The sequence below is a fragment of the uncultured Methylovirgula sp. genome, from assembly GCF_947646745.1.
In the GTDB taxonomy this organism is placed as follows: domain Bacteria; phylum Pseudomonadota; class Alphaproteobacteria; order Rhizobiales; family Beijerinckiaceae; genus Methylovirgula.
On the sequence record NZ_CANSHK010000017.1, the window covers coordinates 1 to 56,465 of the forward strand.

A 56,465-nucleotide genomic window follows, 5' to 3' on the forward strand; every position below is an offset into this window, starting at 1 on the left:
TTTCCGCCAGCGCATCGGATTCATCCGAAAACCGCTTCGCACTTTTCGGTCCGATCGTGACAGTTTCCGCCAGCGCATCGGATTCATCCGAAAACCGCTTCGCACTTTTCGGTCCGATGCTTTAGACTCGCGCCGTGTTCGAAAGCCTCTATCAATCCTTCACCGAGACGGCCGACGCGTCGCAATCCGCCGCGCGCCTTGCCGCTTTGCGCGCCGAATTGGCAAAACACGCTCTCGACGGTTTTATCGTCCCCCGCGCGGACCGGCATCAGAACGAAAACGTGCCGGCCTCGGAAGAGCGGCTTGCTTGGCTCACCGGCTTCACCGGCTCGGCCGGGCTTGCCATCGTGCTCAAGGACCGGGCGGTCCTTTTCGTCGACGGCCGCTACACGATCCAGGTCCGCGAGCAGGTTGACCTTGCTGTCGTCGAACCGATTCCCCTTGCGACGACAAGCCCGGAGAAATGGCTCGAAAGCCATCTGCCCGCCGGAACCAGATTGGGCTACGAACCTTGGCTGCACACGCCGGGACAGATCGAGCGTTATGAAAAGGCCGCCAAGGCCGCCGGCGCGGAGCTCGTCGCCGCCGAGCCAAATCCGATCGATGCGGTCTGGTCCGATCGGCCTGCGCCGCCGCATGGGATGGTCAGGCGTCATCCGCAAAAATTTGCCGGCGAATCGGCAAAGAAAAAGCTCGCACGCATCGCCGCCGCGCTGGGCAAGGCCGATGCCCTCCTCGTCAGCGACCCGCACGCTGCCGCCTGGGCCTTCAACATCCGCGGCGCGGACGTCACCTATACTCCCCTGCCGCTCGCCTTTGCCTTGATCCCGCGTGCGGGCAAGCCGCGGCTTTACATCGACGCATCTAAACTCCAATCCGAGCCGCGCGCCTATCTTGAGGATTTGGCTGAGATCGCCACGCCTTCGGCGCTCGAAGCGGATCTCGCGCGGCTTGGCGCGGATGCGAAACGCGTGCTCTTCGATGCCGCGACCGTGCCGGTGAAATTGACCCGCGTGCTGAAAGAGGCCGGCGGCACGCCGGACATCGGCCAAGACCCGATCGCGCTGATGAAGGCGCGTAAGAACGATGCTGAGCTCGAGGGCATGCGGGCCGCGCATCGGCGCGATGGCGTGGCCATCGTACGGTTCCTGCGCTGGTTTTCGGATGAAGCGCCCAAGGGCAAACTGACCGAGATCGGCGCGGCGCAGGCGCTCGAAACCTTTCGCCGCGAGACTGGCAAGCTGAAGGACTTGTCTTTTCCGACGATCTCCGCCGCCGGCCCCAATTCGGCGATCCCGCATTACCGCGTGACCGAGGCCACCAACCGCCGGATCAGACGCGGCATTTTTCTCATCGATTCCGGCGGCCAGTACGAAGACGGCACGACCGATATCACCCGCACGCTCGCTGTCGGCGTGCCGACGCAGGAAATGCGCGACCGCTTCACCCGCGTCCTCAAGGGCCACATTGCCATCGCCCGCGCTGTCTTCCCGCACGGCACGACGGGCGCACAGATCGACGCCTTGGCGCGCCTGTCGCTTTGGCAAGCCGGATTGGATTTCGATCACGGCACCGGCCACGGCGTCGGCGCCTATCTATCGGTCCATGAGGGGCCGCAGCGCATTTCCAAGCTCAGCAATGTCGCCCTCGAACCGGGCATGATTCTGTCGAACGAGCCCGGCTATTACAAAGCCGGCCATTTCGGCATCCGCATCGAGAACCTCGTCGTCGTCGTGCCGCTCAAGATCAAGGGCGCCGAACGCGACATGCTCGGTTTCGAGACCATCACTTTCGCACCGATCGATCTTTCGCTCGTCGAGCCCAAACTGCTCGACGCGACAGGAATCGCCTGGCTCGATGCGTATCACGCCAAAGTCACCAAGCTGCTCGCGCCGGATCTCGGACGCGACGAGCGGCAATGGCTGAAACAAGCAACGCGGCCGATCGGCGGCGCGACGAAGCGGCCGAAGCGCCGCAAGGGCAAGCATGACCATCGTTGAGAATGTCTCGGATACGGCCTTTTGGGTCGCGCATTACCGGGCGCTCGAAAGCGCTCGGCCGGACGCCTTGTTCAAAGACCCGCTGGCGCAGCGCCTTGCCGGCGCGCATGGTGCGGCGATCGCGCGCGCGATCCCAGGCCGGGTGATGACCGGTTGGATCGTCTCGATCCGCACCATCATCATCGACGATTTTCTGCGCACGGCGATCGGCGAAGGCGTCGATCTTATCCTCAACCTCGGCGCCGGTCTCGATACGCGCCCCTATCGGCTCGACTTCATCGACAAGGCGACTTGGATCGAAGTCGATTATCCCGACGTCATCGCCTACAAGGAGAAGCAGCTTGCGGGCGAGACGCCGCGCTGCCGGCTCGAACGCGTCAAGCTCGATCTCGCCGATGTCGCCGCCCGGGGGAAATTTCTCGCCGAGATGGGTGCGCGCAGCCAAAACATCCTGGTTTTGACCGAGGGCGTCCTACCCTATCTCGACAACGATGCCGTCGGCGCCTTGGCGAATGATCTACGCGCTCAAGAAAATATTCGCTTTTGGATCGCCGATTATATGGCGCCGCAGGTTCTGCGCTTTCGACGCCGGATGTCGCGGACGCATCTGCGCAACGCCGCGTTCAAATTCGCGCCGAGCGATTGGTTCGAATTTTTCGGCAGCCGCGGCTGGCACGTGCGCGCCATGCGCTATTACGTCGAAGAGGCGACCAGACTGCATCGGCCGATCCAATTGCCTTTGCCTTACCGGCTTTTGATGAGCCTGCGCTCGGTCTTTGCGACGCCCGAACAACGCAAGAATTTCGGCAAGTTCGCCGGTTTCGCCCTGCTTGCCCCGAACGGCTAGTCCCGCGCCTTCGCGACGAGCTTCAGCCAGGCGTCTTCGTCGATCGTTTCAATGCCAAGTTCCTTTGCCTTGGCGAGTTTCGAACCCGCGCCGGGTCCCGCAACGACAAGGTCGGTATTCTTCGACACCGACGCTGCGACTTTGGCACCAAGCCGCTCGGCCTGGGCCTTGGCTTCGTCGCGCGTCAAACGCTCCAGCGAGCCGGTAAAGACGACGGTCTTGCCCGCGACGGGACTTGAGGCGGCAACCGCCTCCATCGGCACGACGCTGACGTATTTGAGCAGCGCGTCAAGTTCGTCTTCATTGTGCTTTTCGGCAAAAAAGTCGGCGACCGCTTCGGCCACCACCGCGCCAAGACCCTCGATATTGTCGATCTCGGCGCGCGCCTCCGAGCCTTCGCGAGCCGCGCGCGCCGTCTCGCGCAAGGCCTCGAACGTGCCGAAATGGCGCGCGAGCCGGCGCGCATTGGTCTCTCCGACATGGCGGATGCCGAGCGCGAAAATGAAACGATTGAGCGCAATCTCCCGCCGCGCCTCGATGGCGGCAAAGAGATTGCGCACCGAGGTCTCGCCGTAGCCTTCGCGGTCGGCGAGCTTCGTCTCGGCCCTCGCGTCCCGCGCGGCGAGCGTAAAAATATCGTCCGGCTTGGTGATCAGCCCTTCGGCATAGAATTGCTCGATCTGCTTATCGCCAAGGCCTTCGATGTCGAAGGCGAGCCGCGACACGAAATGCTTCAACCGCTCTTTCGCTTGCGCCTTGCAGATGAGGCCGCCGGTGCAGCGGCGCACGACATCGGTGCCGCCGTCGCTCGTCTCGCGGATCGCGGCCGAGCCGCAAACCGGACAGACATGCGGAAATTCATAAAGCTTGGCGTGCTTCGGCCGCTTCTCCAGCACGACGCCGAGGATTTGCGGTATCACGTCGCCGGCGCGCTGCAGGCGCACCGTATCGCCGATGCGGATATCCTTGCGCGCAATTTCGTCTTCATTGTGCAGAGTCGCATTGGAGACGACGACGCCGCCGACGGTGACAGGTTCAAGCCGTGCAACCGGCGTCAGTGCGCCGGTGCGGCCGACCTGGATCTCGATGTCGCGCAAGATCGTCGTCGCCTGCTCGGCCGGGAATTTATGCGCCACGGCCCAGCGCGGGGCGCGCGAGACGAAGCCGAGCCGGTCCTGCAGCGCCAAATCATCGATTTTGTAGACGACGCCATCGATGTCATAGGGCAACGCAGCGCGGCGATTCTCGATCTCATGATAGTGCCGCAGCAAATCCGCCGCCGAGTGACACAGCACGGTCAGCCGATTGACTGGCAGGCCGTAGTGCCGGAAGGCCTCGATCATGCCGATCTGCGTCGCCGCCGGCATGGCGCTCACCTCGCCCCAGGCATAAGCGAAGAAGTGCAGCGGCCGCGACGCGGTGATCGAAGGGTCGAGCTGGCGCAGCGAGCCCGCCGCGGAATTGCGCGGATTGGCGAAAAGCGGCTTGCCGGCCTCGGCCTGACGCGCATTGAGCGCGGCGAAATCGGTGCGTGTCATATAGACCTCGCCGCGCACTTCGAGCACAGCCGGCGGCGCGTGCTTCAAGACATGCGGGATTTCGCCGATCGTCTTGACATTGGCGGTGACGTCCTCGCCCTCATAGCCGTCGCCGCGGGTCGCCGCCTGAACGAGTTGGCCATGCTCGAAGCGCAGAGAGCACGAGAGACCGTCGATCTTGGGCTCGGCCGTCATCGCCAGCGGCGCATCGGCCGCGAGGCCCAAAAAACGCCGCACGCGCGCGACGAAGTCTTCGACCTCGGCATCGTCAAAGACGTTGCCGAGCGAGAGCATCGGCACTTTGTGCCGGACCTTGGCAAATTTCTCCGAAGGCGTCGCGCCGACGCGCTGGCTCAGCGATTTTTCATTGACGAATTCGGGATGCGCCTTTTCCAACGCCTCATAGCGGTGCCGCAGCGCATCATAGGCTGCGTCGGTTATTTCCGGCGCGTCTTCGCGATAATAAAGCGCATCGTGATGCGCGATCTCCGCGCCGAGGCGGGCGTATTCTGCGCGCGCGGCAGCAAGATCGCCGGCGGTCTTGCTCGTGGTCTTGGATTTTGTCACGCCCGAAATTTAGCGCATCCCTTGCCGAAGGGAAATGCGGCTTACGCAGCCCGAGGCCCAGGACTAATACTTGGCGACGACCGGCGTCGCGGGCGCGAACAAATCGAAATGATAATCGATGCTGGCGCGGGCCGTGTGAAACGACGTCCGCGTCATATAGCCGATATCCACGCCCGGAGCTGGCGAGAAGGATTTCCACCACGCCCCGACGAACGAATAGACATAATCGGCGCGGATCGACCAATTGTCGTTAATCGCGTATTCGGCCCCGGCACCGACGAGGTTTTGCCGTCCGATACGAAAGCGTGTTTCCGTTGCCGAACCGCTGAAACCCGCCGCGCTATAATAAGATTTGGTCGTTGCGTAAGGCACGCCGCCTTGGATGAAGATCAAGAGTCGATCGAAGGCATAGCCCACGCGTCCCTCGATGCCGCCGAAGCTCTCGATCCGCGTGCCAAAACTCGCCGGCCCAAGCACCGTCAGGTTGGTCGACTGGCCGTTGATGCCGGACCAAGCGGCATCGCCCTCGATACCGATCACCAGATGGTCGCCGACCAGCGGCATATTGCTGAGCTGATAATTATAACCGACTTGCAAGCCAATGGCGCCGCCGTGTTGCGTCAAACCGCCTTGCCCGGAGGCAAAGCCCGCGCCGGTCGTCACAGCGAAGGGGTAGGACGCGTGATCGATGCCGTAACCGCCGCTGACGCCGGCATAAAATCCGGTCCAGCTGAAAGCCGGGGGTACGGGTGCAACCGACATGACCGGCGGCTTTTCGGTCGGCAGGTCGGCGGCGATCGCCGTGCCGCAAATTGCAATCAATTCAAAACTTAAAATTATCGGCGCGAGAAACTGCGCTGAAGTGATCGGCAAACGAATCATTTGAGCACCGTCTGCTTTGCAAATTGCATTCAGAATGCCAAATCGGCCGCGCAAGGCAAGGTTCAGCCTTGGGCATTTGCTGAATTCTCCAGCATGAGTTGCATAAGCGCCGCACCCTATCCGACAGTGGTTGATCCGCGACAAATTACAGGTCCGGATTGCATCATTGCGCAGACGGCGCGCGGGCCGACGCCTCCGATCAAATTCAGGTCCGGCCGTTCATCAAGCGGCCGGCGGCGGCGCGGGCTTCCGCGGTAATCGTCGCGCCGGCCAGCATGCGCGCGATCTCTTCCCGCCGCGCCGCCTTCGTCAGGGGCAGAACCCGGGTCGCAACGCGCTCGCCCTCGCCTATCGCGTCCTTGATGATACGCAAATGTCCGCCGGCTTGTGCCGCGACCTGCGGTGCATGCGTCACGGCGAGAACCTGAACCCCGCCGGCAAGCCGGGCTAGCCTTTGGCCAATGGCATCGGCGACTGCGCCGCCGGCTCCCGTATCGATTTCGTCGAAGACCAGCGTCGGGGCGGAGCCGCGATCAGCGAGGACGACTTTGAGCGCCAACATGAAGCGTGCCAGTTCGCCGCCGGAGGCGACCTTCATCAACGGCCCCGGCCGGGTGCCGGGATTGGTCTTCACCCAAAATTCGACCTGATCGATGCCTTCCGCGCTCGCAGCTGCCGGATCCGATTGGAATTTCACGATGAACTGCGCCGCTTCCAATTTCAGCGGCGGCAATTCCGCATTGACCGCCTGTTCGAGATGCGCGGCGGCACGCTGGCGCGACGCAGATAAGGCCTTGGCCGTTTGCTGATAGGCGGCAGCCGCCGCCGAGGCCGCCGCGCGGAGCTGGGCGAGCCGGGCTTCGCCGGCTTCGAGCCGGGCAAGATCGCCGCCGAGCGTCTCCTTGAGCGCCGGCAAAGCATCGACGGCGACGCCAAATTTGCGGCTCGCAGCGCGCAAAGCAAAAAGCCGTTCCTCGACGCGCTCCAATTCGCCCGGATCATGCCCTGCCAATCGCAAAGCCTCGGAAAGCGATTGACGGGCGGCATCAAAGGCGGACAGCGCCGCATCGAGTGCGCTGACGACGGGCGCGAGCAGCTCCGGCGCCTGGACCTGGCGCCGCCCCAATCGACGCAGGGCCGAAGCCATGGCCGACAAGGGCGCGCTTTCGCCGCCGACCGCCTCCGCCGCATCGCGCAGTTCGCCGCTGACTTTCTCCGCCTGCATCAGGGCTTGGCGGCGTTCGGCAAGCGCCTCTTCTTCGCCCGGCGCAACGGCGAGCTTGGCCAATTCGGCATGCGCATGGGCGAGATAGTCGGCATCGCGGCGCGCCTGTTCGATCCGCGCCGCCTCGGCGGCCGCCTCCGCCTCCGCCCCGCGCAACGCCTTATAGGCGGCACGCACCGCCTCGCGAGCGCCGCCGAGCCCGCCGAATGCGTCGAGCAAAGCCCGATGGGCATCCGAATTGACGAGCGCGCGATCGTCGTGCTGGCCGTGAATTTCCACGAGTTCACGGGTGATCGCCCGCAAAGCCTGTGCGCTGACCGGCTGGTCATTGACGAAGGCGCGGGTCCGCCCATCCTCCATCTGCACCCGGCGCAGGATCAGCGCGCCATCGATCGCGATGTCCTGCGCCTGCGCCGCGGCCAAGGCGGGATGGCTCACGGGCAATTCAAAGACGGCCGTGACCTGCCCCTGCGGCGCCCCCTGGCGCACAAGCGTCCCATCGCCGCGCGCGCCGAGGGCCAGCGAAAAGGCATCGAGCAAGATGGATTTTCCGGCGCCGGTTTCGCCGGTCAACACCGTCAGGCCGCGGTCGAACTCGAGATCGAGCTTTTCGATCAGCACGATGTCGCGGATGGCAAGCTGAACGAGCATAAGACAACCACCGCGGCCGGAAGGCCGACGCTGCTCAAGGCAAAAGGACACCCGAACCGCGCCGGAATAAACCATGAACAGCCGAGTCGGACAAGGGCTACGTGAAGCCCTTTAACTCAACCAAAGGCTAGCCGACGTTGTGGAAAACCTTGGAAATCCAGGAGGTGGGATCCTCCTGCGGGTGATAGCCGCCTTCCTGCAATTTTGCATAGGCGTCCTTGTACCAAGGCGAGTCGGGGAAATTGTGCCCGAGGACCGCCGCCGCTGTCTGCGCCTCGTTGACGATCCCGAGCGCGAGATAGGCCTCCTCAAGCCGCAGCAGCGCCTCTTGGGCATGACGCGTGCTTTGATAATTCGCCAGCACGTCGCGGAAACGGTTGATGGCGCCGGTATAATTATGCTGCTTCAAATAATAGCGGCCGATCATCATGTCCTGGCCGGCGAGTTGATCGCGCGCCACCTGCAATTTGTAGCGGGCGTCGTCGGCATATTGCGATTTCGGGAATTTGTCGATGAGCTGCTGGAAGACGACCGCCGCCTTGCGGGCGCGGTCCTGGTCGCGCGTCACGTCGGGGATCTGGTTATAATAAGACATGGCCTCGAGGTAATAGACATAGTCGAGGTCGGGCGCCTGGGCATAACGGCCGATATAACGCTGCGCCGTGCCGATCGCGTCGTCGTAATTGCCGTTTTGATATTGCGTGAACGTTTCCATCAGCAGGGCTTTGCTTTCCCACTGCGAGAACGTGTACTGCTTCTCAAGCGCGGCGTATTTCTTAGTCGCCTTGTCGTAATTGTGGGTTCTGATGTCGACGAGGCCCTGATTGTAGAGCGTCTCGGGCGGCGTATCGGGAATGATCTTGGTTTCGTACTTCTCGCCGCTGAACAAATTCATCGGATTGAACGAGCCGAGCGAATCGAGAGAACTCGAGCAGGCCGCGACCGGCAAGGCCAGCGCCAACAGGCCCGCAGCCTGCCCCAAACGGCGCAGCGGAACCAAGGCAAAATGCATGCGGAACAACTCGACCATGGTTCGATACTCGGCAGCAGGCTGAGAACGCGCCGGTCTTGGCGCGAAACACGAGCCGAAGCTAAGTCCTCGGCCCGATAAGAGGCATTTCTGTGGCAGCCCCGGAGCCTTAGAGCATCACTGGGCGCGGGCAAAGGCCCTCGCGCGCGGCAAACGCCGCGTTGGCAAGCCTGTGTTGCAGATCAGCAACCGCCTTGTCCACAAGCCGGGAGTTGTGCTGACGAAATGAGGCCGGCCGCAGCCCCTGGAGCGCGGCCGGTTTGAAGTCGGTTAGTTCGATTGCCGGCGCAGGAACGCCGGAATCTCCAACTGCTCTTCTTCGATCGAACGCTGCGGTGCCGTGCGGCCCTGATGCGCGTCGAGCGCCGCCTGAACCTGGCGCGGCGCAGGCTGCTGAACCGCGCGCTTGCCATATTCGGCGTGAACGGGGTTCGGCTGAGCGAGCCTCGGCGCCTGGGCCGGAAGCCTCGCCACCGGCTCGCGCGCCGGTGCGGCGGGACGCGGCTCGTCGTGCCGGCTGACGCCGAATGCAGCGAGACGCTCCAGCAAAGTTTTACGCTGCTGCGGTTCGACTGGCTCGCCGCGCTGAGCCCGAATCTGTTTTTGCGCCGGGATCGGCAGATCCTCGATCTGCGGCATGCGCTGAGGCCGCACGACCGGTGATTCCGCCGCCGGCGGAATGAACGGGCCGGGATCGAAGGCTTCCTGGTCATGCACAGGAGCCGGCGCCGGCTCGACATATTGCGGTGCGGCCTGGCGCACCGGCTGCAGATGCACGCCGCGCGTGGTCGCCGGCTGGGCTGGCTGCGGTGCCGGCTGCTCGACGAAGGTGATCGGCTGTTCCTCGACGCTTGGCGCCGCCTCGATCGCAAGCGGACGCGCTTTGACCGGCTCGCTGCTGCGAACCTCGGTGCGGATGCGCAGCCGCTCCGCCGCCGCCGCGATCCGATGCTCGTTGTCGCCCAGCGCCGGCATTTCGTCGCTGTCGATGCCGGTCGCGACGACCGACACGCGGACCATGCCGTCCAAGTTCTGATCGAAGGTGGCGCCGAGGATGATATTGGCGTCCTCGTCGACTTCCTGGCGGATACGGCTCGCCGCCTCGTCCACTTCGTAAAGGGTGAGGTCGTTGCCGCCGGTGATCGAAATGAGCAGGCCTCTCGCCCCCTTCATCGAGACTTCATCGAGCAGCGGATTGGCGATCGCGGCCTCGGCGGCGAGAACGGCGCGCTTCTCGCCCGTCGCTTCGCCGGTGCCCATCATCGCCTTGCCCATTTCCCGCATCACGGCACGGACATCGGCAAAATCGAGATTGATGAGGCCTTCCTTCACCATCAAATCGGTGATGCAGGCAACGCCCGAATAAAGTACCTGGTCGGCCATTGCGAACGCATCCGCAAAGGTCGTCTTCTCATTGGCGATGCGGAAGAGATTCTGGTTTGGGATGACGATCAGCGTATCGACCGACTTCTGCAGTTCGAGAATGCCGGCATCGGCGACGCGCATGCGCCGCACGCCCTCGAACTGGAAGGGCTTGGTGACGACGCCAACGGTCAGAATGCCCAGCTCGCGCGCAGTCTGCGCGATGATCGGTGCGGCGCCCGTTCCGGTGCCGCCGCCCATGCCGGCGGTGACGAAGCACATGTGCGCGCCGGACAGATGATCGCGAATTTCCTCGATCACCTCCTCTGCGGCGGCGCGGCCGACTTCAGGCTGCGAACCGGCGCCCAGGCCCTCGGTGACCTGCAGGCCCATCTGGATGATCCGATCCGCGCGCGACGACATCAGCGCCTGCGCATCGGTATTGGCGACGATGAAATCGACGCCGATGAGACCGGAGACGATCATGTTGTTGACGGCGTTTCCCCCTGCGCCGCCGACGCCGCACACCATGATGCGGGGCTTCAGTTCCCTCAGTTCTGGAGCCTTGAGATCGATCGACATTGTGTGGCCTCTTGACGTTGGAGCGCACCTTCAGGGCGCCCGCATTGTTGTCCCTTTACGCCGAAGAACGAATCAGCCGCCGCGCTTATCGTTCTTCTCTTACCAACTAAAAACTTTCTCTCAACCATTGCCCGACGCGAGCGAAATAGCCGCTCGTGTCATTTGCTTGCTCCACACCGCGCCGGCGCGGGCGGAAATATTCGATCTTCGCCGCCTGCGGATAGACCAAAAGGCCGACCGAAGCGGAAAAGCTCGGACTCTTCGCCGATTCCGGAAGCCCTTGAATTCCAAGGGGTCGGCCAAGGCGAATCTGGCCGGAGAGGATGCGCTTGGTGGCCTCGGCCATGCCGGTCATCTGGCTTGCGCCGCCGGTCAAGATGAAGCGCGAGGCGGAGCTTGTGGGAAAGCCCGCCTTTTTCAAACGGTCGCGCACGAGTTCCAAAATTTCTTCGACGCGCGGGCGGATTATTCGCACCAGTTGCGATTTTGGCACATGCATCGGCTGATCGCCGTCCTCGCCGGCCAAGGTCACTGCCAGCGTTTCGCGCTCGTCGGACACCGAAGCGATGCAGGCGCCATAAAGCGTCTTCAGGCGCTCGGCGTCGGCTAATCTTGTGTTGAAGCCGCGGGCAATATCCATCGTGACGTGATTGCCGCCGAGCGCCAAGGCATCGACGTGAACCAGGCTGCCGCCGGAAAAGACGCCGACCGAGGTGGTGCCGCCGCCCATATCGATGACCGTCGTGCCGAGCTCGACCTCGTCATCGACGAGAGCGGCAAGGCCCGCGGCATAAGGCGTCGCGACGACCGCTTCGACCGCAAGATGGCAGCGTTCGACCGCGAGCATCAGATTGCGCACCGCGGTCGCATCGCTGCTGACGATATGCATATCGGCCGCGAGATTGTCGCAAACCATGCCTTTCGGATCGCGGACGTTGCGCATGTCGCCGAGCGCAAAGCCGGTCGGCAGCGAATGCAGCACCGCCTTGCCCTGCTCTAGCGTTCGCGCCGCGCAGGCTTCGAGCACGCGATGCACGTCGGCCTCCGCAACCGCCCGTTCGCCGATGCGAACCGACGCCTGGTAATGCTGCGAGCCGATCCGGCCGCCGGTGATGTTGACGATAACGCTCTCGACCTGCACCCCGGCCATCCGCTCCGCCGCGTCGACGGCACGGCGGATCGCGGCTTCCGCCGCTTCGAGGTCGACGATCACGCCGCCCTTCAACCCGGCCGAGCGTTGATGCCCGATGCCGAGGATACGGCAGCGATGCGTGCGCCCGCGCAAAGCCTCCATCGCCTCGACCGGATCAAGCCGCGCGATGAGACAAACGATCTTGGAGGTGCCGATGTCGAGCGCCGACAGGACGGCCGTTTTACGCGCTGGGAGTGCCCGCATGCGCGGCGGCAGGCTCATGTCCGTGCGCCTTTCTTTTTCGATTTTTGTGCCAGCACAGCGGCGCGCGCGGCCGCAGCATTTTCGGTTAAGCGGACAAACATCCGGCCCGGCACGCGAAGATCGATCAACAAAATGTCCTTGTCGAGGACATGATCCTCGCGCTGGAGTTTGGCGAGTTCGGCGACGGCCGCGGCTGCACCGATTTCCGGCAGGGCGACCTCGACCTGATTGTCGATCTGCAACGTCCAGCGCCGGCCGGCGACGAGCATGCCGGCCTTGATGCGCGGCTTGAGGTCGCCGGCTGCGGCGAGCAGCGCCATATATTCGTCGATCCGCATATTGGCCCCGGGGCCGACGACCAAAGGCAGCGCGGCAAAGCGCCGGTCGTCATAGGTGTCGATCGCGGTGCCGTCCGCGGCAACGATCTTGACCGTGCCGTCCATTTGCCAAAGCGCATAAGGTTTGCGCTCTTCGATATCGATGACGACGCGGCCGGGGTAGAGCTTGGTGATGCTCGCATCCTTGACCATCGGCAGCGTCTTCAGCCGCGCCCGAACGGTCCGGACATCGAGAAAAGGCAGCGAATCCTTGGCGCCGATGCCGGTGACGGCGATGACCTCCTGCTGCGTCAACGCATGAGTTCCGGAGATCGTTACCGTGCGGATGGCAAAGCCCGCAACGCGCGCGGCATAATCCGCCACGCTGCCCTCGGCGGCGACGAAGGTGGAATATTCGCCGCCAAGCCGCGCCCCATAAAGCCCGACGCCAAGAAACAGACCGAGCGCCATGATCGTGCCGACGCCGCGCGCGGTGAGCACAAGAAGGAGCCGGTCAGCCAAGGACGGCGCCCGGCGCGCCAGGGAACGCCGGCCGTAATCGGCCGCAAAGACCGGCACCGGCGCGATATTGGCAACTCCAGCATAGACCGGCGCGGAGGGTTGGAAGCCTTCAAAGGCCTCCCTCACCGGTCGCAGGAGGCGTCTTCCACCATCCATTTGACAAGCTCACCGAACGTCAGGCCGGCATGTGCGGCGATTTCGGGCACAAGCGATGTGGCGGTCATGCCGGGCTGCGTGTTGACTTCCAAAATGACGAGTTCGCCCGTACCCCCGGGGCGATCGTCATAGCGAAAATCAGCACGGCTTACGCCGCGACACCCGAGCGCCTTGTGCGCCTTGAGCGTCAACTCTTGGACAAAGTGGTAAATATTTTCTTTAAGATTTGCCGGAAGTTCATGCACGGACCCGCCGGCGGCATATTTCGCATTATAATCGTACCAGCCACCGTCCGCGGCTTTGATTTCAATGACATCATAGGCTTTGTTGCCGATGACGGCACAGGTCAATTCGCGCCCTGCGACATAGCGCTCGACGAGCACGTCGTCGCCATGCGCCCAGTCCTCGCGCGTTAACTCTTGCGGGGGGTGAAGCTGATCACCCTTGACGATGAAAACGCCGAAGGACGAACCCTCGGCGAGCGGTTTCACCACATAAGGCGGCGGCAGGACATGCGCCTTGGCGGCCGTGAGCCGATCGACGGTGCGGCTTTCGGCGACCGGCAGGCCGGCTGCCTTCAAGACGTCCTTGGCGCGGTCCTTGCGCATGGCGAGCGCCGAAGCCAGCACGCCCGAATGGGTATAGGGAATCCGCAGCATTTCGAGAACGCCTTGGATGATGCCGTCCTCGCCATAAGGCCCGTGCAGGGCATTGAAAGCGACATCGGGCTTGAGATCGGCGAGCACCCGGCCGACGTCGCGGCCGACATCAACCTCGGTGACCTTGAACCCCTGTTCGGCCAGCGCCCCGGCACAAGCCGCCCCCGAGCGCAGCGACACGTCTCTTTCGGCGGAAAACCCGCCGAGCAGGACGGCAACATGCTTTTTCATTTTTCTATCCGCAGATGACCGGTGAATCGCTCGAAGAGCGGGCCGCCCGCCTCCCCTACGGCGAAAATTATCCCTTTGCCAGAGCCTTACTCGCTCGGCTTCGACAAAAACTTGAAGCCTTGCCGGGTCAGGATTTTCACCGCCGCCTGGGAGGTGAGGAAAGCCTCGAAGCTTGCCGCATTGGCATTCTTCGAACTCGCGACGACCGCGACAGGATAAACGATCGGCGCGTGGCTGTCGGCGGGAAAAACATCAACGACGCGGACTTTCGGCTCGGCTTTCGCGTCGGTCGCATAGACGACGCCGAATTTGGCTTCGCCGCGCGCCACGAGCGCGAGAGCGTCACGGACATTGCTGGCCTGCGCCAGCTTGGGTTCCACCGCACTCCAGACCCCGAGCTCGGTGAAGGCCTCTTTGGCGTAGATCCCCGCCGGGCAGGACGCCACCGTGCAGACGGCGATCTTGCCGTCGCCGGTAAACGCCGCGAGATCGAAGCCGGGGGCGATTTTGAGCTTTGTGCCGCCGCCGGCCGGTTCGACGAGGACAAGATTATTGCCGAGCAAATCGCGGCGCGTGCCGGGCGCTAGAAGATTTTTCTTCTGCAAATAATCGATCCATTTGGTGTCGGCCGAGATGAAGACATCTGCCGGCGCGCCCTGCTCGATCTGTTTGGCGAGCACGCCGGACGAGCCATAAGAAATGGCCACGGCCTGGCCCTTCGCCTGAACGAAAATGGGCTGGATCGCGTTAAGCGCCGTCGCAAGGCTTGCCGCTGCGAAGACGACGAGCTTGCCGCTCGTCTGTGCGAAGGCCGCGCCGGCTGGCGCCAGCACGAGCATTCCGAGGGCACAAAAAGCCACGATCCGCCGGACTGAAACGAACATCCTACCCCCGAAGAGCCTTGCGACGGCAGCGCCAAACGCCGAAATCGAGCGGGTTTATGCAATGATTAAGACGCATCGTGCAATAATAAACTATACACGAGTTTATATAGCTTGCCGCGCAAAAACCCGTCTTCGCCCATGCCCCCGCCGCCCGATCTATCCGTCCCAGCACCGCTGATCGAGGCCGTCAAAATCGGCGGCGCGCAGACGAAGCCTGGCGACGTAACCTATCGGGTTCTCGATCCAGGCCGCGAGGAAGAATTAGGCGCCAAACCAACGCCGCCGCAGCCCGCCGCCAAAAGCGGCGAGAAGCGGAGCGAGGCGCGCCGCCGGACGCGCCTGCTCTCCGGTAAAATTCTCGATCTCGAGAACAAATTTCTCATCGACTGCCAAATCAACAATCGTTCCGCGCATGGCGTGCGGTTGATCCTTGTCGCGAAAATCAAAGTGCCGCGGCGGTTTCGTCTGTTCAGCGATATCGACGGTGAGCTCGCCGAGGCCGTCGTCGCCTGGCAACGCGGCCAGAATATCGGCGCGACTTTCATAAAAAATAGGCCCGCCGCGCTGACGTCGGCGGAAATCACCGCCCTCCGCAAGAAGATCTACGTCGTCTGAACGCAATCAGCGGGCGACGATCAAGCCGCGTGGGGTCACAACCACCCATTGCCCGTGCCGCTCTTCGATCGCAAGGACACGGCCGACACCGGGAACAATCGATCCGAGCGCCACACGATAGACCGCATCGTCCTTGCCGACGATCAGCGCCTCGCCGTCATGCACATAATGAAGCGCATAGGCGCGAACGATCGGCTCGATCCGACCGAGCATCGGCGGCATATCCGCGCCGGGCACCCGGATCGTTCCCGTCGCCGAATAGTCGATGCCCTTGCGATCCGCCGGCGGCTCGGCGTCCGCGACTGCCGGCTCGGCTTGATAATTCGGCTGAGCAAAGATCATCAGATGTTCGATGCCATTGAATGTCGGGTTGGGATGCGCAGCCATATAGACGGCAAAGCTCGCGCAGACGACCGCCGCGACGCAGCCCGTCCCCCCGAGTACGCCATCGGCGAGCGTCCCCCAGCCTAGCCGCGCCACCGTCTGTTGCCAGATCGGCAATTGCGCGCCGGGGGGACTGCCGTCAGCAGTCTCCCCTCGCGTATCGACCGCTTTGCGCCTTGGTATCGAAGAAGCCATCACCTTGCCCGCCGCCCGCTCAGCGCGTCCTAGCCGATGAACTCGCGCGCATCCCGGAATGAGGTGAAGCGCCGCAAGCCAAGCAGAGTCTCAACTTCGATCGTCCCGTCGCCGAAGAGAACATAGGGCCGGTCTTTCAGCCGGCCGCGCTCGACAACCTTGATGTCGGGATTTTTGCGCGGCGCCGGCGCCGTCTCGCTTGGCCGGGCGGTGCGAGCCACCACCGCATCGAAGAACTGCTTCAATGCGCCGAAGCCCGTCTGCAACGCGCCGAGAATCGCGAGTCCGAAGCCGCTGAGAATCGTGGCTTGCGAAATCGCCGGCATATCGAACGGCAATTTGTGGCCGATCGCGGCAACAAAAAACTGCAGCGTCGGCGCACCGGACAAAAGCATCGCCCAGCCCAGCGCTACGATCATGAAACCAATCCAGGTCAATCGATCAAAAGCCATTTTGCTAACCCCCAGTTCGAAACTTGTGCATTCGCCGCGAAGACCGGCCTCTCAGCGAAAGACATCGCTCTTCGGAAAGAAATTCAGCTCTTGAACGAGGACGTCCTTGACGACCGGCATATGCAGCCGCTGGTTGACGCGATCGACCAGCTTCTTGGTCAACCCCGTCACGTCGTATCGTTCGAGATGATGGAAATCGAGCGTCGTATCCGAATAGATTGCGCGGAATGCCTCATCGAGGAGATAGACATCCGGCGGCACCGGCGCTTTCGAAAGATTCTGCGTGTAGGTGTAGCCGAGCTCGGCCACGACATAACCTTGAACGGCGCCGTCGGCGATCATCGGCACATTGATCGGCGGCAGCTTCTTGTATTCCATGGCCCCGGAAGCGCTATCGTCGGGCGCTGCAGCCGCCGCATGATCGAGCTTGACGAAAGTCGTGGCGTATCCCGCTGCCGCCGTCAGCAGGCAAACCCAGGCGCAGCTCGCGATCAGCTTGATCATGATTGCTCATACCTGCGGTGAATCGCCGAGGAATAAGTGCCGTCCGATTCTTCCGTCTGAATCGCGCGCGATATAAGCGCACAGACCTCCCGCACCGCCTTCAGATGAATCTCAAGCGTCGCGAGATTGCGCTTCAGCTTGCCGCTCAGACGCTCGAGCTCCTCGCGCATGCCGGGATCGCGGGCTTCCGCGCCGACCGCCCGCATGGCGCGGCTCAATTCCAGAAGCGCATGGCTCTTGCGATGATTGAATTCCGAAAAATCAATCGGCCGATATTGCTCCAACGTCGCCGTTTCGAGATCGATGAGCCGCTCAATGCGCTCGATCGTCTGCGAGAAGCCTTCACGCAGCGCGGCAGCCCGCGCCGGGTCGGTTGCGGCCGGTTCTCCCATCCGCTTCGGCGTTTTTTCGTCTGGCAGATCCACCATTGCCATCGCTCATCACGAATGTTTAGCGCCGGGAAGCGGCAAGGGTGCGAGCGAGGCCTGCAACTCGCCGCCGGGCCGCCAGCCGTGATGCGTGTGGCTTGATTTGATATGCTTGGGAGCAATGCCGAGGTCGACGCTCTTCGACAGATTCGTTCCCAGTTCTTGCGCGAGCATCGAGCGCCAAATGCCCGCACCGGCTTCCGAGCCGAAGAATTCGTCGCTCTCCGGCAGCATGTTTTCGACAAGGTTCTCGAGGAGCAGCGCGGCGATGCCCTGATAGGCCTTGGTCTCAGCCGCGTCCTTGGTCTTTTCCGGCTGCGTGTTGGCAAAGCGCGGTTCGGCGAGCGCCGGCAAAGAAGCCGCGTTGGACGCCGCGCGTGGCGTATCGACATGACTCAAGATATCGCTGAATTGCGTATTATCAACGCCGGAGTCCGCCGCAAGACGCGTAAGGCGCTCCATTGCCGCCGACGACTTCGCCGGATCGGCGGCGCGGGCGACATCGAGAAGAATATCCGAAGGCGGCTTGATCGACACGCAACCATCCTCTCTGCGCTGCAATAGGTTGCAGGCTGAAGATGGGCCACGTGGCTTACGGGAGGCTTGCGCCTTTACGATTGAGTTCGGCTTCGATCGCCGCGTCGAGCTCGCGCCGTTCTTCGGCGCGGCGCACGTCCTCGGCGACATGGTCGAGAGCGCGCTCCACCTGCCCCATGCGCCGCCGGCATTCGAGCAGAACTTTCGCCTGATTCTCTGCCTCTTGGGTCAGGCGCCGTTTGGCGCGCCCGACCGCCTGTAGCTTATCGGCGATGGTCTTCATATAGGCCGGCGTGTAGATGTGATTCTCGTCGAGATAGGAGACGAGCCGCGCCTCGGTTTGCTCGGCGCTGGCGCGCTGGTTTTGAAGCGCCGCGAGCTTTAATTCGCCGAGGCGGCGAATATCGTTCTGCAAGGCCTGCATCCGGCGCAGCGCGGCGAGCCTCTTTTCCATCCTAGCCGCCTGCCAGCCAATTCGCGAACCCCGCCATGAAAAGCTCAATGACCTGCTTGAAGGTGAAGTATAACAGGAACATTCCTCCCGCCACCGCAAAGGGAGTCGCAATGAAATAGACCTGGATCTGCGGCGTCAGCTTGTTGGCGAGCCCCACGGCAAGATTGAAGACGAGACCGAAGAGAATGAAGGGGCTGGCAACGCGCAGGCCTAAAAAAAATGACTTCGACAGCGTGTCAGCGACCTGAATGAGACCGAATTGAGCGCCGAACCCCGACGCGACCGGCAGCGTCCGGTAAGACGCGACGATGCCGCGGATGACTTCGAGGTGCAAATCGGTCACGAACAGCAGGGCCGTCGCGAGAAAGGTCAAGAAGTCGGCGATCGAGGGCAAGGGCTCCGAATCATCGACCGGTGCGCCGAGCGCGTTGGCGAGCCCGATTTGCATGGCGATCGAGGTCCCGAGCGTCTCCAAAGCAGCAAAGAAAATGCGCCCCATCAGACCGATCAGGCCCCCGATGAGCGTCTCCGAAATGATCAGCCGCAACAATGCCAAAGCCGAAGCATCGCGGACGAGTTTTTCGATTGCGCCGCCGAGAAAAGGAGTCAGCGCCAGCGTCAAGGCGACGCAAAGGAAGAGCCGCACCATCACCGGCACGCGCGGACTCGAAAAACCCGGCATCAGCATCAGGCAACCGCTGATGCGGCAGAACAGGATGAAGGCCGTCAGGACGGTCGTCGATCCAATCGCGCTCACGCGATCGTCCCGAGCGACTTGATTTCGACGCCGCGGGCGATCTCGAGATGCGATAGAACCGGCAACGTCGCAAACAGCCGCTCGATGACCATGCGCACATAGGGCCGCGCTTCCGGCGTCGTGACCAACACAAAGGCGTGGCCCTTGTCCATCCGCTCGCGAATAGCGACCGAGGCTTCATTGCCGAATTGTTCGACCATGCCGGGATCGAGGTCGAATTCGATGACATCGCCTTTCATGTCTCGCTTGAGACTTTGATGGAAGGCGAGGTCCCAGCGGTTGCCGAGCCGCAGAACCTTCAATGCGCCATGATCGAGCAAATCGCCGCAGATTTGCTGCGCAATGCGCATGCGCACATGTTCCGTCACCTGCTCGGCCCGGCGCACATGCGGCGCGATCTCGGCAATAGCTTCGAGAATCAATTGCAGATTGCGGATCGAAACGCGCTCGGCGAGAAGAAGCTTCAGCACGGCTTGAAGCCCGGAATAAGAAATCTGCGAGGGACAGATGTCATCGAGCAGGCGCTTGTATTCCGGGCCCAGACGCTCGAACAAGGCGCGCATGTCCTTATAGGAAAGCAATTGCGAGAGATTGTTGCGGATGACCTCGCTCAGATGCGTGAGCAGCACCGACATATTGTCGATCGCCTCAAAGCCCTGGCGTTTCAACTCGCCCGCATAGGCCTCGGAGATCCACACCGCTTTCATGCCGAAGGCCGGCTCGCGCACCTCCTCGCCCGGTAGATCCGGCCGGCGGCCATCGCCGACGACGACGAGCAGGTGGCCGATCATCATCGTAAAGGACGCGACGATCGTGCCGTGAATTTTGATCTGATAGCTTTTGGTCGGCACCGACAAATTGTCAGAGACTTTGATGTCCGGCACGACGAAGCCATATTGGTGCGCGAATTTACGCCGCATCTTCGTCACGCGATGCGCGAGTTCGCCTTGCGCAGCCAGCATGCGTATCGAAAGCTGCTTGCCGAGGCAGAGCTCGATTTCGACCGACTTCAGCGATTCCTTGACGGACTCGCGCGCCTCCTTCTGCGCCCGTTGTTCGGCCGCAGCGGCCGAAGCGCTTTCCGCCGCAGCCTGGCGTGCCAGTCGCGCCGGAATCGTATAGCCGGCAAAGCCCATCAGGCCGCCGAGCAAGGCGAAGGGAAAGAACGGCAGGCCGGGCATAAGGCCGAGCGTGAACATGAGACCCGCGGCAACGAAAAGCGCCTTGGGGTATTTCACCAACTGGCCAAGCACCGCCTGCTCGGCCGAGCCGCGCGTGCCGCCCTTGGAGACGAGCAGACCGGCCGCGAGCGAGACGATCAGCGCGGGGATTTGCGTAACAAGCCCATCGCCAACCGAGAGCTTGGTGAAGACATCGGCGGCCTGCGACAGCGGCATGTCATAGCGCGTCGCGCCGATGACAATGCCGCCAAAAATATTCACCGCCAAAATGATCAGGCCGGCGATCGCATCGCCGCGTACGAATTTCGACGCGCCGTCCATCGAGCCGAAAAAAGCGCTCTCCTCTTCGAGCTCGCGGCGCCGGCGCTGCGCCTCCTTCTCGTCGATCGTACCGGATGAGAGATCGGCATCGATCGCCATCTGCTTGCCCGGAATGGCGTCGAGCGTGAAACGCGCGCCGACTTCCGCGATACGCGTCGCGCCTTTCGTGATGACGACGAAATTGACCGTGATGATGATCGCGAAGACGATGAGCCCGATGACGAAATCACCGCTCATCACAAGGCTCGAGAAACCGCCGATCACATAGCCGGCGGCGGTGGTCCCCTCAGGCCCATTCGAAAGAATCAGCCGGGTCGTCGCGATGTTCAGCGACAGCCGCAACAAGGTCGCGACGAGCAGAACCGTTGGAAAGGATGAAAAATCGAGCGGCCGCTGAATCCACAGCGCGAGCATCAGAATGAGCACCGCCAGCGCGATGGAAAACGCCAGCCCTATATCGATGATGAACGGCGGGATCGGCAGAAAGAAGACGGACAGAATCGCCAGAATGCCGGTCGCAAAACCGATATCCCGCGCACCGCTTTTGCGCTCAAGCGCCAATTGCGCTTCGGCCGCTGCTCCCGCCATGCCCCACCTATTCGCTCAGCGCCTAATAACCCTTTTCGACCCGCGAATAGACGTGCTCCGTGAAGAGATACATCTCGCCGCCGATGAAGGATGCCGTTACCGTCAACGCTGCCAAGACGACGATGATCTTCGGCACGAAGGTCAACGTCGCCTCTTGAATTTGAGTCAGAGCCTGGAACAGCGCGATGACGATGCCGACCAGCATCGCCGCGCAGATGGACGGCCCCGCGACGACAATGACGGTCCAGATAGCCTGGCGCGAGAGCTCAAGGGCGTCGGCTTCATTCATCGTCAGTTGATCGTCAGGCCCGCCGGCAAGGTGAATGCCGTGCCGTCGCTCAATGTCGTCGTCGTCGCGGCGCTGCTGCCTGTTGTTAGATTGACGGTGTTGCCGTCGCTCAGCGTCGCGGTCGTCCCGCCGCTCGAATTCAGGTTGACGGATTCGACTGTGCCGGTCGACGATCCGTCAGGCGACGTCACCTTCTGTCCGATCATCTGCTCGGCCTGGGAAAGCGCATTCGCAGTCAGCATCGTGTCGAGCTTCGAATTGGTCTGGATCTGCTGCTCGACCTGCGAAAATGACGCGAGCTGGCTCATATATTGGGTCGGATCAGTCGGATTGGTCGGGTCTTGGTTCTGTAATTCGGCAACGAGCAATTGTAGAAATTGGTTGTAATTCACGGTCGCCGAAGCGGCTGCGTTTTGTGACTGCTGGGTATTCGAAGAATTCTGCGATGTCGCGGGCGACGTCGGCGATGTGGGATTAACAGTCATGATCGTCTCCCTTAGGCCGCCGCTCCGGCCACCGGATCTTCGTCTGGGCAAAGAACCGCGGCCTCGATCGGCAATAGCGTGCGAATGGTCTTCAACGCATCGAACTTCCGATTCTCGGAGACAAGCTGCTCGACCGTATCGAGACCGGACAAAATTTTCGGCTCGCCGAAAGTCTTACGATTATTCCTTATGGCTTGCGCGAACATTTCCGAGGCAGCCGGCGTGTCCGCCGGGTTCATCAACATGATCTGTACGATGAAATAAAGCTGCCGCAGCGGCGTCGTCACATCGCTGACGTTCATGACATGCGCTTCGAGCAGAAAGGTCGCGTCGTTGAGCAGCTCGAAGGACACTTTGCGATCGACACGCAGGACCGCGCCGTTGATGTAAAATCTTTCACCCGCGCGAAGCGAAATCCGCATCTTGCCTCACTTCAATCCGTCGCGAATGATCGTGCAAATCTCGATCAAGCCGCCGAAATTTTCGCTTTTGCCAAGCCGCATCCGGTTAATCTCGTTGGTGATCCAGATTCCGATTGAGATCAGTTCGGCGCGCAGGGCGTTGGGTAGATCATTTTCGGGCTTGGCCAAATCGTCGATGAAGAGATGCCAGAGCTTGTTGAGATAGTTCAACGCCTCCGCCGCCTCCATCGACTTGACGCCCTTCTGCTGGGCAAGTTCAAGCAACTCAATCGCACGCTGCATGGCCTGACGCTCGCGCTCGCGCGCATCCTGCGTACTGTCGTCCATTATCTCTTTATAAGAGAACTGGTACATGGTCGTTGGTCACCCCGGAAAAGACGCGCAACCTAAAGATATTTCACAAGGCTGAGCTGCGTAAGTTGCGACGTGAGACTGTAGGATGTCTCTATTTGTGTTTGCAGGTTCGTAACCTCGGTTCCGGCCTCGTAAGGGTTGACATTTTCGAGGTTGCCGATCTGCGTCGATAGTACGTTCAGCTCGATTGACATCTGATTGTTGGCCGTCGTGATGTCGCTCTGCGTCACACCAACACTGGCTTGTAAGTTTGTCAGACCCGCGATGCCGGCGTTCAAGAGATTCTCGGCATTGCTCGTGAGCGTCTGCAGTGCGGCGCTGCTCAGATTTTGCGTTCCGAGACTGGAGAGCATCGTATAGGCCTGCGTAAGATCCTGAAAGGCCGAGTTATTGGCGCTGACCGACGTCGAAACCGTCATCGACGGAGAGATTTCGCTCGTCGTCGTCGTGTTGCTCGCGGATGACCAATTCGATGACCAGTTCGCGCCCTGAAAAAGCGGCGCGAACTGCGTGGCCAGGAAGCTTTGCATCTGACTCGCGCTTATGCCGCTCACGCTGGGGGAGCTTTGCGAGAAGCCGAAATACGACGAAAATGCCGAATTGACCGCAGCCTGGTTTGCCGACCCAGACGCGTAATAATCAGTGATGGGCGCAACCGCCGTATTGGTGCCGGCGAAAAGGTAATTGCCGTTTTCGTTGGTATTGAGGCCGGAAATCAGCGATTGCAACGCGCTTTGCGCTTCCTGCTGAAGCGAACTTCCCGTCGCGTTCTGACCGGTCCCGGCAATCACACCCTTCAGCAAATTTTGCGCCGTCGTCTGCAGCCCGCTCAACACGTTTTGCGTCGAGTTTAAGCTGGTGGCGGTAAGGTTGTTGGTCGAAGTGAAAGTCTGCAGCAACGCTTCCTGATTGCGCAGATTGATGTCCTCCCCAGCCTGTGCGCCGAGAGTGAGGCCCACATCGGCATAAGTGCCGGTCGAGACCTCTTGTTGTGCCTGCGCCAGATTGCTCTGCGCGGTCAGGATCGACTGCCGCAACGCCGAGGTTATCGAATAGGACGAGATGAAGGAACTCATGCGGGGGTCGCCTGATTGATTGCGTTGGTCAAGGCGGCGAACATGTTGCTGATCGTTGTCAACAGCTTTGCCGACGCGGAATAGGAATTTTCGAGATCGAGCATCTGCGACATCTCATCGTCGAGATTGACGCCGGTCGCGTTGGACAAGGCTGTGGTTGATGTCGAGAGCAAAGTACTTTGGTAGGCACTCTCAGATTTGACATTTTGCTGCTCGGCATCGAGCCAGCTCACCGACGCCGCAGCATAGCCAGCGAGCGTGTTGCTGGTGCCTATGCCGCCGGCGGAAGAAAAACTCTGGGTGGCGGACAGGCCGGTCAAATATTTTTCGAGCTGCGTACCGAAGCTGGCTTGGTTCGACGTGTTGAAATTGAAATTGATACCGTTGCCGAGCTTCGTCGGATCACCGCCCTGGCTGGGGTTGACCGCGGCATTGACCGTGATGTTGCCGGCAAGCCCCGGGACCTGCGAAGCGGTCGGCAAGGCCGTACTGCCGGAATCGGTAAACAGGCCCGCCAACGTATTGCTTGAATTCGTCGGGTCCGTCTCGGCGAAGGCATTGATCAGCCCGTTCGCCGTCTGGTCGAGCTGCGTCTGATAAGTGACGGTCACATTATCGCGGAGCGTGGCGAGGCCGGCGAGCGCACCGGTTTGGATCGGCATGCTCGAGGAACTTCCGGTCACCGGAATGCCGTCGATATAGACGGCATTCCCCGTCGTCCCCGCCGTATAGGTCTGGGTCGGCTGGAAGGTCACACTGCTCGCGGTGCCGCCCTGAAAGAGCGCAACGCCGCTGTCGGTGTAGATCGACATGTCGCCGCTTGAATTCGTCGTCGTGGTTATGCCGACCTGCTGCGATAGCTGGGTGAGAATGGAATTGCGTGTATCCTGCAGATTGGTGACGTCGGAACCCATAGCCGTCCCGGTGACGATCTGCTGATTGACGCTCTGAAATTGCGTCAGCAGGGAATTGATTGACGCAACCGACGAAGCCATCTGCGAGTCTGCCTGCTCGCGAACCTGCTGCACGGTGTTCGTCGCGTTATTGAGCGTGCTCGCCAAATTTTGCGCGGCAGTGACCGCCGCCTCGGCCAGCGAGCTGCTCGAGGGCGATGCCTGATATTGCTGGATCGCGTTTGTAAGATCGCTCAGCTTCTCGGCCGGCGAGGTATCGGAGCCCGGCTGACCGACGATATTTAAGAGCGAGATCAAACCGTTCGAAATCGCCGCCTGGGTCGCAGAGGCCGACGTAGCACCCAATACATTGCCAAAGAGCGCCTGGTTTTGCGCGTTGGTCACCGAAACGACTTCGGAGCCGCCGTCGAACGTCGTTATGACATTGGCGACTTTTTGCGAAAACGAAGGACTGTTCACGCCGCTGATGTTGCGCGAGACGACAGCCGACTCCGCCGATACCGTCGACAGAGCAGACTGGGCGATATTCGTGGCTGACGTCAGATTCATGGCACGAACTCAAAAGCAATGAGGGAGACGGCTTTACTTCAGCAGATTGACCAATTGACTCAGCATGTCGGAGCCGACCTGGAAGGCCTTTGAATTGGCCTGGTAGCTATTCTGCGTGACGACCATATTGGTGAGCTGGGTCGCCAGATCGACAGTCGAGGATTCCAGCTGCGATCCGTTGATCGTCCCGAAGCCTTGCGAATTGGCCGCACCGAGCTGGATATTGCCGGAAGCGGAATTGGGCGAAAAGACATCGCCGGCCATCGACGTCATGCTATTCACGCTCGGCACGGTACCCAGCGGAATTTGATAGATCGGCGTCGTCACCCCGTTGGAGAAGGTCTCGGACAGAACACCGCTCTGGGAGACGGACACGCTTTCGTAAGTCCCGGGCGCATTGCCGTTGGCGGCGCCTTGCACCGACGTCGCGGAAGAAACCTGGGTGAGACTGGAGAGGCTAAAGTTTACAGTTTGCGTCCCGCTCACCGCAACGGATACGGAGCCGCTTGCAGGCGTCGTCAAAGCGCCGGTCGTCGCGTTGAAGTTGAGCGTCGTCGTGGACAGCGGACCCGCACTATAAGGGAACCCCCCTCCCGAAGCCGCATCGGCCGCGTTGTAGACGTCCATTTCCCACGTATTGGCACCCGTCTTCGTCGCGTAGACGTTGAGCGTCACCGGATTACCGAGACTGTCGTAGGCGGTCACCGGCGTCATGCTGGTGTATGTCGAGCTCGTGCTGTTTGCCGCCGGGAGCGTCCCCGTATCGACGGAAGCCGACGAATCGAGATTTCCCTTTAAGGTCGCCGTCGTCGACGCCACCGGAGGGGAGAGGGCAGACGTCGAAATCTGAACCGGCACCAATTGATTGAGCGAATAGCTCGGCGGCTGCGATGAACTCGAATTGATCGGATACCCCATCAGCGTAAAACCGGACGCGTTGACGAGATCGCCCTGCGCGTTCGGCGCGAACGATCCGGCGCGCGTCAGGAACGTCTGCCCGCTCGCGTTCTGGACGACGAAGAAACCATTGCCTTCGATCGCCATATTCGTCGAGTTCGTTGTCGAGGTCGGATCGCCCTGCTGGGAGATATTGTAATTGACGACGGTCGCGACGCCACCGGCGTTATATTCGCTCGGGCTGAATTCGTTGAGCATGTCTTCGAATTGCGTTCCGGCTTGCTTGTAGCCGACCGTATTCGCGTTCGCGATATTATCGGAGATCGTCGACAGCGAATTCGCTTGCGCATTCATCCCCGACACGCTCGCCATCAATGAACTAAAAAGGCTCATCCGCCGATTCTCCTGCTCTGCTGAGCGGATTAAACGGCGAGCAACTTGTGTGGAGCTTGCGCTAGAGGCACAGCAGCGTAGTTCTACGGCTTGTGAAAAACATGACGCAAAAAAGAGACGCGCCGGGAGCGGTCAAACGCCCGGCGCGCACTTCGCGTTAACGAAAAAACACCTCAGATGACGATACCGGAATGCGGCATGGCGCAATTATTGGACGTCGGCGAGACGATAACCAAGATAGCGCACCGAATTGATCGGATCATAGCCGAGATGGCGACGCAGCTTCTTGCGCAATTTGCTGATGTGGCTCTCGACCACGTTCTCCTCGACATTGTCGTCGAAGATGCCGTAGATCGAATTGAAGATTTGCGCCTTGCTGACGCGTCGGCCGCGATTGGCAACCAGATATTCCAGGATGCGCCGCTCACGCCGCGGCAAAGGCAGGACATTGCCCTTGATCTCGGGGTCGCGGCCATCGAAGAAGACACGCATTTCACCGACGATCGCATGGTCTTGCTCGATTTCGAGCCGCCGCCGGATCGCGCCGACGCGGGCCAAGATCTCGCGAACATGAATCGGCTTGCGCACGACATCATCGACGCCAGCCGCGAAAAGACTGAGCGTTTGCTCAAGCGACGGCGCCTCGTTCATGGCGATGACCGGCGCACGCGAACGCTCGCGGATCATCTTCGGCAAAATTTCGCGGTCACGACAATCGCCCAACAGAAAAGCCTCGACCGCATAAAGATCTGCATCCGCGACCGTCTTGACCCATTCGCGAAATTCGTCGGTGCAGAACCTGGCTGCGGACACGCCTTCACTCCCAAAGCGACAAGCGTAACCAGCGGTGACCATGTCCCGCTCATCCACAATCACCAGCACGGAATCGCCCCCCGAATCAGTTGTTTAGCCCGACTCAAGTGTTAGCGAAGTCTAAGCTTCCGTCAAACGCTACTGTCGCGTTTTGGGACTTTCAGCGATGCATGAATCTTTTTCGACACGCATGTGATTGAAAAGACTCAAATCACGCATCAATCGACCGAGCCGCGCGGCGGACGAAGCATCAATGACAGAAGGCGCGCGCGGATTCGGTCCATGCGCCGAAACCGCTGGCGACCATATTGGCGATGACCTCGCAGACATATTGCTTCTGCGCCGGGTCATTATCGGGACCGGCATGATAACGCGCCGCCGCGAGAGTCCAGCTTCCCTCCTGCTGTTTCAGGTCGCGCAGATAGCGGGCCGCATAATCAACGTTGGCGTGCGGATCGAACATCTCTGCAACCGAGCGGAAATGGCTGCCGTGATAATAATGATTGATCTGCATGCAGCCGATGTCGATGAGCTTGGCGCCGCGGCGCTCGGCATCGTCAAAGCGCTGCATTGCTTCCGCAAGCGTGTCCGGAAAGAAGGACGGTCCCTCGATATTGAGCGCAAAGGGACTGAGCGTTCCGCGCCGCCCGGTTTCCGTCAGCCCGACGGCATAAAGCACGCCGAGCGGCACATCATATTTGGCCGCGGCGCGCGTCATTTCCCGTTCGCAAACGAGAGCCTGCGGCGCGGCGGCTGCGCCATTATATATAAAGACCAGAACCAGCAGTGCGCTGAGCCGCGGGCCGAGGCGATTCCTGAATCTCATAGGCGCTTTGCCGCTGGTTTTGGCGAGAAGAATCATGGGCGCCGCCGCCTTGTGTCTGTGAGCCACCATTGGCTTGCGCCTCGCCGCTCAGAAATTGACCGGACGAACCCTGCTGCGTTCCCTGGCCGGCAGAATCCATGGCCGCATGGTTCGCCGGCGCAAGGCCGATCGCCACGCCGGAGACGGTATAGCCGGCGCCGCTCAACCCTTGCGTGAGCGACTGCTTGTCCTTCTCAAGAAGATCGACGGTCGCTGATTGGCTCGCTCGGACGTCCACCGCAAGGCCATCGGCGGACAAATTGAGCTTGATGCTCACGGCGCCAAGGGTGGGCGGTTCGAGCTGTAGATCGAGCGTCTTGATCGAAGGCGCCGCGGGCTGCGCCGCCGCGAGCAGGGAATTGAGGCTGGCCGAGGAGGCAGAGCTCACCGGCGCTGCGGCCCCCGCGTCTTGGCTCGTGCCTGCCGCGCCGGTGAGCATCATCGTCGTGGCGCCGACGATCTGCTGCGCCGGCGACAGAGACGCCACCGGCGCGAAATGCGTCGCCTGTGTGACGATATCGACCTTGAGAGGCGCAGCTTTGTCGTCGCCCGCGTCCTCCGCGGCATCCTGGCCTCGCGTCGAAATATTGTGTGTGAGACCAGCATCGCTCGACAGGATCGTGCTGCGTGACGGCTGTGCCGGCGATTGCGCGCCCGGCGCCGCCGGCACGTTGGCGAGCGGAGCGGCGATGGCTGGCACGATCAAGCCAGTCGCAGAGATCGCATTCGCCGCCGCCGGCGGTGAGTGCGAGCCGCCATCGTCCTTGTGCCGCGGCGCAGAGGCTGGCGACTGGGAATGCGTATGGGCCGGCTTCTTGCCGATCCCCGATGCGTCGGCGGCAGCCTCCGGTTGCTCGGCCGCGAGATCGACCGCAGCCTCCATATCGGGGGGAATAGACAGCGGCGTCGCTGTGGCAGCGAGCTTTGCATTGGACGCTGGATCGGCGATTTTCGCCGCGGGCGTTTGCGTCTTGATTGCGCCGCCGGTTTGGCCCGCGGATACATGTGCGGTTGCCGGCAACGGCGCACTTTCAACCAAGGGTGTCGAAGCAGCGCCGCTCCCTTTCGCCGTGGCCTTCCCATCGGGGGAATCGGATTGCGACGGAATCTGCAATTGCAGATTTGTCGCCAGCCGCAGGCTTTGGTGCATCGATTGCGCGGGCGTCAATTCGTTGCCCGGCGTCCCTGCGACCGCTGGACTGGGCTCGTCTGGCAAGCCACCGCCAAATCCTTTGAAAAGCGTGCCCGTCGGCGTGCCCTTGGCGGACGGTGCTGCCGCCTCTTCCTGCGGCTGAGACAATCCTGCGAGCAGCGTGGTGAAGGAGTCCGGCCGGCCGTCATGCAGGGCCGCAGAATTTTCGCCGCCGGATTTCGAATCTGAGGCCGGCGAATTCGACGTCGGCAATGCGTTTGTCAGTCCGCTGATGTTGTTCATGGCTGGGGCGCTCCCGAACCGTCGCTTTCAGCGAGCGCCTTTTGAGCAGCCTCAATCGTCGCCGTCGTACTGGCCATGACCGATTGGAGCTGTTGCGGCACGGATTGGTCCGCGAGACTCGCCGCGGGCGTGTTCGCCTCGATTTGCGGCCATGCGTGAATTTGCTGCGAGACCGACAGCGCCGCATCTTTCAGCGTCGATTCTTCCCGCGAAAGACGGCCGGTATTCAAGGAATCGAGCGTGCCCTCGCCGCTTTCATAGGCGGGCGTAAAAACCTCTGCAGCCCCGTCATAGAGTTTGGCCCGGTTGATCTCGGTCGAATCCGGCGCCGCCAGAGCTTCCGCCTTGGCCGCGGCGAATTCCGCCGCCGGAATCTTGCCCATCAGAATCGAGCCGCGCGCGATCATCAGATAGATTTTCAGCTGATCGCTGGGCTTGAGCGCACTCAAGGCATCGTCGATCTCCTGCAACTCTGTCGAATCGCCGGCAATGTTCAGCCGCGCAACCGCATCGGCGAAATGCTCGCGGAAATTGTCGGCGTAAGTCGAATTATGGAATCGCCGGATATAGTCGCCGGACAGGCTGATGAAACGATCGAAGTCGCCGGTCGCGTTGATGAGGAAAATCTCGCGCCGCAAGGCGGCCTCCTCCACCAGGGTCCCCGGCGCGAGGACGCGGGCGACGTCAAGCAGCGCGACGGCCTTCTCCGGATTCTTGTCCGCGACCAGTGCGGCCTGAGCCAAAGCGATGTGGCCGCCGACGATCGGCTCCAACGTCCGCGGATCGACATTGGCGAGCAAGCTTCTCGCCCGCGCCGCCTTGCCTTCCGAATAGGCCAACGCGGCCTCGACGAGCGGTCTCTCCTGCGGCGGACACTTGCCGCTCGCAAGCACGGCCTCTGCGACCCGCGGCGCGCCGCCGCTCAGAACGTAGGTGACGACGGCACGGACATTGCGCGGCTCGCGCCATACCGACGGATCATAAGAAAGAAGACGTGAGGCGAGATCGGTGGCAAGTGCGGAAACCGCGGCTCGCGCCGAACGATTGCCCAGCACGATCTGATCCTGCAACGCATGCAGCGAACGCACGAGCTGGTAGGGCGGCTTCGATGGCGCCGCGCCGGCAAGACCCGCAGCAAAGAGGCAGGCCAGCAAAGCGATAGCGAAGGCGCCGCGTCTCATGATTTTTTTGCTTTCAGGAAAATTTCGATTCGCCGATTCTCCGCGGCGAGCGGCTTACCCGGGATTTTCGGTCGCCGGTCGGCATAGCCCTCAATGCGGACGATGCGCTTCTCGTCGACCCCGCCACGCACCAGCATGTAATAGGCCATCTGAGCGCGCGCCGAAGAAAGCCGCCAATTGTCATAGAGCGCCGATCGATAAGGCCGCCCATCGGTAAAGCCGCCAATGATAATGTCGCCCTTCACGGTCTTGAGTACGCGCGCGATTTTGTCCATCACATGCACCGTCTTCGCCTGCGGCTCGGCCGAACCGATGGCGAACATGGCGAAATCGCTCCGGTCCGTGAGGCTGATCAGGATGCCTTCGTCGGTCGCCTTTACTTCGATCGCCGGCCTCGCGCTGTCTTTGCCGGCCGGTCCGATGAGCTTGGTGATTTGCTCCTGCAGATCGACCGCCAGCGCTTGGGCATTGTTCAATGATTGGGCCTTGGCGACCTCGGCCTTGCGAGGCACGGCGGCCGGCGTAGACGCAGCCGGCGGCGGCATCTCCGATGCGGCCGGCGGCGCGCTTGGTGTCATCTTGGCAGGCGGCGGATTGCCGGGCGGCGGCGAAGCGGCGGCAACAGGACGAGCGGCGGGCGGCGGATTGCCGGGCGAGGCCGCAGCGGGGGATTTATCGGTCGCAGCCGCCGCCTTGAACGGATCGCTGTAAGTGTCGCCTCCCGCGCCGTTGGCGTCATTATCCGGCTGATCAAGGTCGTCGCTGGCAGAGGCCTCACCGCTCGAACCCGATGCGGCGATCTCGGCCAGCACGGCGTAGGGATCACGAAACAAAGCCTGCTCGGAATGGGTCGGCGGCGGTTCGGCGGTCCGCGGCTCCCCGGCTTCGTTCTGCTTTACGTCGCGCGGACCCGCCGCGCCCAGGCCGGAGCCCATGCTGCTGCCGTTTTTCTTCGCCGCGCCCACAACCGTTTTCGGAAAGGCCGCGCCATTGGCCGCCCCGTCCATCTCCGGCCCGTCATTCGGATCGTGAATGCCGCGCTTCAGAGTCGACATGTCGACGAGATCGACGGGATTGAAGTAGCGCGCCAGCGACGCCTTGGTTTTCTGATTCGTTGCGTTGATGAGCCAGAGCACGAGAAACAGCGCCATCATCGCGGTCATGAAATCCGCGAACGCGATCTTCCAGGCGCCGCCGTGCGGCTCGTGCGACCCGCCGCGCGTGCGCTTGATGATCAGGAGTTCCTGTTTCTCTCCCTCCGCCATGCTCTATGCCTCCGCACCGATAAGCTCTGTCCAAGCTTTGAGGCGCGTATCGATTGACGTCTGCTCGGCGACGACGCTGACATCGACACTATCGCGGACAAGATAGTCGAAGGCCGCAGGAGCGCCTTCGAGCGCATGGCGCAAAACCTCGATAAGATCGGCAGGGCCCGCGATTTGGATCGCGATCATGTCGGCGCTGCCGACGATTGTCCGGATGTTCTCGACCAACTTTTCGATCATCTGCCGGCGCAAGGCGGCGACGATAAACGGCCGCAGAACCCGCGCCAGTGAATCGGCAAGCCTCTCCTCGATCGCGCACATCGCCGCACCAAGCTGTTCCTGCAGGCGCGCGCCCTCCTCCCGCGCCCAGCCCTCGCGTGCCGCGTTCAGCTCGGCATCGAAACGCTCCTGCGCGCGCGCCAATTCCGCCTCATGCTCTGCCCTTGCCTCCTCGCGCCCGGCGGCCCTGCCCTCGTCACGCGCTGCATCGATGGCAATTTGCGGATCTTCTTCTGGCTCCTCCGGCCATAGCGGCGCGAGGTCCGGCTCAGGCGGCACGACCAACACCGGCGGCTCGTCGCTCTCTAAGCCAATCTGGACGAGGTAATCGGCGACCGGTCGCAGCATCATGCCGCGCTCCGCTGGCGCATCCAGAGTTTGAGGATATTGACGGCCTGCTGTTCGTCGAATTCGACGATCTGCTCAAGCCGCTTCACCGGCGCGCGCTTGGAACTGTCGGCGAGATCCTCAATCAAATTGGGTTCGCCCGTGAAAGTGGGAAACGCCGCCATCGGCATGGCGTCGGGCATTGGCAGAACCGGCTCCGGCAGCATCACGCTGTCGGCACCGAGATAGCCGGCGGCCGCGGATGCGCCGATTGCCGGCGAACCAGCCAAGGCCCGAATCGCCGGCCTGACTCCGAACCAAAGCATCAGCAGCGCGACGACGAGGATCACGCCGCCGTTGATGGCCGTCCCGGTCTGCCGCAACAGGATTTCCTGCCAGGTCGGCGGCGGCACCGGCGTGAGATCGCGACCAGATTCGACGAAATCGACGGCCGAAATCTTGATCATATCGCCGCGCGCCGTGTTCGTGCCGGCGGCCGATGCGACGATCTGGTTAAGATCGGCGAGCTCTTTGTCGATCGCCTCGGGCGTGGCCTTGCCGCCGAGCGCGGCGACGAGGCTCGCGCGATTGACGAGGACAGCGACCGAAATATGCTCGACTTCGAAGCCGCCGCTGATCGTCTGGATGGTCTTCGACGAGACTTCGTAGTTCGTCGTCTCTTCGCGTTTCTGATTCTCTTCGTTCGACTGTTTGCCATTGTCCGACTGCGTTCCGCTCGGCGGCAAATTCTGCGTGACGCTGGTCGGCGGTTGATTGGTCGAATTCTGCGACGTCTCGTTCGATCTCACGACACGAACCGAGCGCTCGACGCGCGAATCGGGATCGAAAACAGTCTCGTTTGTCTGTTTTCTGTCGGTATTGATTCGCGTCGCGACGCTGATCTGAAAATTATTGAAGCCGAAGAAAGGAGTTAAAGTACGACTGATATTGTCTTGAATTTCCTTCGAAAACGTCTTTTCGAGCGAGAGCATCTGGCCGGGTTCGCTGTCGCCGGAATCCTCGCCCGAGGCGAGCAGCAGGCCGTCGGTATCGAGCACCGTTACCTCCTCGGGCTTCATGCCCGGAACGGCCGCGGCGACAAGATGACGAATAGCCTTAGCGACCGAGACATCGTCCGGCACTTCGGTCCGCACGACGACCGAGGCAGACGGTGGCTGGCTTTCCCGGCGAAACGATCCATCGTCAGGTAACACCAAGTGAACCCGCGCGGCTTTCACCGCGCTCATCAATTGGATCGTCCGCGCCAATTCGCCTTCCAATGCGCGGACGCGCGTGACCTGCTGCATGAACGAAGTGAGGCCGAGGGAGCCGAGCTTGTCGAAGAGTTCGTTACCGGCGTTCGGGCTGTTCGGCAGCCCCTTCTCGGCGAGCAACATGCGCGCCTGCGCCGTCTGTCCATAATGGACATAGACCGCCGTGCTGTCGGCGCTGACATCGAAATCGATATTGGCTTCCTTGAGCGCCGAAGCGATGCGGCTTACGTCCTCGCGGTCGAGGCCGCCGTAAAGAAGCTCCTGCGTCGGCCGGCTGAGATAATAGCCGGCAAGACCCGTGACGAGAAAGACCGCAAGGCCCGTCATGCCAAGGCCGATGAGCCTTCGCGTGCCGAGCTTGAGTAGATTATCCCAGACGCGCTTCGCTTGTTCGAGCGCCGCCATTCCCCGCCTCCGCTCTCGCTTTGCAGCAATGTGCGGCGACAAGCTTGCGCGGAGATTGCCCGCAATAAAAACGGCCGCACCTGCAACAGGCGCGGCCGCACTCGCGAAAAAGGCTTATGCGAAGTTATTACAGGCCGAAGAGCTTCAGGATGAGCTGGGTGTTGGAGTTGGCGATCGACAACGCCTGAACACCGAGCTGCTGCTGAACTTGCAGGGCCGAAATCTTCGTCGAAGCTTGGTTCATGTCCGCATCGACGAGCGAGCCGACCGCGGACGTCAGCGAATCCGTCAGATTCGAGATGAAGTTCTGCTGCTCGGTCACGTTGTTCTGGGCCGCGCCGACGACGCTGCCTGCCGACGTGACGCTGTTCAGAACCGAGCCGATATCGGTGAGCATGTTGGCGATGGCGCCAGCGCTCGCACCCGTCACATTGAAGTTGAGGACCGACAGGCCCGAAGCCGCGCCCGACGAACCGAGAATACCCGTCGTCGCCGCGGTCGAGGCCGTATTGAACAGGGCCGTCGTCGAACCGGTGTCGATGGTGATGAATTGCGCGCCGCTGGTCGGGTTATAAGACGCGAGCAAATTCACCGTCGCGCCGGACGATGCCATGAGGAAGTTGACGCCGTTGACGTTGGTCGATTGACCAAGGCTCAGCAGCGACTGGATCTGCGAGTTGATGTCGCTCTGGGTCTTGGCAAGATCGGCCGTGTCGCCTTCGTTAACGAGGTTCGAAGCCGTCTGAAGGTCCGTCTTGATGTTGTTGACGACGGTCACCGTTTGCTGCAACGCCGTGTTCATCGTCGACAACAGGGCGGCGCTTTCCGACAACGCGCTCGAAACCGCGTTCAAGCTGTCGACCTGCGAGCTCATCGAAGTCGCAATCGACCAATAGGCGGCATTGTCCTTCGCGCCCGAAATCGCGAGACCCGTCGAGACTTGGTTTTCGTATGTATTGAGGCTCTGCTGCGTCTGATTGAGGGCGAGCAGCGCCGTCATGGCAGACGAATTTACGAGAAGATCACTTGACATGGATGTATGTCCCTAGGTTGGCCAATACTTGTGGGACATGCCGGGTTTGCGCCGGTACGGCAGGGCGGCCTGATGCCTTTGGAGAATGCGTCTCCAACCTGCCGTGCTGATGACGCTACCGGCAAAACCTTTCCCGAAACTTAAGCGCGCCGGCGCCGCCCTCTACCATGGGATGCGTCCATAGCGGCTGGCCAACTGCTGGTATTCGTCCTGGCTTTGCGCAGCGGCCACGGGATCGGTCGCAATCCGGTACATTCCAGAGCCGTGATGGACCATGCGCCGAATGAGCGGCCGCGAAGAAAGATGACGTTTGACGGTGCTGTTCGGACCGCCCTGGGTCAGGACATTGGCGATCCAGGGCCGAACCTGCGCGCAGGTCTGGAGGGTCACCGGCGCCGTCGCCTCGACGAGATGAATCCGTTTGGCCCCGCTCAATGCCAGCCGCCCAAGCCAATCATTGTCGACGTGCCAACGCAGCGATTCGTCGAACGGGCCAACCCGCCGCCACAGATCCGTCGTCATCATCCAGCCTGACGGCGTCGGAAAATCGTTGACCCTGATCGCGCGTTCCTCGGCATCGATCTCCAATTGATTCGAGGAGACGAAGTCGCAGCTCTCGAGAGCGGTCAGAGACCAGGCGAGAAAATTCGCTTCCCATTGGTCATCGTCTTCAAGCATGGCGATGAAATCATGGCCCCCGGCTGCGGCCGCATGGGCCGCGGTGTTGATTGCCGCCGACTGGCTGCGCCCGGCACTTCGCGCGAACGTAATGTCCGGCTGCAAGCCGAGCGACGGCGGAACCTGCGCGTCCGAATCAATTCCGATAAAAAAGGCAAGCCGAATATCGGCGGGGCGCGTCTGCGCGCGGGCTGCGGCGACCGCTTGCTCGACGAAAAGCACACGGTTCGTGCTTCCGGCGAGGCGCGACGGGATGACGATCGCAACCGATCGCTCAGCCGGCCTTGGCATGGTATTCCTCCGCGGGCGTCTCGGCCGAGACAGAGACGGCGCTCGCCAGCTTCACTTCCGGCAATTGCCCGACGAACGCGTCAAAGACTTCGGCGAGGCGCTGCGGCACGAAGAGAATGTCGAGATAATAGAAACGCGCCGGACCAGCGGTCCTCTCATTGGCCTTGTAGCGCGCGCCGATTCCGATCAGGTCGAGAACGACATTCCATTTTTCGGCCATCGAACCGCTGCACAGACAAAAGCCAAAATTGTCGAAGGCCGCGACGTAAGGAAAATCCTCGGCAAGCGCCAAAAGATTGCTGCTCCACGCCGAAATATCCGCGCCGTCCTCGATCTGCGCTTCGACCCATAACATCGGCTGCCAGCGTTTGAGCCACGAAAGATTCTGCCGGATCACCACATGATCGTAGCCATCGAGATCGGTCTTGACGAGATCGACGCCATCGGGCGCGAGATCCGCAAAAGTCACACGCCTTGGCTCAAGCAAGGACTGCAGATATCCATAGCGGCGCAATTCCCTGACATTGCCCGTGCCGTTCACCGCCGCGATATTGCCCCGGTCCTCCTCGGCGCCGACGAACCCCCACACGATCTCGCTGTTGCGCGCATAGGCGCCATTTCGCTCGGCGTTGAACTTCGCATACTTGTAGAATTCGAGCGAGGCATCGACCGAAATGGTCTTTGTCAGCCGCACGCCGCTCAGCCACATCAGAACGATCGTGTCGAGAATATTGGCGCCGATGTCGAGAACCGACGCATCGCCGACAATTTGATTGAAGACCGTCAGCAGCAGGGGAAGACGCCGATCGTAAAGCGGATAGGTGCTGAGATAATGATCAAGCTGGTGCGATTGCGGCGCGATCAATTCGAATTGGGCTGCGCCATTGCCGAGCCGCATGGTCTTCTGCTGGCGTCCGTTGAGACAATGCTGCCACGGCGTTTTGTTTCTCAGACGCGGAAATATATAAAGCTTTGCGCCGCGGCGCCCGATGTCGGCGTGAAAGCTGACATGTTCGCATACTTCCGAACCGTCGATATCGAGGCCGATATAAGCAGCATCGAGGATAGCGCTCAGACGATAAAGCCCCAAACCTCCGAAGGCCGACTCGACGGCGATCGGCGCGTGAGTCTCTTCGATCGGAACCTGCCGATCACAGATGAGGGACTGAAACAGATCCGGCATATGCGCCACCGGCGCACCGCGGACAGCCTTCCAGCAATCGCCGGGGCTCCAATGCTCATGCCGCAGCGCATAGATGTCATAATAGACGGGGTCTGAAACGGCGAAAATGCCGGCATGGTCGGGAGCGGCGAAAAGAAACTCCAAGGCCGCAGCGAAGCCGTCCGGAGCGATCTCCGACGCGTTGACTTCGTCGAAATCCAGCATGCAAAGAGCATCGTAATCGGCGAGCCCGCGCTCCTTCACGAAGGCCATGATGCGATTGCGCAGGAAAGCGATTCGCTCGGTCCGCAAGCGAAGCGAGGCGTCCAGCCCGTCGAAGCAAAGGATATGTGCATTGTCGCGCCCCCGGCACCAATCCGCCAGGATCGCCTTGCTGCCGTCTTGAGAATCGTTTTCGGCAAAAACGAAGGCGGCTTCGCCGGCCATTGCCGCGAAGCGCGCGCAATTTGCCAGCACCTGCGGCAGATACGGCGCGCAATCGCGCACGCATCCCGCAAAAATGATAGATCTTGCCATGCCCCCACCTTTTTATGCGATGGCTCACATCATCAGCTATACGACCGCACGAGACTGCCGATCAGCATGTTCCAGCCGTCGATGAGAACGAAAAAAAGGACCTTGATCGGCAGCGAAATAACGGATGGCGGCAGCATCATCATGCCCATCGACATGGTCAGCGTCGAGACGACGATGTCGATGACGAGGAAGGGCAAGGCGATCAAAAAGCCCATCTCGAAGCCGCGGCGCAATTCCGAAATCATGAAGGCCGGGATGAGAACGCGGATCTCGACCTCGGGAGCGGGTTGCTTCCCGGTCGGCGGCGCCAGCTTGAGATCGGGCGGCGCAAGATCCTCGAAAAGCTTCAGGTCCTTGTCGCGCACCTGCTTGAGCATGAATTGCCGGAACGGCTCGATGATTTTCGGAAAAGCGGCCTTTTCGTCGATCTTATTGTCCATGAGGGGCTGGACGCCGTCCTGCCAGGCACGGTCGAAGGTCGGCGCCATGACGTAAAAGGTCATGAACAAAGCCAGACTGATGAGCACCAGATTGGCCGGCGTGCTTTGCAATCCGAGCCCCGAGCGCACGAAGGACAGCGCGACGATGAATCGGGTGAAGCTCGTAACCATGATCAAAAGGCCGGGCGCGACCGACAAAACTGTCAGCAGCGCGACCAATTGAATGATCCGCGCCGCAGCGCTGCCGCCGCCCTGCGGGATCAAAGTATTGAGGTCCGGGGTCTGCGCGAGCGCGGCCGTTGCCGGGACGAGCAGCAGCGCCAGAGCAAGAGACAGGCGCTTCACTGCACCACCAAGGTTTGGATGATCAATTCACGGACGTGCCCCCGCGAGCGGATCACGGCGCGCTCGGTCAAGTCCTCGCGCAAATGCTGAAGGCCGCTGGCGCCGCCGATCTGCGCGAGCGTCACCGTTTTCATGAAACCGAGAATGTCGTCGGCAATTTCCGCAGCCATGACCTCCGGCTTTGTCGTCGACTTCTTGTCGATGACAATCGCCGTTTGCAGCCGCACCCAGGCATTGGACGGATCGGCGAGATTGGTAATGATCGGCGGCAAGGCGATCAGACTTGCGTCGGGCGCTGCGCGCTCTTGCGCGGCGACGAGGTTGCGCGCTTCGTTGCGCGCCGAGCTTATCATCGTAAGCCCGACCACCGCGCCGATGATAATCGCGATGACACTCATCCCCGCCATGGTCAGAAGCCAGGGAATCAGGGCCGGAAACAGTTGCGGCGGCGGCGGACTTTCCTCGCCCCCCTCTTCCGCGCCCTCGGTCACGGGCGCTGCCGCGCTCGCTTTCTTTCGAAAAAGACCGTTTATGAGGGCGGAAATCTTCATCGCATCACAGCGGCTTGAACCGGTCGTAAATCTGCTGACCTACGGCAGGCTGCTGCACTTCCATGATGCGGCCGCGGCCGCCGTAGGAAATGCGCGCCTCCGCAATCTTGTTATAGGCGATCGTATTGTCCTTCGAGATGTCGCGCGGCCGAACGATACCGGCAATATTCAGCACCCGCAATTCGTAATTGACACGCACCTCTTGCGAACCGCTGACGATCAGATTGCCGTTCGGCAGGACATCGGTGACGACCGCGCCGACCGACAATTGAATTTTCTCCGAACGATCGATCGAGCCCTGGCCCTGCTCGGTGGACGACGAGGTGAAGTCATATTGCGGATACCATTGGGTCTGGCCGCCGCTGTTTTGGACCTGATAGTTTAGTCCGCCCTTGACTTCGGAATTCTGGTCGCGGCCGCTCGAATTGCCGAAAACGGCGCTATCGTTGATCGAAATATTCACCGTAATCACGTCACCGATGCGCGAGGCACGCGGATCGCTGAAAATATCGGACCGGCTGCCGTCCCAGATCGATCCGGACGTCGAGCGGCCATTTTGCGCGAACACCGAGGTTGGCATCGGCGCTACATCCGCAGATAGCCCCGTGCCGACGGGACTCATTTGCGGCTCGCGGCCGATTTCCTTCAGATCGCCGGCGCAGCCCGTCAACAGCAGCAAGCCGGCCAAGAGAAGCATTGGTCGTAGCAATGATCGCATCAAGATCTCTTCCCGTCGCCGGTGTTGACGCCTACCATTTTATCGGTGAGCTGCGCCGCGCGGGCCGGATCCATTTGACCAAGGATCGAGCTTGCGACGCGCGTGTTCAATTTGCTCAGAAGTGCTGCGGCCATCGTGTCGTCCATCTGGGCAAGCTCGTTGGCCGCCGCCTCCGGCTCCATCTTCGTATAAATCGCGACGACGTCGGCGCTCGCTTTTTTCAAGGCCTCGTCGCGCTTGCGCAGCCATTCTTCGTATTCCGCGCGCTTGGCTTCGAGCTCGGCGATTTTCTGCTGCAGACGCGCCTCGAGCTCTTCGAGCTTTGCCGCCTGCCAGGCTATTCGCGCCGCGCCGGCCGTCGAGACATTGTTGGCGCAGAACATCCGAACTTCCGGCAAGGTGCGGAGCGCCCGCATGCGCGCCTCCGCTTTGGCGCGCGTCTCAGACGCCTGACGCTTCAACGACTGGGCATGGAGATCGACCGGCTGTTGCGCCGCCTGCTCCGGAAAATCGGCTTGCGCCGCGCCCGCCGCGCCCATGTTGTCGTCCACCGCTCGCGTCTGCGCGCGCGACCCCGCCACGGAGATGCACAAGAACAGAAGGGCAAATGAAACGTACCGCATGTTCCCATCCGCACGGTCGCCGGGCCGCACCCCTCGAGGGCACAACCGCACATGACCTGCTGCCTTTCGCGCCCGCGACACTGCAAGAAGAAGCTTGTGCCGGGCTTGTTGACGTAAGGCCTATTCGACGATGAGATCGGCCTGTAGCGCGCCCGCCGCCTTGATCGCCTGGAGAATCGCGATGATGCCGCTCGGCTTGAGGCCGATCTGGTTGAGGCCGGCGACGAGCGTGCGCAGGCTCGGGCCATGCACGATGGCAATTGTCCCGCCAGACTGATCGACGTTGACCTGCGTATTCGGCACGACGACCGTCCGGCCGTTCGAGAATGGCGCAGGCTGAGAAACCTGCGGCGTTTCCGTCACCCGCACGGTGATATTGCCGTAGGTCACCGCCACGGTGGAAATCTGCACGTCTTGACTGATGACCACAGCGCCGCTGCGCGCATCCATCACGACGCGCGCCGGCATATCCGGCTCGACTTCGAGTTCGCCGAGTTCGGCGATGAAGCGTGCTTTATTGACATTTGGCGGCGCATCGACATCGACCGAACGCTGGTCGCGCTGGCGCGCCGCGGCCATGCCGAAATGGCGCTGCGTGAAGGAATTGATCGCGTCGGTCACGCGCTCGGCGGTCGCAAAATCGGGGTTCTTAAGCTCGAATGTCAGCGCCCCAACGTCCTGCAGATCACCTGGCACTTGGCGCTCCATCAGCGCGCCATTGGCGATTCGCCCGGCGGTCGGTACGTTTTCGGTGACGCTCTCCGCCTGGCCCGCGGCCTCATAGCCGGAGACAGCGACCTGCCCCTGGGCGATGGCATAAGTCTGGCCGTCGACGCCATTGAGCGAGGTGAGGACGAGCGTACCGCCCATCAGGGAGACGGCATCGCCAAGCGACGACACCGTCACGTCGATGCGCGTGCCCGGCGTCACAAACGGCGGCACATCGGCGGTGACGAGAACCGCAGCGACGTTGCGCGTGCGCATCGAACTGCCGCGTACATTGATGCCCATCCGATCGAGCATGGACGCGAGCGCCTGCGCCGTGAACGTCGAATTGAGCAGCGTATCGCCCGTATTCTGCAGGCCGACGACAAGACCATAGCCCAAGAGCTGATTGTCGCGGACGCCCTGGAGCGAGGAAATATCCTTGATGCGCACGGCGGCATCGGCGCCGAAGCCCGCGAAACACAAAGCCAGGACGAGACAAAGACGAAACATTATCCGCCCACCCGCACCGTTCCGTCGGATTGCACAGTTCCGGAAATCGTCACCCCGCTATCGAGATTGCGGATCGAGATGACATCGCCTGCGCCGCCGGCCTGCAAGGCGGCGGCATAGGTCTCGATGATCAGCCCATCCTGCTCGAAGATGACCCTCACTTTTTGGCCATCGACAATGAGCCGCGGCTCGCCCACCGCATTGGCCGAAATCGGCAGGCCCGGCAGAAGCGTATGCCGCGCCACCTTGCCGATCAGCGCCGTCGGCGTGTCGATCGCCGCCCCCCGCATCGGACCGCCCGAACCGAAATCGTGCTCGACGATCCAGTTCGGCTTGATGACATCGCCAGGATAAATCGTCACCGACGGCACCGGCAGAACGTTGCCGGCATAGGCCGGTGCCGCGACGAGCGCCATGAACAAAACGGGCGCCGCAAGACGACGCCTGTTCTTCCTTCGCGCCGAGGCGCGTTGCGATTCAAAGCTCATGCGTCACCCCATATTTTTGGTGAGCGTCTGCTCCATCTGGTCGGCAGCCTGAACCACCTTCGAGTTCATCTCATAGGCGCGCTGGGCGGTGATGAGATTGGTGATTTCCTTTACCGGATCGACGTTCGAGGCTTCGAGAAAGCCCTGGTTGATGGCGCCGAAGCCAGGATCGCCCGGAATGCCGGCAACCGCCTGGCCGGAGGCTTCCGTCTGCTGGAAATTGTTGTTGCCGACCGGCAGAAGACCGCCCTCATTGGCAAAATTGGCGAGCGTCAACTGGCCGATCTGCTGCGGCTGCGTCTGGCCGGCGAGCGTCACGGAGACGACGCCGGTCTGGTTGATGGTGACGCTCAAGGCATTGGTCGGCACGATCATCGACGGGCTCACGACATAACCGTCCTGGGTCACGATCTGGCCGTTCTGATTGGTCGAAAAGTCGCCGGCGCGGGTATAAAGCAAGCTACCGTCCGGCGCCGTAACCTGAAACCAGCCGCGGCCGCTGATCGCAAGATCGAGCGGATTGCCGGTCGTGTTGAGCGTGCCTTGAATTTGCAGACTACGGACCGCCGCCGTCCGCACGCCAAGACCGACCATCGCGCCTTCCGGCACGGCGCTGTTCTGGCCGCGGCTCGACGCGCCGGGCAACCGCTCCGGCTGATAAATCAGATCGGTGAACTCGGCCCGCGAGCCGCGGAAGCCGGTCGTGTTGATATTGGCGATGTTATTGGCGATCACCTCGACGTTGAGGCTCTGCGCCGCCATGCCGGTCGCCGCAATGGACAGAATCGTTGATGACATATCGCGCCCCTTAAATCGCCATGCGGCTTACTTCTTGATAGGCCGAGACGACCTTGTCGCGGATTGCCACAACAGTTTGCAGCGATTGCTGCGCATCAAGCACCGACTTCGCAACGTCCTGTACCGAGGCCCTGCCCTGCAGGCCCGAGATCGCCGTCGCTTCGCCGGCTTTCAGCTTATCGACGGCATCGCCGGTGACTTGCGCCAAGACCGAGCCGAAATCCGTCGGCGCGCCGGAGGATACCGCGGGCGCTCCGGCGCCCGTGATGGCCGGCGCGATCGAGGAGAGGCTGCCGAGCGCATCGGACGCGACAGTACCGAGGAGCGTGAGAGCGGGAATCATCAGTTGTTCCTCATCAGATCAACGGTCATCGTAAAGAGCTCGCGCGCCTGTTTGACGACCTGGATATTGGCGGAATAAGAGCGATTCGCTTCGCGCATGTCGGCCATCTCGCTAATGAGATTGACATTCGGCAGCTTGACGAAACCATTCGCATCGGCAGCCGGGTTGCCCGGATCGTATTCGACACGATAGGGCGAGCGGTCATAGCCGATGGCCGCGACTTTCACGAGATCGGCGCCGCTCGCCTGATCCATCTCGTCTTCGAAGGTGACGAGCTTGCGCGTGTAAGGGTTGGCACCCGGCGTCGCAGCCGTCGATTCGGCATTGGCCAGATTTTCGGAAATAACGCGCATCCGGGTGGAATGCGCCTCGAGGCCGGAGGTCGCGGCGGCGATCGCCGCTTCGATTGGATCGATCATGGCGAGCCCTTCACGCCAACTGTAAACATCTGGGCGAACGACTTCACGATCGCCGTATTCATCGAATAATCGCGGCTGACGGCATTGGCCTTGAGCATCTCGCGTTCCATGCTCACCGAATTGCCGGACGGCACCACCTCCCAGGGCGACGCATCCTTCGTTGCGTCTTCGCTGCTGAGAGGATTAAGCGAAAAATCCCGCGGATTGGTGGAGACGAGCTGCAACTGTGTTTGCTGCAGAACATCGTCAAACGGCGCCACGTCCTTGGCGACATAGCCGGGCGTATTGGCGTTGGCGACGTTTTCCGCCACGGCCGCCTGACGCACCGCCAACCAATGCTGCTGCGACGTCGCCAGGTCGAAAAGGTAAATCGGCTCCAAGATCGCACCCGTTCTTCAATCTCAAAAAAAAGCCTAGGGCCGAAATCTTGCCCCAGGCTGGCGCGGGGCCGCGCTCAGCAGGCGCGCGCCGCCAGCTTCGCGTCGGCGATGGCCTCGACGAGGCGGAGCGTGTCGTTCGCCTCGCCTTGCGAGCCTGCGGCGAAGGTGATTTCGGAAATTTCGACGCTCGCATGCGCGGCTTGCAAGACAAGATTGAAGCGCACGGTAATGTCGCGGTGGCGGAATTCGAGATCGAGAAGGATCGACGGCGGCCGATCCCATTCAAGCTCGTAGTCCGCTGAGCATCCGTAGGACAAGGTGCCGTGCTTGAAATAAAGCTCCATCGAGGAATTGACGATATCGCGGATATTGTTGAACTGCTCGAGATGAATGAACGAAACGTAATCGGCGACATTCATCAGTCGCAGCTCCGCCGCGACATCCATAATCCCATCGGCAATCGCTTTGGCACGCAGCAAGGAATGATCGCTGGATGATCCGGCCAGCATGGCAAATCTCTCAATGTATCGGCGCACGACGGCGCTCGCGTCTCTGAAGCATGTGGATCAATTCCGCAACGGCCCGATAAAATTCGGGGGGAATCGTCCGGTCCACCTCGACACTGTCATACATGGACCTTGCGAGAGCCTTATCTTCGATAACCGGTATATTGTTTTCCTCGGCCGCCGCGCGGATTCGCAGCGCGAGATAATCCTTGCCTTTGGCGAGAACCTGCGGCGCCCCACCCTCGTCGCGGACATAGCGCAGCGCGACGGCATAATGGGTCGGATTGGCGACAACCATGGTGGCGCGCGACACGGCGGCGATCATGTTGCGCCGCCGCCGGTCCAAAGCGAGCGAGCGCATGCGCGCCTTGACCATCGGATCGCCTTCGATCTGCTTGGCCTCGTCCTTCACTTCCTGCCGACTCATGCGCAACTCGCGGCGCCAGTTCATCCGCGACCAGACGAGATCGACCGTCACGATCACCAGCGTCGCCACGGTGATGCCGGAAACGAACCGCATCGCCATTTGCATAATGACGTCCGGAAAGACATTCGGATCAACGAACATCGCATCGACAAATTGTAGGCGGTCGGCCTGCAGCATGGCGGCAATGATGAGGGCGATGGCGAGGAACTTGACGACGCTCTTCAAGAATTCGGTCGCCCCGCGCATACTGAACAGGCGGTGCCAGCCCTCGGCGGGCGAAACGCGGGAAAAATCCGGCCGGATGCGCTCGAAGACGATACGCGGCGGATTCTGCGCAAACGACGCACCAAGGCCCGCAACGATGAGAATCACGAAGGCAGGAACGAGCAAGGCGCCGGCCTGCTCGGCAATGAGCCTGCAGAGCTCGACGGCGTCAAATCCGGTCGCCAGCCGCCAATCATTGGCGTTGTCGAGCAGGCGCTCGAGGATCACGACGAGCGCCGCCGCCCCCGTCTTGACGAAGAATGCCATGATGATGAGCAAGCCGGCGGTGAAGGCAAAAATCGAAACCTCGCGCGAGACCGGAACATTGCCGCGTTCGATCGCGTCGCGGATTTTCTTTTCTGTGGCTTCTTCTGTCCGGCTATCCCTGTCGGGTTTCTCCGCCATATTCGCGCGTCATCCCGTCAGTAGATCTCTTCGTCGTCTTCTTCCGAATTGAGCTCGATCTCGCCGCGTTCGGACATTTCGAGCGCCAGGTCGGCGATCATCCGGCGCGCCTTGAGCACCTCGCGATGCGGCGCCGGGCCGCCATTGGAAAGCTCCGCCTCGACAATGCGCCGGGCGCGCGACGACAGCGTCGAAAGGATCGCATTGCGGAAGCCGGCGTCGGTGCCTTTAAGCGCAAGAACGACGCGCTCCGTCGGGATCTGATCGAACAGAGCGAGCCTCGATTTGGCCGGCAGCTTGATGATGTCATCGAAGGTAAAGAGCAGGCCGCGCAGGACTTCGGCGACCTTCGGCCGTGCCTCGGCAAGGCTCTGCAGCACGTCCTCCATCTGCTCGCGCTCCATCTTATTGATGATATCGGCCATCCGGCCGTTATGCGCGGTCCGATTGTTGCGCGACACATTGACGAGAAGGTCTTCCTGCAACGTGCTTTCGATAATGCGCATGGCCGGCTCGGACACGAGGGCAATGCCGACCATGCGCCGCATGATCTCGTTGCGGAACTCGCGCGGCAGCTGGCCCATGACTTTCGCCGCGCAGACGGGCGTCACCTTCGAGAGGATCGCCGCGCCGGTCTGCGGATGCTCCTTGACGAGATAGCTCGCAAAAAGCGTCTCCGAGACGCCGGAAAGCCGCTGCCAGATCGACTGATTGGAATTGCCGGTGACATCCGACATGATGTCGGAGATCTCTTCGGGCGGCAGAAGCCCGGAAAGCAGGTGCTCGGCGTCGGTGGGCGAGATCATAAGTCCGGCGCCCTTGATGAAATTGCCAGCGAATTCCTCGATCGTGTCTTCGATGATCGGCATCGGAACGACGCCAAGTTCGGCAACCGAACGGGTGATCTCGCGCAACTCATCCTGATCGAAATGCTTGAGCAGCCGGCTCGCCAGCGGCTTGCCCATCGCCAGCAACAGTGCCGCGACTTTCGACGGCCCATCGAGCGATTTGGGCTCCTCTGCATTGGATGGAGCGGCGCCGTCGGCGGACATGGATCAGCGCTCACTCGCCGCGTTGGGACCGAGAACCTCTGTCAGAGAGACGCCGAATCGCGACGTATCGTCCTCAACGACGACGACTTCGCCGCGCGCCACGACTCGGCCGTTGACCACGACATCGACCGGCTCGCCGACCCGGTGATTGAGCGGAACGACGGCGCCGCGCCCGAGCTTCAGGAGATTGGCGACCGGCATGGTCGCGGAGCCGAGCACGACCTGCAGCGTGATCGGGATGCGCAAGACGGCATCGATATTGCGCCCCTCACCCGGCATAGCCGACGGGACCGCCGCTGTTTCCTCGGCGATTTCAGCGAAGCCATCCAGATGCGAAGCCTCGTTCTCTATCATGACCAGCGCCCTATTCCGTACCGCGAGCCAGCCGGTCGAAGGTTAAATCCTTCGTCCGCCGGCCGGCGGAATTTTAATGATCGATCAATCCGTCCAAAAAGTCCTGATCGCTGTCGACGACTGCATCGACGCGAAGCGTATAATTGCCCTCCGCCTGGCCAAGCTGGCACCAGAACAGCGGCTCATCGTTACACTCAAGCCGCACTCGGCTCTTCGGCGTCGATTTGAGCTGCAGGATATGGCCGACCTTGAGATCGGCAATATCGCCGAGCGTGAATCCCTCTTCCTGGATGATCGCCTGGACCGTGACCTCGGCCTTGCTGACTTCCGTCTTGATCCGCCGGCTCCATCGCGGGTCGGCCGCGGCGACGTCAATGGTGTGATCGGCCGTGAGACTCTGGCGTATCGGGTTAAGCGCGGCCTGCGGAATGACGATAAAGAGCTCTCCGGAGCGGGCGAGAATGCGCAGATTGAACTTGGCCAGAACCGCAAAATTGTTGCGCGGCGCGATCGCCGCGAAATCCATGCGCGTCTCGATCCGTTCGAATTTGAAATTCGACTCGACGATCACCGAAAAGGCAGACTGGAGCGATCGCGAAATGAGATCGATGGTCTTTTGCGCGACACGCATTTCGATATTGGTCAGCGCCCGATTCTCGACGTAAGGCGCCTCGCTGCCATCGCCGCCGAACAGCGCCTCGACTAGCGCGAAAATGAGCTTGTTATCGAGCCCGACGAGGACGCGCGCATCCCAGGCTTGCGCATGCAGGACGGCGACGACGGCCTTGCCTTCGGCCGTCTCCAGAATTTTGCCGAGCCGCTCGGTCTTGACGGAATTGACGCTGAAATAGGCGGGCGCCGTCGAAAGCTGGCGCGTGTTCTCGGAACATTGCATCGCCAGGCGATCGAAGATGACGCGCAGCATCGGCATGCGCTCGATCGAAATGCCGGCCGAATCGAACAAATGTTCGGGCGAGCGCGGCTGCGGGTCCGGCTCGGCGTGATGCTTGGCGCGCGTTGTCATGCTGCCTGCCGTGCGCCGCCGGAGATCGTCTCATTCTCAACCATGTCGATCGTCGGCCGGTCGTGCGAGGAAATCGTCTTGCGCCCGTGCTCGAGCGCGATCTGCGGCATGGCGCCGTTCATAAATGCGAGCAGCGTCTGCTTGACGATGAAATAGACCCGCAGCCGCTTCTCGCGCGTCACCTTGATCTTATGCGCCAGCGGCGAGGTGAAACCATAAGAGAGCAGGATGCCGCCGAAAGTGCCGACCAGCGCCGAACCGATCAGACCGCCGAGCAATTCGGGCGATTGGTTGAGCGCGCCCATCGCCTTGATGACGCCGAGAACGGCCGCAACGATGCCCAGTGCCGGCATCGCATCGCTCACCGTGGTCAGCGAATAATAGGGCTTCAGCCGGTCGTGCGTGATCGTCTCGATTTCCTCGTCCATCAAGGCTTCGATCTCATGCGTGCGCGCATTGCCGACGATGAGCAGCCGGACATAGTCGCAGATGAAATGGGTCAGCTCCTTGTCCTTCAGGACATTCGGGAAGGCGCGGAAGATTTCCGATTCGTCCGGATTGTCGACATGCGATTCGACTTCGTTGCGCGCCTTGCCGCGCAGTTCCCGCATCAGCGCATAGAGTACGCCGAGCACGTCGAGATAATCGCGCTGGGTCGGCGCCTTGCCCATGATGCCTTCCATCACGGCGCGGCCGGTATCCTTGATGGTCGAAAGCGAATTGGCGACGATGAATGTGCCAACAGCCGCGCCGGCGATCATCAGATATTCCATCGGCTGCCAGATGACCGACAAATGGCCACCCTCGCTGGCGTAACCGCCGACGATGCAGCTCATGGCAATCACCAAGCCGATGATAAAACTCAAGGCCGCCCCTCCGACACCTAGTCAGCCTCGTCGTAAGCTTGCTGGCTTGCCCGAAGCTGAAATCCGGCCCGATGACGCACGGCGGCAAGGTCAGGCCCGGACAAGCCAGCGGCATCAAAGCTGGAGAACCTTCGAGGGAGCAAGCCGTGCTTACTGCCACTCAGCTCTATAATGCCGTCACCCGGGCGGGGTCGAATTACGCCGGGTCGGTCGCCACCGAGCCGTCCGTCGAGCAGCAGACGAAATACTTTCTTGACAATATCGGCAAGGTGACCAGCGCCAAGCAGCTCGTCAACAATTCGCGCCTCTATAACTACGTGATGAACGCCTTTGGCCTCGCCAACAACCTGAATGCAAAGGCCTTGATCACCAAGGTTCTCGAAGGCGGCAGCGGCGCAAACAGCTTCGCCGCGAGCCTAAACGATCCGCGTTATTCCGCACTCGCCGCGGCCTTCAACTTCAAGGCGAACGGCGCCGCAACGACGACCTCGGAAAAGACGCAGCAGACAACCGTCAGCAATTTTTACGAGCAGACGGTCGAAAACAACATCGGCCAGCAGAATCAGGGCGCGCAAATGGCGCTCTATTTCAAGCGGATGGCATCGCAGATCACCAGCCCGTACAACATTCTCGGCGATAAGACGCTGCTGAACGTCTTCGAAACGGCGTTCAACCTGCCGACGACCCTGTCGCTCGAGAGCATCGACATGCAGGCGAAGACCGTCGGCCAGTTTCTGAACATCAGCCAATTGCAGAACCCGACCTATCTGCAGAAGTTCATCGAACGCTTCACCGCCAGCTATGACGCGAAAAATCCGACCGGCGGCACGAGCGCACCGCCGACCATCGCCATGCTCGTGTCTCAGCCCGGCATCAGCCAAAATCTGCTTCTAAGCATCGCCAATCTCAGGCAGGGGGGATCGTAAGTCATGCAGTCCGGTCCTTATGTTTCGCTTTCGGCGCAATTGACGCTGGAAAAGCGGCTTGAATCCCTTGCGTTAAACGTCGCCAATATGAACACGGTCGGCTATCGCGCCGCCGGCGTCAGTTTCCATACTTACGTTTCGCGCAGTGGCGATGCGCCCGTGGCCTATGCGACAGCCGGCAGGGATTACATTACCCGCACCGAAGGGCCGCTGGAGCGGACCGACAACCCGCTCGATGTCGCCGTCCAAGGCGAGGGATTCCTGGCGATCCAGACACCCGGCGGAACCGTCTATACGCGCGACGGCCGCATGCGCATGCGGCCGACCGGCGAACTCGAATCGCTGGCCGGGCATCCGATTCTCGATGCCGGCGGTACGCCGCTCATTCTCGATCCGACCGCCGGGCCGCCGGTGATCGGTGGCGACGGCATGATCAGCCAGGGCGGCGAACAGATCGGCGCCATTGGCCTTTTCCAGATCGCTCCGGGCGCGAAATTCACCCGCTATGAGAATTCCGGCGTCATTCCCGACAAGCCGGCGACGCCGATCCTCGATTTCAACACCAACGGAATCGTCCAAGGCCATGTCGAAGGCTCGAACGTCAATCCGATCCTCGAAATGGCCAAACTGATCACGATCGAGCGCGCCTTTGAAAGCATCTCCGGTGGCGCAGAAAAAAATGAAAACACGTTGAAGGATGCGCTCCCGATTCTCGGCGGCACGTCTTGAGCACCTGCGCAGCGGCGGCACGATGACGGCCCTGACGCGACTGGAAGAGGCTGTCAATTACGGCCTCGAAGAAATCGGCGATTTGCGCGTCGGCGGCTTCGTCAGCGAAGTCGCCCCCTCGCATTACCGCATTGCCGGCCTGTCGCACTTCCTCAAGCTCGGCGAATGTGTCGGCCTGCAGCATGGCAGCCAAACCCAGCTGGGCGAGGTTGTCCGCATCGATCCGTCGGGCACGACGGTCAAGAGTTTCGACGCCAATGTCGCGGCGGGGATCGGCGACCGGGCCTATCGGATCGGCCCGCTGCACTTGTCGCCGGATGCGAGCTGGAAGGGCCGCGTCATCGACGCGCTCGGCCGGCCGATTGATGGCGCGGGGATCTTGCGGCGGGGTGAGCAGGCGCGCTCGATCGAATCTCCGCCTCCTTTGGCGTTGAATCGGGCGCGCGTGAAAACGCCGGTGCGGACCGGCGTACGCGCCATCGATCTTTTCATGCCGCTGTGTGCCGGACAGCGGATCGGCATTTTTGCGGGCTCCGGCGTCGGCAAATCGACATTGCTCGGCATGCTCGCCGGCGCCAAGGGATTCAGCGCCGTCGTTGTCGGGCTCGTCGGCGAGCGCGGCCGCGAAGTGCGCGAATTCCTCGACGATTCGCTTGGACAAAATCGCAAGCTCGCGGTGACGGTGGTCTCGACCGGCGACGAAAGTCCGATGATGCGGCGGCTCGCGCCCAAGACCGCGATAACGATCGCGGAATATTTTCGCGATCACGGCGAGAACGTCCTCTTGATCATCGATTCGGTGACGCGCTTTGCCCATGCGGCGCGCGATGTCGCCCTCGCCGCCGGCGAGCCGGCTGTTGCGCGCGGCTATGCCCCGAGCGTCTTCAGCGACCTTCCGAAGCTGCTCGAACGCGCCGGGCCGGGCGCCGAAGGCAGCGGCTCGATCACCGGCGTCTTTTCCGTTCTGGTCGATGGCGACGACCATAACGATCCCGTCGCCGACAATATCCGCGGCACGCTCGACGGCCATATCGTGCTCGATCGCGCCATCGCCGATCTCGGCCGTTTTCCGGCGATCAATATCCTCTCGTCGATCTCGCGGCTGGCGCAGAACGTCTGGACCAAGGAACAGCAGACGCTGGTGTTAAAGCTGAAATCCATGGTCGCGCGCTACGAGGATACGCGCGACCTGCGCCTGATGGGCGGCTATCAAACGGGCCAGGACAGCGAACTCGACCAGATCGTTACTTTGGTGCCGAAGCTCTACGATGCCCTGACGCAATCGCCGGCATCGCCGCCGTCGCGCGACGCGTTCCGCGAACTTTCCGACGCGCTGCAAGCGAAATAGGCGGCGCTGCGGCTTAGTGCGCCAGCCGTTCGAGCAGATCGCGGACATGCACCTGATCGGTCTTGTAATTGCCGGTCAGCGTATACATCACGAGGTTGACTCCGCCGCGCAGCGCCAGCTCATGCTGGCGGCCGCCGCCCGGCATCAGCGCATAGAGGCTGTCGCCGTTATCGTCGGCAGCCCAGCCGGCGGCAAGATCGTTCGAGGTAATGAGGATCGGCGAGACGCCGTCACCGGCACGCGCCGGCCGGGCGCCATCCGCCGGATTCGGCGGCGGCAGCGCCTCGATCCAGGTCTGGCCGGTTTCGTAGCGGCCGACAAAGCCGTCGATCAGATAGAACGTCTTGGTGACGACATGATCCGGCGGGATCGGCTCCAATTGCGGGACGTCGACGCCATGCAGAAGCTGGCGCAGCCAGAGGGTCTCGGGCGTCGGCGGCCCGTCCGGATGCGCCGTCAGGGCGTCGCGCGTATCGAAGACGATCGTGCCGCCCTGCTTCATATAGGCGGCGACCTTGGCGATGGCTGCGGCTGTGGGCTGCGGACGGTCGGCGACGATCGGCCAATAGAGCATCGGATAGAAAGCAAGTTCGTCGCGCCCCGGATCGACGCCGACCGGTGTGCCCGGGATCAGCGAAGTCCGTTGCGCCAGGATCTGCGAGAGGGTCGTCAGGCCCGCCTTGCTCTCCGCATCGACGTCCGGATCGCCGCTGATGACATAGGCGAGGCGCGTATTGAGCGCCGATTGCAGATCGCTTTGCGACAAGGGCGGATCTGCGCGTGGCGCTGCTTTGATCTGCGACGGCGCAGCAAAGCCCGCGGCCAAACCAATAAGGATCAGCGCGGCGGCGGCGCGGCCGAAGCGGCGCGAGAAGCCGCCCGAAAGCCAGAGCGAAGCAAGCGAATCGGCAATGAACAGGAGAAAGGCGATGGCCAGCAACGCCGGCCGCAGATCGGTCGGCGCCGCGCGCCGCAAAGGCTCCTGCGCAAAGCCGAAGCCGGAATAATCGGCCGCCTGCAAGGTCTCATTCGCGCCCAACGCATTGATGGCAAGCAGCTGATCCGGCGGCCCATAGAAGCCTGGCGGATGTTCGGCCGTGCCAGCGCCAGTGAAATTGACCGGGACCGGCTTGGCCGTCGGCGGCGGCGCGCCCAGCACGCCGAAACCGTCGAGGATGCTCGTCGGCGGCACGCTTTCGGCTTTCGCGGGTCCGCCAGCATTTGTCGCGTCGGTCCTGGCGAGCGTTTGCGACAGGTCGACGATCTTGCGCAACATGTCGACGAACAGGCCCGAGATCGGCAGATTCGACCAGGTCGTATCGGCCGTCACGTGGAAGAGGACGATCAGGCCCTTGCCGTCATGCGCGGCGGTGACGAGCGGCGTGCCGTCGACAAGATGCGCCCAGGTCTTGCCCGGCACATCGGCGTCGGGCTCGGCGAGCACCTGGCGGCGCACCGTCACGTCTTTCGGCACGGGCAGACCGGCGAAGGGACTCTGCGCATCGAAAGGCGCGAGCCGCTTCGGGGTTTCCCAGGAGAGTGCGCCGCCGAGGACGCGGCCGCCGCGCCGCAGCCGCACCGGCACGAGATCGTCGGAGCCTGCGGCGAGCCGCGTTCCGGCAAAGCGCAGTAACAGACCGCCGCCGCCGACAAATTGCTTCAGCCGCGCATCGTCGGCATCGGAGACGGTGCCGACATCGGCGAGGATGAGGACTGCAGGATGCTGATCGAGCAGGACGCCGATCGGATCGGGCGTGCCCGGGCGCGCCTCGCGCACGTCGGCGAAAGGCGCCAGTGCTTTGCGCAGATAATAGGTCGGCGCGAGCAGCGGCAGGGAAACATCGGCGGTCTCGTCGCTCACGATCCCCACGGTCCGGCGCTTCCAGCGCGCGTCGAGCAGCGATACGGCGCCGGCGGAATGTTCGTCGAGGATTTCAAGCCGCGCGATGTCGTTGCGCAGATCGACCGGCAGATCGAAGCTCGCCTTGGTTTCCAAGGCGCCTTTCGGAAACGCAAAGCGCGTCTCGCCGATGGCGAGTCCCTTGAGATCGAGGGCGCGGACGACGCCCAGCCCCGGCGCCGTGGCCGATGCGCGCAAGACGCGGATTTTGAGCCCCTCGCTGCGATTCTCAGGCCCGGCGAGCGCGCGCGCTGCCTGGGTGCTGGTCACGAGCGCGACATGCGGCACGAGCGCCGCCAGTTTTTCGGCGAAATCCCGGGCATGGCCGCGCGCCAGCCCGTCGGCGATCCAGACGATATCCATCTTCGGCGCCGCGTCGCTGAGCTTCTTGATCGGTGCGAGCAAAGCCAGCCGGTCCGGCACGTAAGGCAAGGGCTTAATAGCGCGCAGATGCTCCAGTGCATGCGTCGCATCGGTCAGAGCGATCTCGCGGCCGCCTTCGGATGTCGCCGCGAGGGCGACGAGCTGGCCGCGCCGGCCCGCGGCTTCGATCCGATCCGCCGCAGCGGCTTGCCGCATGTCCCAGCTCGGCGCCGCCGGCCAGCCGTCGTCGAGCACGACGAGCAAAGGCGCTTTGCCGCCCGCTCCCGCCGGCAGCGGATTGAGCACTGGCCCGGCCATGGCCAAAATGATCGCCGCGGCGATCGCCAGGCGCAGCGCCAGCAGCCACCAGGGCGTGCGCGCCGCGGTTTCGTCCTGCGGCCGAAGATCGAGGATGAGACGCAGCGGCGGGAACGGCACGCGGCGCGGATTGGGCGGCGTCACCTGCAGCAGGTAATAAAGCACCGGCAGGCCGACGAGGGCGATCAAGACGGCCGGAAAGGCGAATGCCAGCGGCAGGCCAAACATCAGCGCGCAACCCCCAAGACATCGGCCTCAAGCCGCATGCGCAAAGCCAACAGGGCTTCGGAGGCCGGCCGATCCGTGCGATGCGGCAAGAAACTCCAGCCGCGCTGACGGGCGGCCTGCTGCACCGCGGCGCGATGCGCCTCGAGCCGGGCGATATAATCGCGGCGAAAACTTTCCGCCTGCCCCACCCGCAGCCGCGCCGATGAATCGACGTCGAGGAATTCCGTATGGCCGGCGAACGGAAACGTCTCTTCGGCCGGATCGGCGATCATCACGAGATGGCCATGCGCGCCGCGCGAGGCGAGCGTCTTGATCCGCGCCGCAATGGCGGACGGGTCGCTCAAAAAATCCGAGATCAGCACTGCCTGCGAGCGCGGCGCCAGGACGAGATTGGGCGGCAGTTCGGCGGCCCTGTAAGCGGCCGTACGCTCCTCGGCGAGCATCGCTTCTGCAAAATGCGCGATGATGCCGCGCGACGCCAGCGGCCGCGTGAGCCCGAGCAGGCTCACTCTTTCGCCGCCGCGCACCAAGAGATCGGCCGCGGCAAGCCCAAGGACGAGCGCACGGTCGCTTTTCGGCTGCAGCGCGAGATTGGAGACAAAGCCCATCGACGCCGACCGGTCGATCCAGATCGAAACCGTATGCGCTGCCTCCCATTCGCGTTCGCGGATGTAGATGCGATCGTCGCGCGCCGAGCGGCGCCAATCGATGCCCGCCGTCGATTCGCCCGGCACGAAGGGCCGGAACTGCCAGAAGGTTTCGCCGATGCCGGCGCGGCGACGGCCGTGCACGCCGTAGGTGACGCTCGCAGCGACCTCTTTGGCGGCAACGATGAGACTAGGCAGTTTCGCGGCAAGCGACAGCGCGCCGCTCTCCGTGGTGGTTGAAACTTGCTGCTCGGCGCGGTCCAGCAGACGGACATCGGTCATGGTCAGGCGAGTTTCCGCGTCAGTTTCGCGATGATCCCCGGCACGGTTTCGCCCTCGGCACGGGCGGCGAATGTCAGTGCCATGCGGTGCTTCAGCACCGGCTCGGCCAAAGCGACAATGTCGCTGATCGACGGCGATAGGCGGCCATCGACCAGGGCCCGCGCCCGGCTCGCCAGCATCAGCGATTGCGCCGCGCGCGGCCCCGGGCCCCAAGCGATGTGCTGGGTGATCGCGGCATCGCCCTCGCCCGGCCGGGCCGAACGGACGAGGTCGAGGATTGCCTCGACAACCTGCTCGCCGACCGGCAGCCGGCG

General features: G+C 62.0%; 59 protein-coding genes (1 of these 59 running past the window's edge). 6 read left to right on the forward strand and 53 right to left on the reverse strand.

Annotated features, from left to right (window positions below):
* The first annotated feature begins 134 nt into the window (after positions 1–134).
* Positions 135–2,000, forward strand: a complete 1,866-nt coding sequence (locus Q0025_RS06680; RefSeq protein WP_297297276.1) for an aminopeptidase P family protein — start codon at positions 135–137, stop codon at positions 1,998–2,000.
* On the forward strand, positions 1,987–2,847 hold the full coding sequence (locus Q0025_RS06685) for an SAM-dependent methyltransferase (protein WP_297297278.1): 861 nt from the start codon (positions 1,987–1,989) through the stop codon (positions 2,845–2,847). Before Q0025_RS06680 ends, Q0025_RS06685 begins: the two co-directional genes overlap by 14 nt.
* Here the strand turns inward: Q0025_RS06685 and ligA are convergent.
* The 9 genes from ligA to modA all read right to left on the reverse strand — a co-directional run bounded on the left by ligA (position 2,844) and on the right by modA (position 14,804).
* Entirely contained in the window at positions 2,844–4,952 is a 2,109-nt protein-coding gene (gene ligA, locus Q0025_RS06690) for an NAD-dependent DNA ligase LigA (protein ID WP_297297280.1), read from the reverse strand. The genes Q0025_RS06685 and ligA overlap by 4 nt on opposite strands.
* A gap of 63 nt (positions 4,953–5,015) precedes the next feature.
* A complete protein-coding gene (locus Q0025_RS06695) occupies positions 5,016–5,774 on the reverse strand; it encodes an outer membrane beta-barrel protein (protein WP_297297282.1) in 759 nt (252 codons plus the stop codon).
* 265 nt (positions 5,775–6,039) lie between these two features.
* Positions 6,040–7,710, reverse strand: coding sequence for a DNA repair protein RecN (gene recN, locus Q0025_RS06700; RefSeq protein WP_297297284.1), 1,671 nt, complete (start codon positions 7,708–7,710; stop codon positions 6,040–6,042).
* 127 nt (positions 7,711–7,837) lie between these two features.
* Complete coding sequence (locus tag Q0025_RS06705) at positions 7,838–8,740, reverse strand: outer membrane protein assembly factor BamD (protein WP_297297286.1); 903 nt, start codon at positions 8,738–8,740, stop codon at positions 7,838–7,840.
* 270 nt (positions 8,741–9,010) lie between these two features.
* Positions 9,011–10,684, reverse strand: coding sequence for a cell division protein FtsZ (ftsZ, locus tag Q0025_RS06710; protein WP_297297288.1), 1,674 nt, complete (start codon positions 10,682–10,684; stop codon positions 9,011–9,013).
* A gap of 106 nt (positions 10,685–10,790) precedes the next feature.
* Positions 10,791–12,098, reverse strand: coding sequence for a cell division protein FtsA (gene ftsA / locus Q0025_RS06715; protein ID WP_297297290.1), 1,308 nt, complete (start codon positions 12,096–12,098; stop codon positions 10,791–10,793).
* Positions 12,095–13,045 carry an FtsQ-type POTRA domain-containing protein gene (locus tag Q0025_RS06720; RefSeq protein WP_297297292.1) on the reverse strand — a complete coding sequence of 317 codons (951 nt, stop codon included), beginning with the start codon at positions 13,043–13,045 and terminating at the stop codon, positions 12,095–12,097. Before Q0025_RS06720 ends, ftsA begins: the two co-directional genes overlap by 4 nt.
* Positions 13,042–13,965: a D-alanine--D-alanine ligase gene (locus Q0025_RS06725; RefSeq protein ID WP_297297294.1), complete on the reverse strand. Its 924-nt coding sequence runs from the start codon at positions 13,963–13,965 to the stop codon at positions 13,042–13,044. Before Q0025_RS06725 ends, Q0025_RS06720 begins: the two co-directional genes overlap by 4 nt.
* An 86-nt stretch (positions 13,966–14,051) precedes the next feature.
* Positions 14,052–14,804 (reverse strand): molybdate ABC transporter substrate-binding protein, encoded by a 753-nt coding sequence (modA, locus tag Q0025_RS06730; RefSeq protein ID WP_297297392.1) that lies wholly within the window; start codon positions 14,802–14,804, stop codon positions 14,052–14,054.
* A 183-nt stretch (positions 14,805–14,987) separates the two neighbouring features.
* Between modA and Q0025_RS06735 the strand changes: the two genes are divergently transcribed.
* Positions 14,988–15,464, forward strand: a complete 477-nt coding sequence (locus Q0025_RS06735) for a hypothetical protein (protein ID WP_297297296.1) — start codon at positions 14,988–14,990, stop codon at positions 15,462–15,464.
* A 6-nt stretch (positions 15,465–15,470) separates the two neighbouring features.
* Here the strand turns inward: Q0025_RS06735 and Q0025_RS06740 are convergent, their stop codons facing one another.
* The 41 genes from Q0025_RS06740 to motA all read right to left on the reverse strand — a co-directional run bounded on the left by Q0025_RS06740 (position 15,471) and on the right by motA (position 49,410).
* Positions 15,471–16,046, reverse strand: a complete 576-nt coding sequence (locus Q0025_RS06740; protein ID WP_297297298.1) for a hypothetical protein — start codon at positions 16,044–16,046, stop codon at positions 15,471–15,473.
* A 26-nt stretch (positions 16,047–16,072) separates the two neighbouring features.
* Positions 16,073–16,462 carry a hypothetical protein gene (locus Q0025_RS06745; protein WP_297297300.1) on the reverse strand — a complete coding sequence of 130 codons (390 nt, stop codon included), beginning with the start codon at positions 16,460–16,462 and terminating at the stop codon, positions 16,073–16,075.
* A gap of 84 nt (positions 16,463–16,546) precedes the next feature.
* The gene (locus tag Q0025_RS06750) at positions 16,547–16,999 is read right to left on the reverse strand and encodes a hypothetical protein (protein ID WP_297297302.1); all 453 of its coding nucleotides are present in this window, start codon (positions 16,997–16,999) and stop codon (positions 16,547–16,549) included.
* Positions 16,996–17,427, reverse strand: coding sequence for a hypothetical protein (locus tag Q0025_RS06755; RefSeq protein ID WP_297297304.1), 432 nt, complete (start codon positions 17,425–17,427; stop codon positions 16,996–16,998). Before Q0025_RS06755 ends, Q0025_RS06750 begins: the two co-directional genes overlap by 4 nt.
* Before the next feature lie 12 nt (positions 17,428–17,439).
* The gene (locus Q0025_RS06760) at positions 17,440–17,964 is read right to left on the reverse strand and encodes a rod-binding protein (RefSeq protein ID WP_297297306.1); all 525 of its coding nucleotides are present in this window, start codon (positions 17,962–17,964) and stop codon (positions 17,440–17,442) included.
* 55 nt (positions 17,965–18,019) lie between these two features.
* On the reverse strand, positions 18,020–18,418 hold the full coding sequence (locus Q0025_RS06765) for a hypothetical protein (protein ID WP_297297308.1): 399 nt from the start codon (positions 18,416–18,418) through the stop codon (positions 18,020–18,022).
* 1 nt (position 18,419) lies between these two features.
* Entirely contained in the window at positions 18,420–19,175 is a 756-nt protein-coding gene (gene fliR, locus Q0025_RS06770; RefSeq protein ID WP_297297310.1) for a flagellar biosynthetic protein FliR, read from the reverse strand.
* Positions 19,172–21,265: a flagellar biosynthesis protein FlhA gene (gene flhA / locus Q0025_RS06775; protein WP_297297312.1), complete on the reverse strand. Its 2,094-nt coding sequence runs from the start codon at positions 21,263–21,265 to the stop codon at positions 19,172–19,174. Before flhA ends, fliR begins: the two co-directional genes overlap by 4 nt.
* A gap of 22 nt (positions 21,266–21,287) precedes the next feature.
* The gene (fliQ, locus tag Q0025_RS06780; protein WP_297297314.1) at positions 21,288–21,554 is read right to left on the reverse strand and encodes a flagellar biosynthesis protein FliQ; all 267 of its coding nucleotides are present in this window, start codon (positions 21,552–21,554) and stop codon (positions 21,288–21,290) included.
* 2 nt (positions 21,555–21,556) lie between these two features.
* On the reverse strand, positions 21,557–22,039 hold the full coding sequence (gene flgD, locus Q0025_RS06785) for a flagellar hook assembly protein FlgD (RefSeq protein ID WP_297297316.1): 483 nt from the start codon (positions 22,037–22,039) through the stop codon (positions 21,557–21,559).
* 11 nt (positions 22,040–22,050) lie between these two features.
* Entirely contained in the window at positions 22,051–22,461 is a 411-nt protein-coding gene (flbT, locus tag Q0025_RS06790; protein ID WP_297297318.1) for a flagellar biosynthesis repressor FlbT, read from the reverse strand.
* 6 nt (positions 22,462–22,467) lie between these two features.
* Positions 22,468–22,815: a flagellar biosynthesis regulator FlaF gene (flaF, locus tag Q0025_RS06795; protein WP_297297321.1), complete on the reverse strand. Its 348-nt coding sequence runs from the start codon at positions 22,813–22,815 to the stop codon at positions 22,468–22,470.
* 32 nt (positions 22,816–22,847) lie between these two features.
* Positions 22,848–23,891: a flagellar hook-associated family protein gene (locus tag Q0025_RS06800; protein ID WP_297297323.1), complete on the reverse strand. Its 1,044-nt coding sequence runs from the start codon at positions 23,889–23,891 to the stop codon at positions 22,848–22,850.
* Positions 23,888–25,354 carry a flagellar hook-associated protein FlgK gene (flgK, locus tag Q0025_RS06805; RefSeq protein ID WP_297297325.1) on the reverse strand — a complete coding sequence of 489 codons (1,467 nt, stop codon included), beginning with the start codon at positions 25,352–25,354 and terminating at the stop codon, positions 23,888–23,890. Before flgK ends, Q0025_RS06800 begins: the two co-directional genes overlap by 4 nt.
* Positions 25,355–25,387: 33 nt before the next feature.
* On the reverse strand, positions 25,388–26,644 hold the full coding sequence (locus Q0025_RS06810; RefSeq protein ID WP_297297327.1) for a flagellar hook protein FlgE: 1,257 nt from the start codon (positions 26,642–26,644) through the stop codon (positions 25,388–25,390).
* Positions 26,645–26,851: 207 nt separating this feature from the next.
* Positions 26,852–27,526: a response regulator transcription factor gene (locus Q0025_RS06815; RefSeq protein ID WP_297297328.1), complete on the reverse strand. Its 675-nt coding sequence runs from the start codon at positions 27,524–27,526 to the stop codon at positions 26,852–26,854.
* Positions 27,527–27,707: 181 nt separating this feature from the next.
* Complete coding sequence (locus Q0025_RS06820) at positions 27,708–28,244, reverse strand: transglycosylase SLT domain-containing protein (protein ID WP_297297394.1); 537 nt, start codon at positions 28,242–28,244, stop codon at positions 27,708–27,710.
* Positions 28,219–29,757 carry a flagellar hook-length control protein FliK gene (locus Q0025_RS06825; RefSeq protein ID WP_297297330.1) on the reverse strand — a complete coding sequence of 513 codons (1,539 nt, stop codon included), beginning with the start codon at positions 29,755–29,757 and terminating at the stop codon, positions 28,219–28,221. The genes Q0025_RS06820 and Q0025_RS06825 overlap by 26 nt, the downstream gene beginning before the upstream one ends.
* Positions 29,754–30,938 carry a chemotaxis protein MotC gene (locus Q0025_RS06830; RefSeq protein WP_297297332.1) on the reverse strand — a complete coding sequence of 395 codons (1,185 nt, stop codon included), beginning with the start codon at positions 30,936–30,938 and terminating at the stop codon, positions 29,754–29,756. Before Q0025_RS06830 ends, Q0025_RS06825 begins: the two co-directional genes overlap by 4 nt.
* The gene (locus Q0025_RS06835) at positions 30,935–32,203 is read right to left on the reverse strand and encodes a MotB family protein (RefSeq protein WP_297297334.1); all 1,269 of its coding nucleotides are present in this window, start codon (positions 32,201–32,203) and stop codon (positions 30,935–30,937) included. The genes Q0025_RS06830 and Q0025_RS06835 overlap by 4 nt, the downstream gene beginning before the upstream one ends.
* Before the next feature lie 3 nt (positions 32,204–32,206).
* Positions 32,207–32,833 carry a hypothetical protein gene (locus Q0025_RS06840; RefSeq protein ID WP_297297336.1) on the reverse strand — a complete coding sequence of 209 codons (627 nt, stop codon included), beginning with the start codon at positions 32,831–32,833 and terminating at the stop codon, positions 32,207–32,209.
* Complete coding sequence (gene fliF, locus Q0025_RS06845) at positions 32,830–34,488, reverse strand: flagellar basal-body MS-ring/collar protein FliF (protein WP_297297338.1); 1,659 nt, start codon at positions 34,486–34,488, stop codon at positions 32,830–32,832. Before fliF ends, Q0025_RS06840 begins: the two co-directional genes overlap by 4 nt.
* A 127-nt stretch (positions 34,489–34,615) precedes the next feature.
* Positions 34,616–35,521, reverse strand: a complete 906-nt coding sequence (locus Q0025_RS06850) for a flagellin (RefSeq protein ID WP_297297340.1) — start codon at positions 35,519–35,521, stop codon at positions 34,616–34,618.
* Positions 35,522–35,683: 162 nt separating this feature from the next.
* On the reverse strand, positions 35,684–36,490 hold the full coding sequence (locus Q0025_RS06855) for a glycosyltransferase family 2 protein (protein WP_297297342.1): 807 nt from the start codon (positions 36,488–36,490) through the stop codon (positions 35,684–35,686).
* Positions 36,474–38,189 (reverse strand): hypothetical protein, encoded by a 1,716-nt coding sequence (locus Q0025_RS06860; protein WP_297297343.1) that lies wholly within the window; start codon positions 38,187–38,189, stop codon positions 36,474–36,476. The genes Q0025_RS06855 and Q0025_RS06860 overlap by 17 nt, the downstream gene beginning before the upstream one ends.
* Positions 38,190–38,221: 32 nt before the next feature.
* Positions 38,222–38,974, reverse strand: a complete 753-nt coding sequence (gene fliP, locus Q0025_RS06865) for a flagellar type III secretion system pore protein FliP (RefSeq protein WP_297297345.1) — start codon at positions 38,972–38,974, stop codon at positions 38,222–38,224.
* Positions 38,971–39,465 carry a flagellar basal body-associated FliL family protein gene (locus Q0025_RS06870; protein WP_297297347.1) on the reverse strand — a complete coding sequence of 165 codons (495 nt, stop codon included), beginning with the start codon at positions 39,463–39,465 and terminating at the stop codon, positions 38,971–38,973. Before Q0025_RS06870 ends, fliP begins: the two co-directional genes overlap by 4 nt.
* A gap of 64 nt (positions 39,466–39,529) precedes the next feature.
* Positions 39,530–40,243: a flagellar basal body L-ring protein FlgH gene (flgH, locus tag Q0025_RS06875; protein WP_297297349.1), complete on the reverse strand. Its 714-nt coding sequence runs from the start codon at positions 40,241–40,243 to the stop codon at positions 39,530–39,532.
* Positions 40,243–40,866 (reverse strand): MotE family protein, encoded by a 624-nt coding sequence (locus Q0025_RS06880; protein WP_297297351.1) that lies wholly within the window; start codon positions 40,864–40,866, stop codon positions 40,243–40,245. The genes flgH and Q0025_RS06880 overlap by 1 nt, the downstream gene beginning before the upstream one ends.
* 120 nt (positions 40,867–40,986) lie before the next feature.
* Positions 40,987–42,084 (reverse strand): flagellar basal body P-ring protein FlgI, encoded by a 1,098-nt coding sequence (flgI, locus tag Q0025_RS06885; protein WP_297297353.1) that lies wholly within the window; start codon positions 42,082–42,084, stop codon positions 40,987–40,989.
* Positions 42,084–42,572, reverse strand: coding sequence for a flagellar basal body P-ring formation chaperone FlgA (flgA, locus tag Q0025_RS06890; RefSeq protein WP_297297355.1), 489 nt, complete (start codon positions 42,570–42,572; stop codon positions 42,084–42,086). The genes flgI and flgA overlap by 1 nt, the downstream gene beginning before the upstream one ends.
* Before the next feature lie 3 nt (positions 42,573–42,575).
* Complete coding sequence (flgG, locus tag Q0025_RS06895) at positions 42,576–43,370, reverse strand: flagellar basal-body rod protein FlgG (protein WP_297297357.1); 795 nt, start codon at positions 43,368–43,370, stop codon at positions 42,576–42,578.
* A 10-nt stretch (positions 43,371–43,380) separates the two neighbouring features.
* Positions 43,381–43,713: a flagellar hook-basal body complex protein FliE gene (locus tag Q0025_RS06900; protein ID WP_297297359.1), complete on the reverse strand. Its 333-nt coding sequence runs from the start codon at positions 43,711–43,713 to the stop codon at positions 43,381–43,383.
* The gene (gene flgC, locus Q0025_RS06905; protein ID WP_297297361.1) at positions 43,713–44,132 is read right to left on the reverse strand and encodes a flagellar basal body rod protein FlgC; all 420 of its coding nucleotides are present in this window, start codon (positions 44,130–44,132) and stop codon (positions 43,713–43,715) included. Before flgC ends, Q0025_RS06900 begins: the two co-directional genes overlap by 1 nt.
* The gene (flgB, locus tag Q0025_RS06910; RefSeq protein ID WP_297297363.1) at positions 44,129–44,512 is read right to left on the reverse strand and encodes a flagellar basal body rod protein FlgB; all 384 of its coding nucleotides are present in this window, start codon (positions 44,510–44,512) and stop codon (positions 44,129–44,131) included. Before flgB ends, flgC begins: the two co-directional genes overlap by 4 nt.
* Before the next feature lie 74 nt (positions 44,513–44,586).
* Positions 44,587–45,021 (reverse strand): hypothetical protein, encoded by a 435-nt coding sequence (locus Q0025_RS06915; protein WP_297297365.1) that lies wholly within the window; start codon positions 45,019–45,021, stop codon positions 44,587–44,589.
* A 10-nt stretch (positions 45,022–45,031) separates the two neighbouring features.
* Positions 45,032–46,114 carry a flagellar biosynthesis protein FlhB gene (gene flhB / locus Q0025_RS06920; protein WP_297297367.1) on the reverse strand — a complete coding sequence of 361 codons (1,083 nt, stop codon included), beginning with the start codon at positions 46,112–46,114 and terminating at the stop codon, positions 45,032–45,034.
* 17 nt (positions 46,115–46,131) lie between these two features.
* A complete protein-coding gene (locus tag Q0025_RS06925) occupies positions 46,132–47,166 on the reverse strand; it encodes a flagellar motor switch protein FliG (protein ID WP_297297369.1) in 1,035 nt (344 codons plus the stop codon).
* Between the two features lie 3 nt (positions 47,167–47,169).
* A complete protein-coding gene (gene fliN, locus Q0025_RS06930; RefSeq protein WP_297297396.1) occupies positions 47,170–47,445 on the reverse strand; it encodes a flagellar motor switch protein FliN in 276 nt (91 codons plus the stop codon).
* Positions 47,446–47,593: 148 nt separating this feature from the next.
* Entirely contained in the window at positions 47,594–48,544 is a 951-nt protein-coding gene (locus tag Q0025_RS06935; protein ID WP_297297371.1) for a FliM/FliN family flagellar motor switch protein, read from the reverse strand.
* The gene (gene motA / locus Q0025_RS06940; RefSeq protein WP_297297373.1) at positions 48,541–49,410 is read right to left on the reverse strand and encodes a flagellar motor stator protein MotA; all 870 of its coding nucleotides are present in this window, start codon (positions 49,408–49,410) and stop codon (positions 48,541–48,543) included. Before motA ends, Q0025_RS06935 begins: the two co-directional genes overlap by 4 nt.
* A gap of 146 nt (positions 49,411–49,556) precedes the next feature.
* Here motA and Q0025_RS06945 point away from each other — a divergent pair, with 146 nt between their 5' ends.
* Genes Q0025_RS06945 through fliI form a run of 3 tightly spaced genes read left to right on the forward strand, consistent with a single transcriptional unit; the run spans position 49,557 to position 52,413 of the window.
* Positions 49,557–50,336 carry a DUF1217 domain-containing protein gene (locus Q0025_RS06945; RefSeq protein ID WP_297297375.1) on the forward strand — a complete coding sequence of 260 codons (780 nt, stop codon included), beginning with the start codon at positions 49,557–49,559 and terminating at the stop codon, positions 50,334–50,336.
* 3 nt (positions 50,337–50,339) lie between these two features.
* A complete protein-coding gene (flgF, locus tag Q0025_RS06950) occupies positions 50,340–51,065 on the forward strand; it encodes a flagellar basal-body rod protein FlgF (protein WP_297297377.1) in 726 nt (241 codons plus the stop codon).
* Between the two features lie 22 nt (positions 51,066–51,087).
* The gene (gene fliI / locus Q0025_RS06955) at positions 51,088–52,413 is read left to right on the forward strand and encodes a flagellar protein export ATPase FliI (protein WP_297297379.1); all 1,326 of its coding nucleotides are present in this window, start codon (positions 51,088–51,090) and stop codon (positions 52,411–52,413) included.
* A 13-nt stretch (positions 52,414–52,426) separates the two neighbouring features.
* On the opposite strand, the gene Q0025_RS06960 is transcribed toward fliI, so the two are convergent.
* The 3 genes in view from Q0025_RS06960 to Q0025_RS06970 are tightly spaced (at most 2 nt apart) and all read right to left on the reverse strand, a layout consistent with a single transcriptional unit that may run on beyond the window.
* The gene (locus tag Q0025_RS06960; protein ID WP_297297381.1) at positions 52,427–55,222 is read right to left on the reverse strand and encodes a DUF4159 domain-containing protein; all 2,796 of its coding nucleotides are present in this window, start codon (positions 55,220–55,222) and stop codon (positions 52,427–52,429) included.
* On the reverse strand, positions 55,222–56,151 hold the full coding sequence (locus tag Q0025_RS06965) for a DUF58 domain-containing protein (protein ID WP_297297383.1): 930 nt from the start codon (positions 56,149–56,151) through the stop codon (positions 55,222–55,224). The genes Q0025_RS06960 and Q0025_RS06965 overlap by 1 nt, the downstream gene beginning before the upstream one ends.
* Before the next feature lie 2 nt (positions 56,152–56,153).
* Positions 56,154–56,465, reverse strand: partial view of a MoxR family ATPase gene (locus Q0025_RS06970; protein WP_297297385.1) — the end only. The gene runs 690 nt beyond the window's last position; only the last 312 of its 1,002 coding nucleotides appear in the window; the start codon falls outside the window, past its right edge; it ends in the stop codon at positions 56,154–56,156.

Excerpts from the sequence above, each read along its gene's own strand:
- fliF (WP_297297338.1), bottom strand. The coding sequence starts at position 34,488 with ATGGCGGCGCTCGAACAAGCGAAGCGCGTCTGGGATAATCTACTCAAG.
- Q0025_RS06725 (WP_297297294.1), bottom strand. The coding sequence starts at position 13,965 with ATGAAAAAGCATGTTGCCGTCCTGCTCGGCGGGTTTTCCGCCGAAAGA.
- flaF (WP_297297321.1), bottom strand. The coding sequence starts at position 22,815 with ATGTACCAGTTCTCTTATAAAGAGATAATGGACGACAGTACGCAGGAT.
- Q0025_RS06840 (WP_297297336.1), bottom strand. The coding sequence starts at position 32,833 with ATGATGCTGCGACCGGTCGCCGATTACCTCGTCCAGATTGGCTTAGAG.
- Q0025_RS06850 (WP_297297340.1), bottom strand. The coding sequence starts at position 35,521 with ATGTCAAGTGATCTTCTCGTAAATTCGTCTGCCATGACGGCGCTGCTC.
- fliQ (WP_297297314.1), bottom strand. The coding sequence starts at position 21,554 with ATGAATGAAGCCGACGCCCTTGAGCTCTCGCGCCAGGCTATCTGGACC.
- flgF (WP_297297377.1), top strand. The coding sequence starts at position 50,340 with ATGCAGTCCGGTCCTTATGTTTCGCTTTCGGCGCAATTGACGCTGGAA.
- modA (WP_297297392.1), bottom strand. The coding sequence starts at position 14,804 with ATGCTCGTGCTGGCGCCAGCCGGCGCGGCCTTCGCACAGACGAGCGGC.
- ftsA (WP_297297290.1), bottom strand. The coding sequence starts at position 12,098 with ATGAGCCTGCCGCCGCGCATGCGGGCACTCCCAGCGCGTAAAACGGCC.
- recN (WP_297297284.1), bottom strand. The coding sequence starts at position 7,710 with ATGCTCGTTCAGCTTGCCATCCGCGACATCGTGCTGATCGAAAAGCTC.
- flbT (WP_297297318.1), bottom strand. The coding sequence starts at position 22,461 with ATGCGGATTTCGCTTCGCGCGGGTGAAAGATTTTACATCAACGGCGCG.
- flgK (WP_297297325.1), bottom strand. The coding sequence starts at position 25,354 with ATGAATCTGACGTCAGCCACGAATATCGCCCAGTCTGCTCTGTCGACG.
- Q0025_RS06800 (WP_297297323.1), bottom strand. The coding sequence starts at position 23,891 with ATGAGTTCCTTCATCTCGTCCTATTCGATAACCTCGGCGTTGCGGCAG.
- fliN (WP_297297396.1), bottom strand. The coding sequence starts at position 47,445 with ATGCCGGGTGAGGGGCGCAATATCGATGCCGTCTTGCGCATCCCGATC.
- flgC (WP_297297361.1), bottom strand. The coding sequence starts at position 44,132 with ATGATCGATCCAATCGAAGCGGCGATCGCCGCCGCGACCTCCGGCCTC.
- Q0025_RS06745 (WP_297297300.1), bottom strand. The coding sequence starts at position 16,462 with ATGATCGTAGCGCTGGGCTGGGCGATGCTTTTGTCCGGTGCGCCGACG.
- Q0025_RS06925 (WP_297297369.1), bottom strand. The coding sequence starts at position 47,166 with ATGTCCGCCGACGGCGCCGCTCCATCCAATGCAGAGGAGCCCAAATCG.
- flgH (WP_297297349.1), bottom strand. The coding sequence starts at position 40,243 with ATGCGATCATTGCTACGACCAATGCTTCTCTTGGCCGGCTTGCTGCTG.
- Q0025_RS06860 (WP_297297343.1), bottom strand. The coding sequence starts at position 38,189 with ATGGCAAGATCTATCATTTTTGCGGGATGCGTGCGCGATTGCGCGCCG.
- Q0025_RS06960 (WP_297297381.1), bottom strand. The coding sequence starts at position 55,222 with ATGTTTGGCCTGCCGCTGGCATTCGCCTTTCCGGCCGTCTTGATCGCC.
- flhB (WP_297297367.1), bottom strand. The coding sequence starts at position 46,114 with ATGGCGGAGAAACCCGACAGGGATAGCCGGACAGAAGAAGCCACAGAA.
- Q0025_RS06755 (WP_297297304.1), bottom strand. The coding sequence starts at position 17,427 with ATGGTGGATCTGCCAGACGAAAAAACGCCGAAGCGGATGGGAGAACCG.
- Q0025_RS06705 (WP_297297286.1), bottom strand. The coding sequence starts at position 8,740 with ATGGTCGAGTTGTTCCGCATGCATTTTGCCTTGGTTCCGCTGCGCCGT.
- Q0025_RS06965 (WP_297297383.1), bottom strand. The coding sequence starts at position 56,151 with ATGACCGATGTCCGTCTGCTGGACCGCGCCGAGCAGCAAGTTTCAACC.
- Q0025_RS06810 (WP_297297327.1), bottom strand. The coding sequence starts at position 26,644 with ATGAGCCTTTTTAGTTCATTGATGGCGAGCGTGTCGGGGATGAATGCG.
- Q0025_RS06915 (WP_297297365.1), bottom strand. The coding sequence starts at position 45,021 with ATGCTGGCCGGATCATCCAGCGATCATTCCTTGCTGCGTGCCAAAGCG.
- Q0025_RS06735 (WP_297297296.1), top strand. The coding sequence starts at position 14,988 with ATGCCCCCGCCGCCCGATCTATCCGTCCCAGCACCGCTGATCGAGGCC.
- Q0025_RS06855 (WP_297297342.1), bottom strand. The coding sequence starts at position 36,490 with ATGCCAAGGCCGGCTGAGCGATCGGTTGCGATCGTCATCCCGTCGCGC.
- fliI (WP_297297379.1), top strand. The coding sequence starts at position 51,088 with ATGACGGCCCTGACGCGACTGGAAGAGGCTGTCAATTACGGCCTCGAA.
- flgG (WP_297297357.1), bottom strand. The coding sequence starts at position 43,370 with ATGTCATCAACGATTCTGTCCATTGCGGCGACCGGCATGGCGGCGCAG.
- Q0025_RS06685 (WP_297297278.1), top strand. The coding sequence starts at position 1,987 with ATGACCATCGTTGAGAATGTCTCGGATACGGCCTTTTGGGTCGCGCAT.
- ftsZ (WP_297297288.1), bottom strand. The coding sequence starts at position 10,684 with ATGTCGATCGATCTCAAGGCTCCAGAACTGAGGGAACTGAAGCCCCGC.
- Q0025_RS06835 (WP_297297334.1), bottom strand. The coding sequence starts at position 32,203 with ATGGCGGAGGGAGAGAAACAGGAACTCCTGATCATCAAGCGCACGCGC.
- Q0025_RS06830 (WP_297297332.1), bottom strand. The coding sequence starts at position 30,938 with ATGAGACGCGGCGCCTTCGCTATCGCTTTGCTGGCCTGCCTCTTTGCT.
- Q0025_RS06750 (WP_297297302.1), bottom strand. The coding sequence starts at position 16,999 with ATGATCAAGCTGATCGCGAGCTGCGCCTGGGTTTGCCTGCTGACGGCG.
- flgA (WP_297297355.1), bottom strand. The coding sequence starts at position 42,572 with ATGAGCTTTGAATCGCAACGCGCCTCGGCGCGAAGGAAGAACAGGCGT.
- flhA (WP_297297312.1), bottom strand. The coding sequence starts at position 21,265 with ATGGCGGGAGCAGCGGCCGAAGCGCAATTGGCGCTTGAGCGCAAAAGC.
- Q0025_RS06880 (WP_297297351.1), bottom strand. The coding sequence starts at position 40,866 with ATGCGGTACGTTTCATTTGCCCTTCTGTTCTTGTGCATCTCCGTGGCG.
- flgD (WP_297297316.1), bottom strand. The coding sequence starts at position 22,039 with ATGACTGTTAATCCCACATCGCCGACGTCGCCCGCGACATCGCAGAAT.
- Q0025_RS06935 (WP_297297371.1), bottom strand. The coding sequence starts at position 48,544 with ATGACAACGCGCGCCAAGCATCACGCCGAGCCGGACCCGCAGCCGCGC.
- flgI (WP_297297353.1), bottom strand. The coding sequence starts at position 42,084 with ATGTTTCGTCTTTGTCTCGTCCTGGCTTTGTGTTTCGCGGGCTTCGGC.
- Q0025_RS06765 (WP_297297308.1), bottom strand. The coding sequence starts at position 18,418 with ATGGAAAAGAGGCTCGCCGCGCTGCGCCGGATGCAGGCCTTGCAGAAC.
- Q0025_RS06825 (WP_297297330.1), bottom strand. The coding sequence starts at position 29,757 with ATGAACAACATCAGCGGACTGACAAACGCATTGCCGACGTCGAATTCG.
- Q0025_RS06900 (WP_297297359.1), bottom strand. The coding sequence starts at position 43,713 with ATGATTCCCGCTCTCACGCTCCTCGGTACTGTCGCGTCCGATGCGCTC.